54 protein-coding genes are annotated in these 55,201 nt (G+C 72.7%); 18 read left to right on the top strand and 36 right to left on the bottom strand.

From position 1 onward, the window contains the following. Positions 1-49: 49 nt before the first annotated feature. The 11 genes from htpX to ACZ7C5_RS10570 all read right to left on the bottom strand — a co-directional run bounded on the left by htpX (position 50) and on the right by ACZ7C5_RS10570 (position 11,291). Positions 50-913 (bottom strand): zinc metalloprotease HtpX, encoded by an 864-nt coding sequence (htpX, locus tag ACZ7C5_RS10620; protein ID WP_401080022.1) that lies wholly within the window; start codon positions 911-913, stop codon positions 50-52. 164 nt (positions 914-1,077) lie between these two features. Then, complete coding sequence (locus ACZ7C5_RS10615) at positions 1,078-2,649, bottom strand: NADH-quinone oxidoreductase subunit N (protein WP_401080024.1); 1,572 nt, start codon at positions 2,647-2,649, stop codon at positions 1,078-1,080. A gap of 56 nt (positions 2,650-2,705) precedes the next feature. After that, complete coding sequence (locus ACZ7C5_RS10610) at positions 2,706-4,286, bottom strand: complex I subunit 4 family protein (protein WP_401080026.1); 1,581 nt, start codon at positions 4,284-4,286, stop codon at positions 2,706-2,708. A gap of 53 nt (positions 4,287-4,339) precedes the next feature. After that, on the bottom strand, positions 4,340-6,403 hold the full coding sequence (locus ACZ7C5_RS10605) for an NADH-quinone oxidoreductase subunit 5 family protein (RefSeq protein ID WP_401080028.1): 2,064 nt from the start codon (positions 6,401-6,403) through the stop codon (positions 4,340-4,342). Beyond that, positions 6,400-6,810: an NADH-quinone oxidoreductase subunit NuoK gene (nuoK, locus tag ACZ7C5_RS10600; protein WP_401080030.1), complete on the bottom strand. Its 411-nt coding sequence runs from the start codon at positions 6,808-6,810 to the stop codon at positions 6,400-6,402. The genes ACZ7C5_RS10605 and nuoK overlap by 4 nt, the downstream gene beginning before the upstream one ends. After that, complete coding sequence (locus ACZ7C5_RS10595; RefSeq protein WP_401080032.1) at positions 6,810-7,508, bottom strand: NADH-quinone oxidoreductase subunit J family protein; 699 nt, start codon at positions 7,506-7,508, stop codon at positions 6,810-6,812. The genes nuoK and ACZ7C5_RS10595 overlap by 1 nt, the downstream gene beginning before the upstream one ends. Further along, a complete protein-coding gene (locus ACZ7C5_RS10590) occupies positions 7,505-8,059 on the bottom strand; it encodes a NuoI/complex I 23 kDa subunit family protein (protein ID WP_401080034.1) in 555 nt (184 codons plus the stop codon). Before ACZ7C5_RS10590 ends, ACZ7C5_RS10595 begins: the two co-directional genes overlap by 4 nt. A gap of 73 nt (positions 8,060-8,132) precedes the next feature. Next, entirely contained in the window at positions 8,133-9,092 is a 960-nt protein-coding gene (nuoH, locus tag ACZ7C5_RS10585) for an NADH-quinone oxidoreductase subunit NuoH (RefSeq protein WP_401080036.1), read from the bottom strand. Beyond that, positions 9,089-10,183, bottom strand: coding sequence for an NADH-quinone oxidoreductase subunit C (locus tag ACZ7C5_RS10580; RefSeq protein ID WP_401080038.1), 1,095 nt, complete (start codon positions 10,181-10,183; stop codon positions 9,089-9,091). The genes nuoH and ACZ7C5_RS10580 overlap by 4 nt, the downstream gene beginning before the upstream one ends. After that, positions 10,180-10,884: an NADH-quinone oxidoreductase subunit B gene (locus ACZ7C5_RS10575; protein ID WP_470322423.1), complete on the bottom strand. Its 705-nt coding sequence runs from the start codon at positions 10,882-10,884 to the stop codon at positions 10,180-10,182. Before ACZ7C5_RS10575 ends, ACZ7C5_RS10580 begins: the two co-directional genes overlap by 4 nt. After that, positions 10,875-11,291 carry an NADH-quinone oxidoreductase subunit A gene (locus tag ACZ7C5_RS10570; protein ID WP_188297272.1) on the bottom strand — a complete coding sequence of 139 codons (417 nt, stop codon included), beginning with the start codon at positions 11,289-11,291 and terminating at the stop codon, positions 10,875-10,877. The genes ACZ7C5_RS10575 and ACZ7C5_RS10570 overlap by 10 nt, the downstream gene beginning before the upstream one ends. Before the next feature lie 339 nt (positions 11,292-11,630). On the opposite strand from ACZ7C5_RS10570, the gene ACZ7C5_RS10565 reads away from it, so the two are divergent. Beyond that, a complete protein-coding gene (locus ACZ7C5_RS10565) occupies positions 11,631-12,800 on the top strand; it encodes a sensor histidine kinase (RefSeq protein ID WP_401081306.1) in 1,170 nt (389 codons plus the stop codon). Positions 12,801-12,984: 184 nt separating this feature from the next. Here the strand turns inward: ACZ7C5_RS10565 and ACZ7C5_RS10560 are convergent, their stop codons facing one another. Continuing rightward, the gene (locus ACZ7C5_RS10560; protein ID WP_401081309.1) at positions 12,985-14,079 is read right to left on the bottom strand and encodes a S1C family serine protease; all 1,095 of its coding nucleotides are present in this window, start codon (positions 14,077-14,079) and stop codon (positions 12,985-12,987) included. 209 nt (positions 14,080-14,288) lie between these two features. Between ACZ7C5_RS10560 and galE the strand changes: the two genes are divergently transcribed. After that, on the top strand, positions 14,289-15,275 hold the full coding sequence (gene galE / locus ACZ7C5_RS10555) for a UDP-glucose 4-epimerase GalE (RefSeq protein ID WP_470322422.1): 987 nt from the start codon (positions 14,289-14,291) through the stop codon (positions 15,273-15,275). 37 nt (positions 15,276-15,312) lie between these two features. Here the strand turns inward: galE and ACZ7C5_RS10550 are convergent, their stop codons facing one another. Continuing rightward, entirely contained in the window at positions 15,313-17,694 is a 2,382-nt protein-coding gene (locus ACZ7C5_RS10550; protein ID WP_470322421.1) for an outer membrane protein assembly factor BamB family protein, read from the bottom strand. Positions 17,695-18,142: 448 nt separating this feature from the next. Here ACZ7C5_RS10550 and ACZ7C5_RS10545 point away from each other — a divergent pair, with 448 nt between their 5' ends. Then, positions 18,143-18,790, top strand: a complete 648-nt coding sequence (locus ACZ7C5_RS10545; protein ID WP_470322420.1) for a TetR family transcriptional regulator — start codon at positions 18,143-18,145, stop codon at positions 18,788-18,790. 316 nt (positions 18,791-19,106) lie between these two features. Here ACZ7C5_RS10545 and ACZ7C5_RS10540 read toward each other — a convergent pair whose 3' ends face one another. The 6 genes from ACZ7C5_RS10540 to ACZ7C5_RS10515 all read right to left on the bottom strand — a co-directional run bounded on the left by ACZ7C5_RS10540 (position 19,107) and on the right by ACZ7C5_RS10515 (position 24,949). Beyond that, on the bottom strand, positions 19,107-20,051 hold the full coding sequence (locus ACZ7C5_RS10540) for a beta-ketoacyl-ACP synthase III (protein ID WP_401080047.1): 945 nt from the start codon (positions 20,049-20,051) through the stop codon (positions 19,107-19,109). A gap of 123 nt (positions 20,052-20,174) precedes the next feature. Further along, positions 20,175-21,398, bottom strand: coding sequence for a L,D-transpeptidase family protein (locus ACZ7C5_RS10535; protein WP_470322419.1), 1,224 nt, complete (start codon positions 21,396-21,398; stop codon positions 20,175-20,177). 116 nt (positions 21,399-21,514) lie between these two features. Next, on the bottom strand, positions 21,515-22,678 hold the full coding sequence (gene mqnE, locus ACZ7C5_RS10530; protein ID WP_401080051.1) for an aminofutalosine synthase MqnE: 1,164 nt from the start codon (positions 22,676-22,678) through the stop codon (positions 21,515-21,517). A 52-nt stretch (positions 22,679-22,730) separates the two neighbouring features. Continuing rightward, positions 22,731-23,693, bottom strand: coding sequence for a threonine ammonia-lyase (locus ACZ7C5_RS10525; RefSeq protein WP_401080053.1), 963 nt, complete (start codon positions 23,691-23,693; stop codon positions 22,731-22,733). A 3-nt stretch (positions 23,694-23,696) separates the two neighbouring features. Next, positions 23,697-24,155, bottom strand: coding sequence for an Lrp/AsnC family transcriptional regulator (locus ACZ7C5_RS10520; RefSeq protein WP_030055719.1), 459 nt, complete (start codon positions 24,153-24,155; stop codon positions 23,697-23,699). Positions 24,156-24,274: 119 nt separating this feature from the next. Continuing rightward, positions 24,275-24,949: a UbiX family flavin prenyltransferase gene (locus ACZ7C5_RS10515; protein WP_188301351.1), complete on the bottom strand. Its 675-nt coding sequence runs from the start codon at positions 24,947-24,949 to the stop codon at positions 24,275-24,277. A gap of 90 nt (positions 24,950-25,039) precedes the next feature. On the opposite strand from ACZ7C5_RS10515, the gene ACZ7C5_RS10510 reads away from it, so the two are divergent. Together ACZ7C5_RS10510 and ACZ7C5_RS10505 are read left to right on the top strand one after the other, a co-directional pair. Continuing rightward, a complete protein-coding gene (locus tag ACZ7C5_RS10510; RefSeq protein WP_401080056.1) occupies positions 25,040-25,783 on the top strand; it encodes a cyclase family protein in 744 nt (247 codons plus the stop codon). Positions 25,784-25,862: 79 nt separating this feature from the next. Continuing rightward, the gene (locus ACZ7C5_RS10505; RefSeq protein WP_401080058.1) at positions 25,863-26,579 is read left to right on the top strand and encodes an MOSC domain-containing protein; all 717 of its coding nucleotides are present in this window, start codon (positions 25,863-25,865) and stop codon (positions 26,577-26,579) included. A 128-nt stretch (positions 26,580-26,707) separates the two neighbouring features. Here the strand turns inward: ACZ7C5_RS10505 and ACZ7C5_RS10500 are convergent, their stop codons facing one another. After that, a complete protein-coding gene (locus ACZ7C5_RS10500; RefSeq protein ID WP_470322418.1) occupies positions 26,708-27,514 on the bottom strand; it encodes a TetR/AcrR family transcriptional regulator in 807 nt (268 codons plus the stop codon). Between the two features lie 101 nt (positions 27,515-27,615). Between ACZ7C5_RS10500 and ACZ7C5_RS10495 the strand changes: the two genes are divergently transcribed. Further along, the gene (locus tag ACZ7C5_RS10495; protein WP_470322417.1) at positions 27,616-28,839 is read left to right on the top strand and encodes an FAD-dependent oxidoreductase; all 1,224 of its coding nucleotides are present in this window, start codon (positions 27,616-27,618) and stop codon (positions 28,837-28,839) included. Between the two features lie 44 nt (positions 28,840-28,883). Beyond that, a complete protein-coding gene (locus ACZ7C5_RS10490) occupies positions 28,884-29,639 on the top strand; it encodes an alpha/beta fold hydrolase (protein ID WP_401080064.1) in 756 nt (251 codons plus the stop codon). A gap of 26 nt (positions 29,640-29,665) precedes the next feature. On the opposite strand, the gene mqnP is transcribed toward ACZ7C5_RS10490, so the two are convergent. Beyond that, entirely contained in the window at positions 29,666-30,565 is a 900-nt protein-coding gene (mqnP, locus tag ACZ7C5_RS10485) for a menaquinone biosynthesis prenyltransferase MqnP (protein ID WP_401080066.1), read from the bottom strand. Next, positions 30,562-32,019, bottom strand: a complete 1,458-nt coding sequence (locus ACZ7C5_RS10480) for a menaquinone biosynthesis decarboxylase (RefSeq protein WP_470322416.1) — start codon at positions 32,017-32,019, stop codon at positions 30,562-30,564. Before ACZ7C5_RS10480 ends, mqnP begins: the two co-directional genes overlap by 4 nt. 95 nt (positions 32,020-32,114) lie before the next feature. Here ACZ7C5_RS10480 and ACZ7C5_RS10475 point away from each other — a divergent pair, with 95 nt between their 5' ends. From ACZ7C5_RS10475 to ACZ7C5_RS10460, 4 genes are all read left to right on the top strand, one after another. Next, positions 32,115-32,537: a PLD nuclease N-terminal domain-containing protein gene (locus ACZ7C5_RS10475; RefSeq protein ID WP_188301342.1), complete on the top strand. Its 423-nt coding sequence runs from the start codon at positions 32,115-32,117 to the stop codon at positions 32,535-32,537. Between the two features lie 453 nt (positions 32,538-32,990). Then, positions 32,991-34,592 (top strand): acyl-CoA carboxylase subunit beta, encoded by a 1,602-nt coding sequence (locus ACZ7C5_RS10470; protein WP_188301341.1) that lies wholly within the window; start codon positions 32,991-32,993, stop codon positions 34,590-34,592. Between the two features lie 72 nt (positions 34,593-34,664). Next, positions 34,665-34,871 (top strand): acyl-CoA carboxylase epsilon subunit, encoded by a 207-nt coding sequence (locus ACZ7C5_RS10465; protein WP_188301340.1) that lies wholly within the window; start codon positions 34,665-34,667, stop codon positions 34,869-34,871. Between the two features lie 225 nt (positions 34,872-35,096). After that, entirely contained in the window at positions 35,097-35,708 is a 612-nt protein-coding gene (locus tag ACZ7C5_RS10460; protein WP_401080072.1) for a ScbR family autoregulator-binding transcription factor, read from the top strand. 73 nt (positions 35,709-35,781) lie between these two features. Here ACZ7C5_RS10460 and ACZ7C5_RS10455 read toward each other — a convergent pair whose 3' ends face one another. Next, on the bottom strand, positions 35,782-36,420 hold the full coding sequence (locus ACZ7C5_RS10455) for a ScbR family autoregulator-binding transcription factor (RefSeq protein WP_470322415.1): 639 nt from the start codon (positions 36,418-36,420) through the stop codon (positions 35,782-35,784). Between the two features lie 348 nt (positions 36,421-36,768). On the opposite strand from ACZ7C5_RS10455, the gene ACZ7C5_RS10450 reads away from it, so the two are divergent. Further along, entirely contained in the window at positions 36,769-37,866 is a 1,098-nt protein-coding gene (locus ACZ7C5_RS10450) for a ScbA/BarX family gamma-butyrolactone biosynthesis protein (protein WP_470322414.1), read from the top strand. A 9-nt stretch (positions 37,867-37,875) separates the two neighbouring features. On the opposite strand, the gene ACZ7C5_RS10445 is transcribed toward ACZ7C5_RS10450, so the two are convergent. The 7 genes from ACZ7C5_RS10445 to hemL all read right to left on the bottom strand — a co-directional run bounded on the left by ACZ7C5_RS10445 (position 37,876) and on the right by hemL (position 44,968). After that, entirely contained in the window at positions 37,876-38,262 is a 387-nt protein-coding gene (locus ACZ7C5_RS10445; protein WP_188301337.1) for a hypothetical protein, read from the bottom strand. 140 nt (positions 38,263-38,402) lie between these two features. Beyond that, positions 38,403-39,593 (bottom strand): c-type cytochrome biogenesis protein CcsB, encoded by a 1,191-nt coding sequence (gene ccsB, locus ACZ7C5_RS10440; RefSeq protein WP_188301336.1) that lies wholly within the window; start codon positions 39,591-39,593, stop codon positions 38,403-38,405. A 3-nt stretch (positions 39,594-39,596) separates the two neighbouring features. Beyond that, entirely contained in the window at positions 39,597-41,393 is a 1,797-nt protein-coding gene (resB, locus tag ACZ7C5_RS10435; RefSeq protein ID WP_470322413.1) for a cytochrome c biogenesis protein ResB, read from the bottom strand. Positions 41,394-41,395: 2 nt separating this feature from the next. Then, a complete protein-coding gene (locus tag ACZ7C5_RS10430) occupies positions 41,396-42,169 on the bottom strand; it encodes a cytochrome c biogenesis CcdA family protein (protein ID WP_401080082.1) in 774 nt (257 codons plus the stop codon). Further along, positions 42,166-42,783, bottom strand: a complete 618-nt coding sequence (locus ACZ7C5_RS10425) for a TlpA family protein disulfide reductase (protein WP_401080084.1) — start codon at positions 42,781-42,783, stop codon at positions 42,166-42,168. The genes ACZ7C5_RS10430 and ACZ7C5_RS10425 overlap by 4 nt, the downstream gene beginning before the upstream one ends. 143 nt (positions 42,784-42,926) lie before the next feature. Next, the gene (locus ACZ7C5_RS10420) at positions 42,927-43,577 is read right to left on the bottom strand and encodes a histidine phosphatase family protein (protein WP_188301360.1); all 651 of its coding nucleotides are present in this window, start codon (positions 43,575-43,577) and stop codon (positions 42,927-42,929) included. 62 nt (positions 43,578-43,639) lie between these two features. Then, a complete protein-coding gene (hemL, locus tag ACZ7C5_RS10415; RefSeq protein ID WP_470322412.1) occupies positions 43,640-44,968 on the bottom strand; it encodes a glutamate-1-semialdehyde 2,1-aminomutase in 1,329 nt (442 codons plus the stop codon). A gap of 452 nt (positions 44,969-45,420) precedes the next feature. Between hemL and ACZ7C5_RS10410 the strand changes: the two genes are divergently transcribed. Then, entirely contained in the window at positions 45,421-45,903 is a 483-nt protein-coding gene (locus tag ACZ7C5_RS10410; protein WP_078589103.1) for a hypothetical protein, read from the top strand. Between the two features lie 58 nt (positions 45,904-45,961). On the opposite strand, the gene ACZ7C5_RS10405 is transcribed toward ACZ7C5_RS10410, so the two are convergent. The 5 genes from ACZ7C5_RS10405 to ACZ7C5_RS10385 form a co-directional block, all read right to left on the bottom strand. Beyond that, a complete protein-coding gene (locus ACZ7C5_RS10405; protein WP_470322411.1) occupies positions 45,962-47,404 on the bottom strand; it encodes an MFS transporter in 1,443 nt (480 codons plus the stop codon). Between the two features lie 94 nt (positions 47,405-47,498). Further along, positions 47,499-47,990: a MarR family winged helix-turn-helix transcriptional regulator gene (locus ACZ7C5_RS10400; protein WP_401080089.1), complete on the bottom strand. Its 492-nt coding sequence runs from the start codon at positions 47,988-47,990 to the stop codon at positions 47,499-47,501. Positions 47,991-48,053: 63 nt separating this feature from the next. Further along, the gene (locus tag ACZ7C5_RS10395; protein WP_401080091.1) at positions 48,054-49,334 is read right to left on the bottom strand and encodes a hypothetical protein; all 1,281 of its coding nucleotides are present in this window, start codon (positions 49,332-49,334) and stop codon (positions 48,054-48,056) included. A 244-nt stretch (positions 49,335-49,578) separates the two neighbouring features. Next, positions 49,579-51,255 carry an RICIN domain-containing protein gene (locus ACZ7C5_RS10390; protein ID WP_401080093.1) on the bottom strand — a complete coding sequence of 559 codons (1,677 nt, stop codon included), beginning with the start codon at positions 51,253-51,255 and terminating at the stop codon, positions 49,579-49,581. A gap of 243 nt (positions 51,256-51,498) precedes the next feature. Beyond that, complete coding sequence (locus tag ACZ7C5_RS10385; RefSeq protein ID WP_401080095.1) at positions 51,499-51,738, bottom strand: chaplin; 240 nt, start codon at positions 51,736-51,738, stop codon at positions 51,499-51,501. A 493-nt stretch (positions 51,739-52,231) separates the two neighbouring features. On the opposite strand from ACZ7C5_RS10385, the gene ACZ7C5_RS10380 reads away from it, so the two are divergent. From ACZ7C5_RS10380 to ACZ7C5_RS10370, 3 genes are all read left to right on the top strand, one after another. Then, a complete protein-coding gene (locus ACZ7C5_RS10380) occupies positions 52,232-52,474 on the top strand; it encodes a chaplin (RefSeq protein ID WP_401080097.1) in 243 nt (80 codons plus the stop codon). A gap of 110 nt (positions 52,475-52,584) precedes the next feature. Then, positions 52,585-52,848, top strand: a complete 264-nt coding sequence (locus tag ACZ7C5_RS10375; RefSeq protein ID WP_401080099.1) for a chaplin — start codon at positions 52,585-52,587, stop codon at positions 52,846-52,848. Between the two features lie 113 nt (positions 52,849-52,961). Next, positions 52,962-53,339, top strand: a complete 378-nt coding sequence (locus ACZ7C5_RS10370; protein ID WP_401080101.1) for a hypothetical protein — start codon at positions 52,962-52,964, stop codon at positions 53,337-53,339. Between the two features lie 97 nt (positions 53,340-53,436). On the opposite strand, the gene ACZ7C5_RS10365 is transcribed toward ACZ7C5_RS10370, so the two are convergent. Then, a complete protein-coding gene (locus tag ACZ7C5_RS10365; protein ID WP_401080103.1) occupies positions 53,437-54,099 on the bottom strand; it encodes a hypothetical protein in 663 nt (220 codons plus the stop codon). 301 nt (positions 54,100-54,400) lie between these two features. Here ACZ7C5_RS10365 and ACZ7C5_RS10360 point away from each other — a divergent pair, with 301 nt between their 5' ends. Both ACZ7C5_RS10360 and ACZ7C5_RS10355 read left to right on the top strand, forming a co-directional pair. Further along, positions 54,401-54,745, top strand: coding sequence for a rodlet layer protein (locus tag ACZ7C5_RS10360; protein ID WP_401080105.1), 345 nt, complete (start codon positions 54,401-54,403; stop codon positions 54,743-54,745). Positions 54,746-54,832: 87 nt separating this feature from the next. Continuing rightward, a complete protein-coding gene (locus ACZ7C5_RS10355; RefSeq protein ID WP_401080107.1) occupies positions 54,833-55,177 on the top strand; it encodes a rodlet layer protein in 345 nt (114 codons plus the stop codon). Positions 55,178-55,201 lie beyond the last annotated feature (24 nt).

Raw genomic sequence — 55,201 nt, 5'->3', positions numbered from 1 at the left:
GGGTGCCCGCGGCGCCCCGCTCCGGCCCGGCGGCCGCTACACCCGGCCGCTACGCCCAGCCGCCCGCCATCCGCTCCAGCCGGGCGATCCGCTCGGCCATCGGAGGGTGGGTGGAGAAGAGCCGGGCGCCGGTCTCGCCGGGGCGGAACGGGCTGGCGATCATCATGTGGCTGGCGGTCTGGAGCTGCGGCTCGGGCGGCAGCGGCAGCCGGCGGGTGCCGGCGTCGAGCTTGCGCAGGGCGCTCGCGAGGGCGAGCGGGTCGCCGGTGATCCGGGCGCCGTCGGCGTCGGCCTGGTACTCCCGGGAGCGGCTGACCGCCAGCTGGATCAGCCCGGCCGCGAGCGGGCCGAGGATCATGATGGCGAGCATCCCGAACAGCCCCGGGCCGTCGTCGTCGTCGTGGCGCCCGAACGGGATCAGCCAGGCGAAGTTCACCAGGAACATCACCACCGAGGCGAGCGCCCCGGCCACCGAGGAGATCAGGATGTCCCGGTTGTAGACGTGGCTCAGCTCGTGCCCGAGCACGCCCCGCAGCTCGCGTTCGTCCAGGATCCGCAGGATGCCCTCGGTGCAGCAGACCGCCGCGTTGCGCGGGTTGCGGCCGGTGGCGAAGGCGTTCGGGGCGGGGGTCGGCGAGATGTAGAGGCGGGGCATCGGCTGGCGGGCGGAGGTGGAGAGCTCCCGGACGATCCGGTACAGCCCGGGCGCCTCGAACTCGCTGACCGGCCGGGCCCGCATGGCCCGCAGCGCGATCCTGTCGCTGTTCCAGTAGGCGTAGGCGTTGGTCCCGAGGGCGACCAGCAGGGCGATCACGAAGCCGGTCCGACCGAAGAGGCCGCCGATCACCAGGATCAGCGCCGAGAGGCCTCCGAGCAGCACTGCGGTCCTCAGTCCGTTGTGCCGGCTGTGCACGTCAGGCCCTCCAATGGTGCGGTGGGGAAGCCCTTTCTGCCTCGTCCCTCTTGCCCGGTCAACGGGTGGGGCCAACGGCCTTGTTCCCTTGTGACCGACGCGACACCGACGCGACACCGTCGCGGCGGCGCCGGACCGCACCCCCGGCACCGCCCGGCACCCGCTCAGAACAGCGAGCCGCCCGCGACCTGGAGGACCAGCTGCGGTGCCACCGAGAGGACCACCGCGGCGGAGGCGGTGAGCCCCAGCGTGGCGGTGAGGCTCACCGGCAGCCGGTGTCCGGCGGCGCTCTCCGGGAGGGCTTCGTCACCCGTGGCCGGGGCGAACAGCCGGGCCGTCCACAGCAGGTAGTAGAAGAGGGCGACGACCACGTTGACGGCCATCACCACGGCGAGCCAGCCCAGCCCGGCGTCGACCGCGGCGCGGAACACCACGACCTTGCCGAACAGGCCGATCACACCCGGGGGCAGGCCGGCCAGGCAGAGCAGGAAGAAGGCGAGCGCCAGCGCCGTCCAGCGGTTGCGGGCGAACAGGCCGCGGAAGTCGTCCACGCTGGTCCCGGCCCGGCGGCCGACGGCGGCGACCACCCCGAAGGCACCGAGGTTCACCACGCCGTAGATCAGCGCGTAAGCGGCGGTGGCGCCGAGCGGATCCACCCCCCCGGGGGCGTAGCCGGCCGCGGCGAGCGGCACCAGCAGGTACCCGGCCTGGCCGACCGAGGACCAGGCGAGCAGCCGCACCGCGCTGTACCGGGTGTCGAAGCGCTGCCGCAGCGCGCCGACGTTGCCGGCGGTCATGGTGACGGCCGCCAGGACGGCGAGCACCAGGCCCCAGGTGTGGGCGTACGGGCGGAAGGCGATGGTGGTGGCGAGCGCGAGGCCGGACAGGCCGGCCGCCTTGCCGACCACCGAGAGGTAGCCGGCCACCGGCAGCGGGGCGCCGGTGTAGGTGTCGGGCACCCAGAAGTGGAACGGGACGGCGGCGACCTTGAAGGCGAAGCCGACCAGGGTCAGCACCGCTCCCGCCTCGGCCAGTGGCCTGAGCTGCCCGGGGGCGTGCTCCAGGCCCTGGGCGACGGCCGCGAGGTGCAGGCTGCCGCTCGCCGCGTAGACGAAGCCGACGCCGAGCAGCATCACGGCGGTCGCGGTGACCGAGGAGACGAAGAACTTGAACGCGGCCTCCGCGCCCCGGCCGTCCCGGCGCAGCGCGACCAGGGCGAACGCGGGCAGCGAGGCGACCTCCAGGGCGATCACCATGGTGGCGAGGTCACGGGAGGCGGGCAGCAGCGCGGCGCCGGTGGCGCTGGAGAGCAGCAGGAACCAGTACTCGCCGCGCGGCAGCCGCTCGCTCTCCACGGTGTGCATCGACAGCAGCGCCGCGATCAGCGCGCCGCCGAGGGCGAGCAGCTGGAACACCAGGGCGAAGTGGTCGGCGACGTACGAGCAGCCGCCCACGGCGGAGCCGGTGACCCCTGGAGTGTCGGACCCCCCTGCTACGTTCTGCACGCAGAAGGTGGCCCGGGGTGACGATCCGGTGAGGGGAAGGAGCGCGATGAGGGCGAGGGCGAGTCCGGCCGCGGTGAGGCGGCCGAGCCACTTCTTGTGCCGCTCGGGCAGGAACAGGTCCGTGAGCAGCACCGCGAGGGCGGCCACGGCGGCGATCAGCGGGGGCGCGATCGCCACCCAGTCCACGGACTGGATCAGGCTGCCCGGGTTGGCTACGGCGAGGGAGGTCACAGTGTGCTGCCCCGTGGAGTGAGGTCCGAGTGCGGCGGTCTGGGCTGCGAGCACGGTCAGCCACCCCCGAGGAGGTGCTTGACGGCGGGGTCGGAGAGGCCGAGCAGCAGCGCGGGCCAGAGGCCGGCGAGCAGGGTGAGCGCGGCCAGCGGCGTCCAGCTGACGGCCTCGTACGGGCGCAGGTCGGCGAGTTCGGCCACCGGCGCGGGCTGCCCGGGGTCGCCCATGCAGACGCGCTTGACCACGATCAGCAGGTACGCGGCGGTGAGGAGGGTGCCGAGACCGGCCAGGACCATGTAGGTGACGAACGCGGGGCGCGACAGGCCGTCGGCCGGGTCGAACGCGCCGAACATGGCGAGCAGTTCGCCCCAGAAGCCGGCCAGGCCGGGCAGGCCGAGGCTGGCGACGGCGGCGAAGGCGAGCAGCACGCCCAGCCGCGGGGCCCGGCCGTACAGCGCGCCGCCGGTGGCGCCGGACAGGGTGTCGAGGTCGGCCGTGCCGTAGCGGTCCTTGAGCGCGCCGACCACGAAGAACAGCAGACCGGTGATCAGACCGTGGGCGATGTTGGCGAACAGCGCGCCGTTGACGCCCACCGGAGTGAGGGAGGCGATGCCGAGCAGCACGAAGCCCATGTGGCCGACGGAGGAGTACGCGATCAGGCGCTTGAGGTCGCCCTTGGCGCCTGGGCGGGCCAGCGCCAGGCAGGCCAGTGAGCCGTAGACGATGCCGACGGCCGCGAAGGCGCCCAGGTACGGGGCCAGCGTGGTGGCGCCGTCCGGCACGACCGGGAGGAGGACGCGGACCAGGCCGTAGGTGCCCATCTTCAGCAGCACGCCGGCGAGCAGCACCGAGCCCACCGTCGGGGCGGCGGTGTGCGCGTCGGGCAGCCAGCTGTGCAGCGGCCAGGCCGGGGCCTTGACCGCGAGCCCGACCAGGATCGCCAGCGCGGCAATCACCTGGGTGGTGTGGCTCAGTCCGCCGCCGTGCGCGGCGGCCAGGGCCTGCATGTCGAAGGTGCCGGCCTTGCTGCCGATCAGCAGGAAGCCGAGCAGCATCACCGCCGAGCCGAGCAGCGTGTAGAGGATGAACCGGTTGGCGGCCGGGACCTTGGCGCCGCTCCCCCAGCGGGCGATCAGGAAGTACATCGGGATCAGCACGATCTCGAAGGCCAGGAAGAAGAGCAGGAGGTCCAGCACCGCGAAGGTGGCGAGCATGCCGACTTCGAGCAGGAGGAACAGCCCGACGAAGGCCTGTGCCGAGGGGCCCCGCCCGTCGGGGGCTCCGCTCCGGGTCTCCCCGTTCGGCAGCCGCTTCTCGGAGTACAGCGCGCAGAGGAAGGTGAGCAGTCCGGTCAGCACGATCAGCGGCAGCGAGACGCCGTCCACCCCGAGGTGGAGGCGCACGTGCAGGGCCGGGATCCAGGACACGTCGGTGGTGGCCTGCATCCGGGCGGGCTCGTCGTGGTCGAAGCCGGCCGCGAGGGCGACGGTGAGCAGGAACACCACGCCGGTGACGACGGTGTTCAGCCGCAGTGCCCGCCGGTCGGCCAGGGCCCGGTCCGGCCCGAACACCGGTACCAGGGTCAGTGCGGCGCCGAACAGCGGCAGCACCAGGAGGGCGATGAGGACTGCGTTCATCGGGGGCTCCCAGCAGCGGTCGAGGGGACGGAGGTGGAGGACAGCGGCACCGGTTACACCGCCACCAGGACGGCGAGCAGGACGACCGCGGCCAGCAGTGCGCTGAGGTACGTCTGCGCGTTCCCGGTCTGCGCGAGCCGGACGGCCCGGCCGAGCAGGTTGGCGCCCACCCCGCTGCCGCGCACGTAGGCCTCGACGACCTCGCGGTCGAGGAAGCGGACCAGCTTGGCGGCGGCGCCCACCGGACGGACGAACAGCGCGTGGTACAGCCGGTCGACGCCGAAGCCGTGCCGGGCCGGGCCGAACAGCGGCCCGAGCAGGGTGCGCCCGGGGTCGGCGACGATCACCTCGGCGGCCGGGGCTCCGCCCTGCCCCGGCACCCTCCCCCAGCCTCCGGCCGGGGCCGGACTGCCGGTGTCCAGCCGGGCGGTCGCCGAGCGCCAGGCGCCGTACGCGGCGAGCACGCCGACCACGGCGAGCCCGGTCCCGGTGACGGCGGTGACCCCGGAGGGCCGCAGCGGGCCGCCGTCCAGCAGCGCGGGCAGCCAGTCCGAGCGCAGGCCGGCGATGCCGAAGCCCATGGTCGGCACGGCCAGCACCCACAGCGGCCAGCGCATCGCGGGCGGCTCGGCGGCGGCCGGGTCGGCCTCGTCGGGCTCGGGCGAGTACGGCGCCCCGGCCTCGTGGTCGGCCGCGACGGTGCCCCGGTCGGCGGCGGGCAGCACCTGCGGTGCGGCCGCGGCGGCACCGGCCGGGCTGTGGAACGCGAGCAGGAAGAGCCGGGTCGCGTACGCCGCGGTGAGCAGCGCGGTGAGCCCGGCGGAGATCAGCACGATCCATCCGGCGGCCTGCGGCACCGCCGAGGCCGGGCCGAGCCCGTTGGTCAGCGCCTCGCCGTTGGCGGCGTGCTCGGCGGCGGTGAGCACCGCCTCCTTGCTGAAGAAGCCGGAGAACGGCGGCAGCCCGACCAGGGCGACCAGCGCGATGCCCGTCGTCCAGTAGGCGTCGGGGACGCGCTTGCGCAGCCCCGGGATGCGGGACATCGCGGAGAGCGAGTTGGTGTGCGCGGCGTGGATCACCACGCCGGCGGCCAGGAACAGCAGCGCCTTGAACGCGCCGTGGCTGACCAGGTGGAAGACGGAGGCCTCGCGGTCCCCGCTGGCCAGCGCACCGGCCATGTAGCCGAGCTGGCCGACGGTGGAGTAGGCGAGCACCCGCTTGAGGTCGTCCTGGGCGAGCGCGCAGAGCGCCGAGCCGATCATCGTCACGGCGGCCATCACCGCGAGCACCACCAGCGCCGCGCCCGACAGCAGGAACACCGGCAGCAGCCGGGCGACCAGGTAGATGCCGGCCGCGACCATGGTGGCGGCGTGGATCAGCGCGGAGACCGGTGTCGGACCAGCCATCGCGTCCGGGAGCCAGGTGTGCAGCGGGAACTGCGCGCTCTTGCCGGCCACACCGGCGAGCAGCAGCAGCGCGATCAGCGTCGGGTGCCCGAGCCGGCCCTCGGTCGCGGCCGCCAGCACGTCCTGGACGCGGAAGCTGCCGGCGTCGGCGGCGAGCAGGAAGATCCCGAACAGGAACGGCACGTCACCGAGCTTGGTGACCAGGAAAGCCTTCAGCGAGGCCGAGCGGGCGTCCGCGGTCTCCCAGTGGTGGCCGATCAGGAAGTACGAGCAGAGGCCCATGACCTCCCAGCCGACCAGCAGCACGATCAGGTCGCCCGAGTAGACCACCAGGAACATCGCCGCGGTGAACAGCGAGACCAGCGCCGCGTAGGACGGGTAGCGCGGGTCCTCCTTGAGGTACGCCGTCGAGTAGACCTGGACGCAGGTGGCGACCAGGCCGACCAGCACCGAGATCAGCGAGCTGAAGCCGTCCAGGTGGAGGGCGAGGGTGATGTCCGGGCCGCCGGTGGGGGTGAGCCGGGTGCCGGCGTCCAGGGTCTGGCCGGTGCCGAGCTGGAGGGCGACCACCAGGGCGAGCACCGCCGCGGCGGCGACCGGGACGATCGCCAGCGGCCTGGCCAGCCCGGGAGCCTTCCTGCCGACGGCCAGGGTCGCGGCGGCGCCGAGCGCGGGCAGCGCGGGGACGAGTACGGGCAGGGCGAGGTTCATGCGGTGGCCTGGCCCTTCAGTGCCTCGGCTCCGGCCGGCACCCGGGCTCCGGCCGGCGCCTCGGCGTCGACCGGCGTCTCCTCGACGGCGAGCGCCTCGGCCGGGTCGCCGAGCGCGGTGGCCCGGTCGATGTCCGCGGTGCCCCGGGCCCGGAACAGCAGCAGGACGATGGCGAGCCCCAGCCCGATCTCGGCGGCGGCGACGGTGATGGTGAACAGGGTGAGCGCCTGCCCGGCGTGCAGCGAGTCGCGCAGCCAGGCGTCGAAGGCGACCAGGTTGAGGTTGACGGCGTTGAGCATCAGCTCGACGGACATCAGCACCAGGACGGCGTTGCGCCGGGCGAGCACGCCGTACACGCCGACGCTGAACAGCAGCGCGGCGAGGACGGCGGGGTAGGCGAGGTGCATCAGCTCTCCTCCGACGCGGAAGCAGCGGGGGTGGTCGGCGCGGCCTGCTCGGGCGCGGTCGCGGCGACCGTCCCGTTCGACCCGACCGGCCGCCCGGCGCGCAGCCTGCCCGCCCGGGGTGCCGGCACCCGCCGCCCGGACCCGCGCGACAGCACGATCGCGCCGACCAGCGCCGCCAGCAGCAGCACGGACAGCGCCTCGAAGGGCAGCACCCAGTGCCGGAACAGGCCGGCCCCGGTGGCGGCGGCCGAGCCGCCGCCCTGGCCGAGGTCGATCCAGGAGGTCCTGAAGGCGTCGGCCACCAGCGTGACCAGCGTCCCGGCAGCGGCCACCGCCACGGCCAGGGCTGCCCAGCGGTTCCTGGAGTCGGCGTCCGGCGAGCGTCCGATCGGCGCCTTGGTGAGCATCAGCCCGAACAGCACCAGGACGACCACCGAGCCGAGGTAGATCAGCACCTGTACCCAGGCGATGAACTCGGCGGTGAGCAGCAGGAACTCCACCGCCAGCCCGCCGAGCGCGACCACCAGCCAGAGCGCGGCGTGCACCAGCTGCTTCGTGGTCACGGAGACCACGGCCGATCCGAGCACGGCGATGCCGACCAGCAGGAAGACGATCTCCTGGCCGGTCGGGGACAGGAACGAACGGGCGGCCGGTTCCAGGGACCCGGTCGCCGCGAGAAGCGTGGCAGCGGCACTCATGCGTCGTCACCCTTCTCGTCCGTCACGGCGGCGGCCGCGGCCAGCTTGTCCGCGGTCTTGCGCGCGGTCGCGATCTCCTTGGGCTCCTCGGCCGCCGGGTCCAGCGCCGGCGGCGCCGGGACGGTCCACATCCACTCGCGGAGCTTCTCCCGCTCGTGGGTCAGCTCGTGGATGTCGGTCTCCGCGTACTCGAACTCCGGCGACCAGAACAGCGCGTCGAAGGGACAGACCTCGATGCAGATCCCGCAGTACATGCAGAGCGAGAAGTCGATGGCGAACCGGTCCAGCACGTTGCGGGTGCGGGCCCTGGCGTTCGGCTCGGCGGCCGGCAGCGTCTCCTTGTGGGAGTCGATGTAGATGCACCAGTCCGGGCACTCGCGCGCGCAGAGCATGCACACCGTGCAGTTCTCCTCCAGCAGCGCGATGACGCCGCGCGAACGCGGCGGCAGCACCGGCTGCACGTCGGGGTACTGCGCGGTGACGGTCTTCTTCGTCATCGTCCGCAGCGTCACGGCCAGCCCCTTGGCGAGACCGACACCGGGAAAACTCATGCGCCCACCCCGCTGCGCTCGGCGGGGGCGTTCGCCCACCCGTACCCGACGATGATTCCCTCGCTCCGCTCGGTCATGAGATCGCCACCTTGATGATGCCGGTGAGGGCCAGCTGCACCAGCGCGAGCGGGATCAGCACCGTCCACGCGAAGCGCATCAGCTGGTCCTCGCGCAGACGCGGGTAGGTGACCCGCAGCCAGATGACCACGAAGGCCAGCGCGAAGGTCTTGAGGATCGTCCAGAGCCAGCCGAGCTGGTCCGGCAGCGGTCCGTGCCAGCCGCCCAGGAAGAGCACCGCGGTCAGCGCGGACACCACCAGGATGCCCACGTACTCGGACAGCAGGAAGAGCGCGAAGCGCAGACCGGTGTACTCGGTGTACGCGCCGAAGATGATCTCCGAGTCGGCGACCGGCATGTCGAACGGCGGGCGCTGCAGCTCGGCCAGACCGGCCGTGAAGAAGACGAACGCGCCGATGATCTGCCAGGGCAGCCAGTACCACTCCCAGGCGTCCACGATCCCGGGCAGCGACAGGGTGCCGGCGGCCATCGCCACCGAGGCCGCCGCCAGCACCATCGGCAGCTCGTACGACATCAGCTGGGCGGCCGTGCGCAGGGCGCCGAGCAGCGAGAACTTGTTCGCCGAGGCCCAGCCGGCCATCAACTTGCCGATCACGCCGACGCCCATCACGGCCAGCACGAAGAACAGCCCGGCGTCGACCGCCTGGCCGACGAGGCCGTTCGGGCCGACCGGGATCGCCAGCAGCACGAAGAGGTACGGCAGCAGCGAGACGGCGGGCGCCAGCTGGAAGACCCTGCGGTCCGCCCCGGCCGGGACGATGTCCTCCTTCTGCGCGAACTTCACGCCGTCCGCGACGAGCTGTGCCCAGCCGTGGAAGCCGCCCGCGTACATCGGGCCGAGCCGGCCCTGCATGTGCGCCATGACCTTGTGCTCGGTCTGGCCGATGACCAGCGGGAAGACCAGGAAGACGACGAGGGTGGCGACGCAGCGCAGCACCGTGTCGAGCAGGTTCACGCGCCGTCTCCGTCCTGGTCGGCCGGCCCGGCCGAGATCTCGTCCTTCTGCTCACCCGGTTCCTGGGCACCCGGTTCGCCGGCCGACGGCTTCTCCTCGTGGGCGGGCACCGGGTTGTGCCAGGGCGCGTCGGAGGACCGGGGGCGTGCGGGGGGCACGGGCTCGGCCGTCGGCCCGGCGACGGCCGGGCCGTCCGCCGAGCTGTCCGGCCGGCTGACCGACCCCTCGGACACCGACCGGGTCCGCCGCGGCCGGTCCGCCCGCACCGGCGGGGCACCCTCGGCAGCAGCGGCGGCATCGACGTCGGAAGCAGCAGCGGGAGCCTCGGCACCCGCCTGGCTCGCCGACCCCTCGGACACCGACCGGGTCCGCCGCGGCCGGTCCGCCCGCACCGGCGGGGCACCCTCGGCGGCGGCAGCAGCAGCGCCACCGGCGGCAGCACCGGCACCCGCGGCCGCCGCCCGGGGCGCGCGGGCGGCACCGGCCGCCCGCGCACCACGCGCGGGCCGCTCGGCGACCGGCGGCAGAGTGCCCTTGAGCGGCCCCCACTCGTTCGGGTCCGGCACACCGGCCGGCTGCATCTTGCGCCGGGCCGGCCCGCCGCCGTGGTCCGACTCGCCGGGCTCCTTGGCGCCCGGCCAGTCCTTGGCGACCCGGGCCGCGAGCACGAACTCCTTGCGCAGCGGGTGCCCCTCGAAGCCGTCCGGCAGCAGCAGGGTGGCCAGGTAGGGGTGCCCGGGGAAGTCGATGCCGAACATCTCGTGCGTCTCGCGCTCGTGCCAGGCGGCACCCGCGTACACCGCCACGGCGGTCGGCAGCGCCGCCGCGTCGCGCGGCACCCGGGTGCGCACCGCGAGGTGCCGCACGCCCGGCGCCTCGACGGCGGCCAGGTGGGCGACCACGGCGAAGCCGTCGGCGAGCTGGTCGACGGCGCTCAGCCAGTCGAAGAAGCCCAGGCCCAGGACGTCCCTGGCGTTGGTGAGCGCCTCGATCCAGTGCTCGGCCGGGACGTCGACGGTGATCAGCCCGTACGCCTCGGCGCCGGTCGCCCACTCCCCGACCGACGCCGCGTACTGCTCGGCGGACGTCATGAGGCCCCTCCCTCGGTCGAAGAACCGGCGTCGGAGCCGGCGGCGGAACCCGCCTCGAAGCCGGTGGCGGAACCGGCCGGAGGCCCGGCCACCAGCGGCCGCCGCAGCGCCGCGGCGGGCGCGGGCGTGGCGTAGCGGTCCGGCAGCGACTCGGCGGCGATCTTCTCCTGGAGCTTGAGGATGCCCTGGAGCAGCGCCTCGGGCCGCGGCGGGCAGCCGGGCACGTAGACGTCCACCGGGATGATCTGGTCGACGCCCTTGGTGACCGAGTACGAGTCCCAGTACGGGCCGCCGGAGTTGGAGCAGGCGCCGAAGGAGATGACGTACTTCGGCTCGGGCATCTGCTCGTAGAGGCGCTTGACGGCGGGCGCCATCTTGTCGGTGACCGTCCCCGAGACGATCATCAGATCGGCCTGACGGGGGCCGGGCGCGAACGGAATGACACCCATCCGGATGAAGTCGTGCTTGGCCATGGACGCGGCGATGAACTCGATCGCGCAGCAGGCCAGGCCGAAGTTGAAGCACCAGAGGCTGTAGCGGCGCCCCCAGTTGAGCACCACCTTGACCGGGTCCGGCGCGAGCCGGGCCAGCGGGCCCAGGCCACGGCGCTCGACCGCGCCGGGGCGCGCGGGGTCGGGCAGGCCGAGCGGGACGGGACCGTCCTGCGCGCCGCCGTGCGGGTGGGAGTGCGTCACGTCCATTCCAGAACGCCCTTCTTCCAGGCGTAGAGCAACCCGACCGCGAGGAAGCCGATGAACAGGAACATCTCGATCAGCGTCCCCGCGCCGTACCCGGCGGAGGCGAAGACGGTCGCCCACGGGAAGAGGTAGATCGCGTCCACCGCGAAGATCACGTACAGGAAGGCGTACACGTAGTAGCGGACCTGGGTGTGCGCCCAGTCCTCACCGACCGGATCCACTCCGCACTCGTAGGCGAGGAGTTTCTCCGGCGAGTACACCACCGGCCGCAGCAGCCGGTTGGCGGTGAACGCCACGGTCACGAAGAGCACCCCGACGACGGCCAGCAGGCCCATCGCGGCGTACGCGTCGAAGTAGCCGCTGCCGACCGCCGGATCGGCAGCGACGGCAGCCGCGTGCTGCCCCTCCATGCCTTCGCCTCCACCTCGGCCGTGAACCCGCCCTCAGGTCAGTTCTACGACGTTTGCTCCCACGGTCCCAACCGTGGCCAATGCGTGAGTCTAAGGGGCCCGCTCCGGTCCCCCCGAACCCTGCCCGCTCCGCAAGACGACCGGTGGACACCCCGGCGGACGCGGGGCGACCGGGCCGGGGGTGGGGATAACCCCCGGCCGGGAAGATGTATCACCCCCATGGCATCCACCGCGCCCGGTTCGGGAAGCTTGGTCCAGCCACACGACGAAGAGGGATGGTAGATCCGGATGAAGCCGCTGCACCGCGCCGTGGACGCCATCAAGGAGCAGGACGCGAGGATGGAGCCCCCACCGCTGTACGGCGCGAGGATGTGGCACCAGGTGGGCCTGCTGCTGCTCAACCTGCCGCTGGGCATCTTCGGTTTCGTGGTCGCCGTCACCACGCTCTCGGTCGGCCTGGCGCTGTCGATCACCGTGATCGGCCTGCCGCTGCTGGCCGGCGGCCTGGGCGTCGCCCGCGCCCTGGGCGCGCTGGGGCGGCGGCGGGCCCGGTCGGCGTACGACTCCGGGATCGACGAGCCCGAGCCGGTGAAGCCGCGCCGCCCCGGGCTGGTCGGTTACACCATCGCCCAGCTCACCGACCTGCTGAACTGGCGCTCGGCGCTCTACAACGTGCTGATGCTGCCCTGGGGCGTGCTGAGCTTCGCGCTGAGCCTGATCTCGGTGATCGTGCTCTGGCCGGTGCTGCCCTGGGTGATCCGCGGGCTGGCCGCGGTCGACCGCATCCTGATCGAGTCGCTGCTCTTCCCGGGCGCGCTGGCCGAGCGGGTGCGTGAGCTGGAGGACGACCGCGGCACCGTGGTCGACACCGCCGCCGCCGACCTGCGCCGGATCGAGCGCGACCTGCACGACGGGGCCCAGGCCCGGCTGGTCGCGCTGGCGATGGACCTCGGCATGGCCAAGGAGCGGCTGCGCGAGGTGGAGTCCGAGGACGACGTGGCGGTCGCCGCCAGGATGGTCGACAACGCCCACGGCGAGGTGAAGCTGGCCCTCCAGGAACTGCGCGACCTGGCCCGCGGCATCCACCCGGCGGTGCTCACCGACCGCGGCCTGGACGCCGCGCTGTCCTCGGTCGCCGCCCGCTGCACCGTCCCCGGCGGCGTCCGGGTGAACGTCGACCTGACCGGCCCGGACGGACAGCCGGAGCGCCCGGACTCGGCGGTCGAGGGCATCGCCTACTTCACCGTCAGCGAGCTGCTGACCAACGTCTCCAAGCACGCCCGCGCCCGCTCCGCCTCGGTCGAGGTCTGGCGCTCCGACGACCAGCTGATGGTGCTGGTCCAGGACGACGGCAAGGGCGGCGCGGCCCCCTACCCTGGCAGCGGCCTGGCCGGGCTGGCCGAGCGGATCCGCGCGGTGGACGGGGTCTTCCTGGTGGACAGCCCCGAGGGCGGCCCGAGCACCGTCACCGTCGAGCTGCCCTGGCACACCCGCACCGCCCGCCGCTGACCGGGCCCGCCGGACGGCAGCCCTAGGCACCACGGCACGGCAAGGCGCCGGGACCCCGTCGAGGCAGTGACGGGGGCCCGGCGCCGGTCCGGTACGGCACCCGGCCCGCTGAACCCTTGCGCGGCGTGCGGCCCGGCGTCCCCGTACCGGAGCTGGAGGAGGGTCCGGCTGGGAGGCCTGAGGCCTACGGGGACTCCAGTTCGCCGAGGGTGACCTCGGCGGTCTTGGTGGCGCCGTCCCTGGTGTACGTGACGGTGACCTTGCTGCCCGGGGTCAGCGAGGCGAGCGCGGTGGTGAGCGCGTTCAGCGAGTCGACCGCGGTGTCGCCGATCTTGGTGATGACGTCGCCGGCCTGGAGCCCCGCCGAGGCCGCCGCACCGCCCGCGGTGACCGCCACGATGACCGCGCCGGCCGGCTGGAACTGCTGGTCGAAGCTGGTCCTGGCGGTGATGCCGAGCGCGGCCCGGCCCGAGTTGGTGACCTTGCCCTGCTTGATCAGCTGGTCGGCGATGTTGGTGATGGTGGACGCCGGGATGGCGAAGCCGATGCCGGGGGCGGCGGCGCCGTTGCTCTGCGGCTCGGTCGCGGCGAGCGTGTTGATGCCGATCACCTTGCTGTCCAGGTCGACCAGCGCGCCGCCGCTGTTGCCCGGGTTGATCGCCGCCGAGGTCTGCACCATGTTGCCGATGGTGGCGCCCGGCGACCCGGGGGCCTGGGGCTCGGAGACGGTCCGCCCGGTGGCCGAGACGATGCCCTGGGTGACGCTGCTGGAGAGCCCGAGCGGGCTGCCCATGGCGAGGGTGATCTGGCCGAGCTGGACCTTGCCCGAGTCGCCGAAGCTCGCCGGCCTCAGGCCGCTCGGCGGACTGGTCAGCCGGATCACCGCGAGGTCGGCGTCGGGGTAGCTGGCGACCAGGCCGGCGTCCAGCGTCTTGGTGCTGTTGGCGAGGGTCACCGTGAAGGACTTCGCGGAGCCGATCACGTGGGCGTTGGTGACGATGTCGCCCTTGTCGTCGTAGACGATCCCGGAGCCGAGGCTGTCGCCGGTGGTGATCTGCACCACGGAGGGCAGCACGTTGGCGATCACCGTCTGGTACGCCTCCTGCAACTGGGTCGCGCCGTTGGACGGGCCCGGCGTCGTGGGCTGCTTGGTCCCGGAGGCCGAGGGCGAGCCGGTGGCGGCGACCGGGGACGAGGCGGGCGAACCGCTGCTGCATCCGGCCAGCGTCAGCGCGGCCGCCACCGCGACCGCGAGCGCCGCCGGCAGCCGTCCGGTCAGCGCCCCCGGCCGGGTCGGCCGCGGCCCGGCGGGCAGGGGGCGGGTGTGTTCCTTGTGACGGCTCACCTGGCTGCCTCCGATTCGTCACCGCGCCGAGGGCGCGGGTTGGGAGCACGGAAATCTTCGCCAGCTTTTCACCGTTTTGTCCGATTTGCGGGCCCGACTCGCCCGAACGCGGCCGGACGAACCCGAACGCCTAGGATCGGCACATGACTTGGTTGATCACCGGCGGTGCCGGATACATCGGCGGACACGTCGTCCGACAGCTGCTCGACGCCGGGGAGCGGGTCGCCGTCCTCGACGACCTCAGCACCGGCGACGCCTCCCGGCTGCCGGCCGGCGTCCCCCTGATCGAGGGTTCCACCCTGGACCGCGCCGCCCTGGACGCCGCGATCCGCGAGCACCGCGTCGAGGGCGTCCTGCACTTCGCCGCCAAGAAGCAGGTCGGCGAGTCCGTCGAGCAGCCCTTCCTGTACTACCGCGAGAACATGATCGGCCTCCAGACCATGCTGGAGGCCGCCGCCGAGGGCGGGGTGAAGCGCTTCCTCTTCTCCTCCTCCGCCGCGGTCTACGGCATGCCGGACGTCGACCTGGTCACCGAGTCCACGCCCTGCGACCCGATGAGCCCGTACGGCGAGACCAAGCTGGCCGGCGAGTGGCTGGTCGCCGCGGCCGGCAAGGCCCACGGCATGTCCACCGTGGCCCTGCGCTACTTCAACGTGGCCGGCGCCGCCTCCCCCGAGCTCTCCGACGCCGGGGTGTTCAACCTGATCCCGATGGTCTTCGAGCGGCTGACCGCCGGCCAGGCCCCGCGGGTCTTCGGAGACGACTACCCCACCCCGGACGGCACCTGCGTCCGCGACTTCATCCACGTCTCCGACATCGCCTCGGCGCACGTGGCGGCCGCCAGGCGGCTGGCCGCCGACCCGGCCGGCGCGACCTCCCTGGTGCTGAACATCGGCCGCGGCGAGGGCGTCAGCGTCAAGGAGATGCTGGAGGTGATCGGCAAGGTCACCGGCTACGACACCGCCGCCGAGGTGACCCCGCGCCGGGCCGGCGACCCGGCCCGGGTGGTGGCCTCCGCCGACCTGATCCACCGCGAGCTGGACTGGACCGCGCGCCACGACGTGGCGGAGATGGTCTCCTCCGCGTGGGACGGCTGGTGCAGCCGCCACCCCGGGGCCCGCAGGGCCTGATCCGACGGCACCGGCCCGGCGGTGTCCGCCCCGCGGTTCAGCGGGCGGGCACCGCCGTGCCGTAGAAGGCGTCCAGCGCGTACACGCAGCGGTCCTTGGAGCCGACGAAGACCCGCCCGCCGACCGCCACCGGCGAGCCGGTGAGCTCGCCCTTGGTGCCGAGCTCCCAGCGCAGCTGACCGCTCGCCAGGTCCAGGGTGTGCAGCGAGTGGTCCCGGCTGCCCAGATGCACCAGGCCGTCGGCCACCGCCGGGGAGCCGACGATCTCGCCGCGGGCGGTGTAGCGCCAGCGCTCCCGGCCGGTGGCCGCCTCGAAGGCGTACAGCACCTCACCGTTGCCGACCAGCACCATGCCGTCCGAGACCACCACCGGGTCACCGCCCTGGCGGCGTCCGGTGACCCCGCGCCAGCGGTCCAGGCCGGTGGCCGCGTCCAGCGCGTAGACGGTGCCGAGGTAGTCGGCCACGTAGACCGCGTCGGCGTCCAGGGCGGGCGGGGTGAACAGCACCACCGGGGCGTCGAAGCGCCAGCGCTCGGCCCCGCTGACCGCGTCCAGCGCGTACACCCGGGTGCCGGCCGACACGTACAGCACGCCGCCGCGCTCGACCGGGTGCGAGGGCACGTCCTCGCCGACCGGGAACGACCAGCGCAGGCCGGCGCCGCGCGGGTCGATGCAGCGCAGCCTCCCGGCGCCGTAGTAGTAGGCGGCGCCGCCCACCAGGACCGGGCCCGACTGCGGGTTCTCGTAGTCCTGCTGGGCGTCGTCGGCGCGCCACAGCTCGGCGCCGTTGGCGGCCGAGCGGAGCTGGACGCCGCCGCCCCTGATGCCGCAGCAGAGCACGCCGTCGGCGGCGGAGAGCGAGTAGACCCAGCCGTCCAGCGAGGTGCGCCAGCGCTCGGTGCCGTCCGCGGCGTCCACCGTGTACAGGTGCGGGCCGTCCGCGGCGTGCGCCCGGCCGGCGTCCACCGCGAGCGCCCAGGCGACGTCCCTGGTCTTGTAGCGGCGCTCGCCGGAGGCGATGTCCAGCGCGTGCACCTCGAAGCTGGAGACGAAGAGCGTGCCGTCGGAGACCACCGGGGTACCCCAGACGTCGTTGGACATCCGGAACCGCCAGGGGCGCCAGCGGGCGACCGGGGCGGGCGGCGGGGTCGGAGCCCGGCGGACCCAGTCGGTGGTGGCCGGGGCGGTGTTCGGCCCCGGCTGCTCGTGCTCCGCCCGCGGCCCCGGGCCTATCCGCACCGAGGCGCCGGACAGCTGCACCTCGACGGCGCCGCCGGGCGCCCGGTGCCGGTTCGGGGAGGCGATCTTCGCGGTCGCGATCTCGGCCTCCGGGCCGGGACCCGGGTGCGGGGGCGGGGGCGGGTGCGGCAGGCTGTGCACGGGCCCGGCCGGCGGCTGGGCGTGCCGCCCGGCCGCGTCGGTGCGCGGGTCGGCCGGCCCGAGGTGCTGCGACGGGAAGTGCGCGGGCGGCGCCTGCGGGGGCGGCGGCTGGGCCGGACCGGCCGGCGGACGGGCCTGGGCGGCCGGCCGGCGGCCCCGCTTGCGCTCGATCAGCTCCAGCGCGTTGGTCGGCAGCCAGTCCCCGACCTCGCCGCCGGCGTCGTCCCTGGAGAACAGGTGCGGGGCCAGCTCGGCCTGGATCTGCGCCGGGGTCGGCCGGCGCTCGGGCGCCTGCTGCATGCAGGCCCGCACCAGGTCCATCAGCTCGCGCGGCATGCCGGTCAGGTCCGGCTCTTCGCGCAGCAGCTGGAACACCGTCTCGACCGGGTTGGTGCCCCGGTAGGGCGGGTGCCCGGTGGCACAGAAGACCATCAGCGAGCCGAGCGAGAAGACGTCGCTGGCGCCCCGGACGGTACGGCTGTCCCTGGCCTGCTCGGGGGACATGTAGGCCGGCGTGCCGACCGCGACGTTGGTCATGGTGAGCCGGGTGCTGGACACCCCGGCCGCGATGCCGAAGTCGATCACCTTCGGGCCGTCCTCGACCACCAGGACGTTCGAGGGCTTGAGGTCGCGGTGGATCAGATTGGCCGCGTGGATGGACTGGAGGGCCTCCGCGATGCCGGCGACCAGCCAGCGGGTGGCGTCCACCGGCAGCGGGCCGCAGTCCTCGACCAGGTCCTCCAGCGAGGGGGCCGGGATGTACGCGGTGGCCAGCCAGGGCACCCGGGCGTCCGCGTCCGCGTCCACCACGGCCGCCGTGTAGAAGCCGCCGACCGTCTTGGCGGCCGCGATCTCCCGGGCGAAGCGGACCCGGAACAGCTCGTCCTCGGCCAGCTCACCCCGCACGGTCTTGATGGCCACCCGCCGCCCCGACGCGGAACGCGCCAGGTAGACCAGCCCCATCCCACCCGCGCCGAGCCGCCCCAGCACCTCGAAGGGCCCGATCCGCCTCGGATCGTGCGCCGTCAGCTGGTCCACTCCGCTGCCACCTCCCCGTTGTCCGCACCCGCCGCGTGGTGCCGGACCCGATTCTCCAATGCCGCCCCACGCATATCCAACCTCCCCCACCGGCCCGAACCCGCCGCCCGGGGCCGGAGGACGCCCCCGACGGGCCCCTGACCAGCGAGGACTGAACGGCCGGATCCTGACGCCCGCTCCGGAGGCGGCTTGCGCGCGGAGCCCGGGACCGTCCACTTCCGGACGGCTCCCCGACTTCCGAACATCGTCACGCTCTGTCACTCGACCACCCCTCAGCGGACTCGCCGTCACGCTGTGAGGTCAAAAGCACACGGGGGGGCTTCAACAGGGGCATCGAAGCCCCGTGAATATCCGTCCGAAGCGGTTCAGGGCGCTATAGCAACCCCCGTGCGGAGTAATAGTCGCATCACCGAATCGCGCCAAGATCGTGCCACGGTAAGCTGACGGCATGACAGGACAAGTTCGCACCGTCGACGGTCGCGTCGCCGGGCGACGCGGACAGGAGACGCGGCAGAAGCTGCTCGATTGCCTCCGCGAGATGCTCAGCACGTCGCCCTATCGGGACGTCAAGGTCATCGACGTCGCCCGTATGGCGGGTACCTCCCCCGCGACCTTCTACCAGTACTTCCCGGATGTCGAGGGCGCTGTCCTCGAAATCGCCGAGGAAATAGCCAAGGACGCCGACCAGCTCAAAGAGCTGGTGGCCGGAAAGTCCTGGGCAGGGAAGTCCGGACCGACCACTTCGGAAGAACTGGTCGACGGATTCCTCGCCTTCTGGCGCAAGAACGACGCCATTCTCCGAGTGGTCACGCTCGGTGCCGCCGAGGGGGACAAGCGGTTCTTCAAGATCCGCATGACGGTCCTCAACGCGGTCGCCAAGCCACTCGCGGAGGCCGTCAGGGAACTCCAGGCGAAGGGTCAGGCCGACAAGTCGCTCGATCCCAACGCCGTGGCCGGGGCCCTGGTCTCGCTGCTCGCCTCGGCGGCCGAGCACCAGAAGGCCTTCACCTCCTGGGGCGTCAAGGTCAAGGACCTCAAGCCCAACCTCGCTCCCCTGGTGTACCTGGGCGTCACCGGCAAGAAGGCGCCCAAGTAGGACCATCCTCCGACCCACCATCCGCTCCGCGCGCCACCCGGCCTCCTGTCCGGGGAACGACGGACGGCGGCCGTGTCCTCGGGGGAGGTCCGCCGACGTGCCGCACGCGCGCCAGACATGCCGGTGGGCGGGCACCCGTGACAGGGTGCCCGCCCACCGGCATGTCCGTCTCCGGACCGGGTCGCGACGCCCTCAGGCGGCGCCGAGGCGGCGGCTGCCGCCCTCAGACGGCGCCGAGGACGTCCTCGGACAGCGTCGAGCCGCCCTCAGGCGGCGTCACAGCGGCCTGAGGGCGGCGTCGGGGCCGTCCGCCGGGTCAGGGGCAGCGCACGACCTGGCCGGCGTACGCCAGGCCGCCGCCGAAGCCGAAGAGCAGGACCGGGTCGCCGGGCGACAGTTCGCCGCGCTCGACCAGCTTGGAGAAGGCCAGCGGGATGGAGGCCGCCGAGGTGTTGCCGGAGTGGACCACGTCCCTGGCGACCACCGCGTCGACGAGGCCCAGCTTGCCGGCGATCGCGTCGATGATCCGCAGGTTGGCCTGGTGCGGGACGAAGCCCTTCAGCTCGGACGGGTCGATCCCGGCGCGCTCGCAGGCCTGCCTGGCCAGCGGGGCGAGCTGGGTGGTGGCCCAGCGGAAGACCGACTGGCCCTGCTGGCTGATCACCGGGTCCCAGCCGGTGATGACCACCGCGTCGCCCCGCTCCGGCTCCGAGCCCCAGACCACCGGCCCGATGCCGGGCTCGGCGCCCTCCTCCTGGGCCTCGACCAGCGCGGCGCCGGCGCCGTCGCCGAAGATCACGCAGGTGGAGCGGTCGGTCCAGTCGAGCGTGTCGGACATCCGCTCGGCGCCGATCACCAGCGCGCGGCGGGCCGAACCGGCCCGGATCGCGTGGTCGGCGGTGGCCAGGGCGTAGGAGAAGCCGGAGCAGACCGTGTTGATGTCGTACGCGGCGGGCGAGCGCACGCCCAGCCGGGCGGCCACGGCGGCGGCGGTGTTGGGGCTGCGCTCGATCGCGGTGCAGGTGGCGACCACCACGAGGTCGATCTCCGCCGCCGTCCGGCCGCCGTTGGCGAGTGCCTTCTGGGCGGCCTCGGTGGCGAGGTCGACCAGGGTCTCGTCCTCGGCGATGTGCCGGGTGCGAATGCCCACACGGGTGCGGATCCACTCGTCGTCGGTGTCGACGAGTGCCGCCAGGTCGTCGTTGGTGAGGACCTTGGGGGGCTGGAAGTGGCCGAGTGCCACAATGCGCGAACCGCTCATACTGCCATGGAACCCCGTTACCCACTGGTCAGCAGGGTATGACCGGTGACAGGATCCGTCCCCTCGATCTGTAGGAGATCGACAAGACCCGTTGGGGTGCCCGGGCCGTGCACAATGCCGAGGTCAGGCGGCCAGTGCGGCGGAGTCGCCCATCACGATGACCGGGTGGGCGGCCGGGTCCAGGGTGCGGATCAGCTGGGCCATCTTGTCCTCGGGGATCGACACGCAGCCGTGGGTGGGGCCGTCGTGGTCCACGTGGAGCCAGATGCCGCCGCCCTTCTTGGAGCCCATCGGGCGGCGCGTGTCGAGCGGGGTGTTGCCGGCGACGCGGTTGTAGTTGATCGCGACCACGTAGTCGAAGGAGCCGGCCAGCTGGTCGCCGAAGAAGCCCGTGCCGGAGACCACGAAGCTCGGGTCCTTGTCGTACGGGAGCTTGCTGCCCGGGTTCGCCTTGCGGCCGCCCGCGTCGGTGAGGCCGAAGACGCCGATCGGGCTGCGCAGGTCGCCCTCGTTGTGGTCGGTGGTCCAGCCGTTCTTGCCGTTGTGGCCCTGCCAGGTCTCGCCGGCCAGCCAGCGGCCCTCGGGGGTGCGGGTCCAGAGGGTGACGCTGTTCTTGTCGGTGTTCTTGTCCTGGCCGGTGGCGACCACCACCTGGGCGGTCTCGGCGGGGATCTTCGCGGTGAAGGCCGCGCCGAGGCCGGGTATCGCGGCGACCGAGCCGTCCTGGCGGGTCTGGCTGCGGTCGGCGGCCGGGGCCGCGGACTGCCGGTCGGAGGCGGCCTGGGCGGCCGCGGGGGCCGGGACGGGCTGGTCCGGCTTGCTGACGCCCTCCGGGCCGGGGCCGTCGGCGGCGGCGATGCCGGGCTTGGCGCCGTCCTGGCCGACGGCGTACCAGCCGGCGGTGGCGGCGACCAGCAGGGCGGTGCCGGCCATCATGGCCTTGCCGTGACGTTTCTGCTTGGCCTTGCGCCGCCGGCCCCGGGCAGCCGACCTGGCGCCCACGACGGGGGCCACGGGGGCGGCGGCGAGCACCACGGGCTCGGGCTCGTAGATCGGCTCGGGCTCGTACGCGGGAACGGGCTCGTGGACGGGAACGGGCCCCGCCTCGTAGCCGGGCCAGGCCTCGTAGCCGGGCTCGGCCTCGTACGGCTGAACCGGCTGCCCGTACGCCACGTAGTACCCGTCAGGGGCCTGTTCGTACGGCTGGTACCCGCCGTGGCCGTAGCCCTCCCGAACCGGCTGCTGGTACGGCTGGAAGCCCTCGTACGGCTGCTGCGGCATCAGGTCGACCGGATCCCGCATCGGCTGGTGCGGCGGGTACGCGGTGGCGCGATCAGAACCGGACATGCGGTCGATCCTGCCAAACGCCGTACCCGTTGGTAAACCCGGGCCTCGTGCGGAGGCGGTGAAGACACCGCCGCCCCGGCCGGAGAGCGGCCGGGGCGGCGGGGATGCTTCGCAGGTCAGAGGCGCATCGCCTGCGGGGACTCACGGCGCGTCCGGTCCGGGCCCTCGTACTCGCGGATGATCTCGTAGCGGGTGTTGCGCTCCACCGGGCGGAAGCCGGCGTCGCGGATCAGGCCGAGCAGGTCGTCGCGGCCGAGCTTGTTCGGGGTGCCGAAGTTGTCCGCGTCGTGGGTGATCTTGTACTCGACCACCGAGCCGTCCATGTCGTCCGCGCCGTGGCTGAGCGCCAGCTGGGCGGTGGTGACGCCGTGCATCACCCAGAAGACCTTGACGTGCGGGACGTTGTCGAAGAGCAGCCGGGAGACCGCGAAGGTCTTCAGCGCCTCGGCACCGGTGGCCATCTCCGTGCGGGCCATCAGCTTGTTGCGCACGACGCCGTCCTTGGAGTCGTGGAAGTCGTGCTGGTAGCGCAGCGGGATGAAGACCTGGAAGCCACCGGTCTCGTCCTGGAGCTCGCGCAGCCGCAGCACGTGGTCCACCCGGTGGCGGGGCTCCTCGATGTGGCCGTACAGCATGGTGGCCGGCGTCTTGAGGCCCTTGCCGTGCGCGAGGCGGTGGATCCGCGACCAGTCCTCCCAGTGGGTGTCGTGGTCGACGATGTGCTGACGGACCTCCCAGTCGAAGATCTCCGCGCCGCCGCCGGTCAGCGACTCCAGGCCGGCGTCGATCAGCTCGTCCATGATCTCGTCGGCGGACAGGCCGCTGATCTTCTCGAACCAGTGGATCTCGGTGGCGGTGAAGGCCTTCAGCGAGACGTTCGGCAGCGCCGCCTTCAGCTCCCGCAGCGAGCGCGGGTAGTAGCGCCACGGCAGGGTCGGGTGCAGGCCGTTCACGATGTGCAGCTCGGTGAGGGAGTCGCTCTCCATCGCCTTGGCGAGGCGGACGGCCTCCTCGATGCGCATCGTGTAGGCGTCCTTCTCGCCCGGCTTTCGCTGGAACGAGCAGTACGCGCAGGACGCGCTGCACACGTTGGTCATGTTGAGGTGGCGGTTGACGTTGAAGTGGACGACGTCGCCGTTCTTCCGCGTCCGCACGTGGTGGGCCAGCCCGCCCAGCCAGGCCAGGTCGTCGCTCCCGTAGAGCGCGATCCCGTCCTCGCGGGTCAGCCGCTCACCCGCGTAGACCTTCGCCTCCAGCTCGCGCTTGAGTCCTGCGTCCATGCGGTGCCCCGCCTCCTCCGACGTTCGATTCCTTGCCGGAACGAGGTTACGCCTATGCCGACAGCAGCTCGGCGAGCAGTACCGGGTCGATGTTGCCGCCGCTGACCACGGCCGCCACCGCCTGGCCCCCGGTCTCGGCCGCGCGGTGGAGGTAGGCGGCCGGGGCGACCGCCCCCGAGGGCTCGGCGACCAGCCTGCCGCGCCGGGCCAGCACGGCCACGGTGGCGCGGATCTCGTCCTCGGTGACGGTGACGATGTCGTCCACGTAGGCGGTGACGTGCTCGAACGGCAGCACGCCGAGCGACGGGGTGCGCAGCCCGTCCGCGATGGTCCGGTAGGTGTCGGCGACCGGCCACTCGACCCGGCGGCCGGCCCGCAGGCTGGCCTGGGCGTCGGCGGCCAGTTCGGGCTCCACGCCGACCACCCGGATGCCGGGGCGGGTGAGCTTGAGCGCGGCCGCCGTCCCGCTGATCAGGCCGCCGCCGCTGACCGGCACCAGGACGGTGTCCAGCTCGGCCGGGGCGTCCTCGGCGATCTCCAGGCCGACCGTGCCCTGGCCCGCGATGATGAACGGGTCGTCGTACGGCGGCACCCAGACGTAGCCGTGCTTCGCCGCCAGCTCGCCGGGCAGGGTGTCCCGCTCCTCGGGCGCGACGAGGATCACCTCGGCGCCGAACGAGCGGGTGGCCTCCACCTTCACCGCGGGCGAGGTGTCCGGCATCACGATCACGGCCTTGATGCCGAGCGTCCTGGCCGCGTACGCCACCGCCTGCGCGTGGTTACCGCTGGACTGGGCGACCACGCCGCGGGAGCGCTCGTCCGCGGTGAGCGCGGCCAGCCGGTTGTAGGCGCCGCGGGTCTTGAAGGCCCCGGTCGGCTGGAGGTTCTCGGGCTTCAGCCAGAGCCGCCGTTCCCCGTCGGCCGCCCAGGGGGCGGGGACCAGCGGGGTGCGTACGGCGATCCCCGCGATCCGCTGCCGTGCGGCGCGCAGTTCCTCCAGGCCGACCAGTGCCATGCGTCACTCTCCTACAGGGGGGAGTTCACTCACCCGGTTCTCCCACTTCGTGGAGAGTACGACGGTGGTGCGGGTCCTGGCCACGCCCTTCGTGCCCGAGATCCGCTTGACCACCGACTCCAGGCCGGCCACGTCGGCCACCCGGACCTTGAGCATGTACGAGTCGTCGCCGGCGATGAACCAGCAGTCCTCGACCTCGTTGAGGTCCTTCAGCCGGAACGCGACGTCCTCGTGGTCCGCGGCGTCGGTGAGCTGAAGGCCGATCAGGGCCGTGACGCCGAAGCCGAGCGAGGCCGGATTGACCGTCGCCCGGTAGCCGGTGATGACACCGGCCTGCTCCAGGCGGTTGATCCGGTCCGTGACGCTCGGGCCGGAGAGCCCGACCAGGCGGCCCAACTCGGCGTAGGACGCGCGGCCGTTCTCCCGGAGCGCCTGGATGAGCTGTCTGTCCACCGTGTCCATATACCGTCCGCGTCCTTCCGAACCTCGCCAGACCCACAGATCATTATCCGGATTCAAAGGCACTGTGCGCCGACCGACCCGGATATCGCAGAGAACATACTCTCCCGCCCCCGGTCTCCTTACTCCCCCTCGATCCGCCCGCCGCCGTTGTCGTCCACCCGGCGGGCGGCCGCTCCCAACTCCCCTTCCCAGCGCAGGTACAGGGAATGCGGCACGCCGACGGCGTCCAGCACCCGCCCGGCCACGAAGTCCACGAGTTCGCGCACGGTGGAGCCGCCGGCGTAGAAACCGGGCGAAGCGGGCAGCACGACCGCCCCCTGCGCGTCGAGCTCCACCAGGTGCTTCAACGTCACCCCGTTGAGTGGTGCCTCGCGCACGCAGACGACGAGTGGACGGCGCTCCTTGAGGGTGACGCTGGCGACGCGCTGCAACAGGTCCTTGCTCAGACCGAGCGCGATCCCGGCCACCGCGCCGGTGGTCGCGGGCACCACGAGCATGCCCTTGGCGGGGTACGAGCCGCTGGACGGGCCGGCCGCGAAGTCCCCGGCGGACCAGTAGCGGACGTCGTCCAGGCCCTGGTCGCTCCCGAGCCAGGCGGCGAGGTCGGTGCGCCAGTGGGCGTCCCGGAAGGAGATCCCGGTCTCGTCCAGGATGGTGAGCCTGGCGGCGCGGCTGACGATCAGGTCCACCGCCTCGCCGGCGGCCAGCAGCGCGCGGATCACCGAGGCCGCGTACGGCGTCCCCGACGCACCGGAGACCCCGACCACCCACGGCTGACGCTTCGCAGTTCCCATGGGGCAATTCTGTCCCGGCCCGACCTGCGCGTTCGGCCCGGGCGGGCCGGGAGGGGCCCGGGAGCCGCCGTCCCCTGGAAGGATGGGGGCATGGCAGCGACCCTCGTCGACCTCACCCATCAGGTGACCACCGCGATGCCGGTCTACCCCGGCGATCCGGCCGTCCTGCTGGAGCCCGCGCTCACCACGGCCACCGCCGGGGTGAACGTGCTGGCCCTGCACCTCGGCTCGCAGTCCGGGACGCACGTGGACGCGCCGTACCACGTGGACGTCACCTGGCCGACCCTGGACGGGCTGCCGCTGGAGCGGTTCACCGGCCCGGCCGTGGTCGCCGACCTGCGCGGGCTGGAGCCCAGGACGGCCGTCACGCCCGAGCTGCTGGCGCCCGCGCTGGCACGGGCCGCCGAGGGCACCGTCCTGCTGCTGGCCACCGGCTGGGCCCGGCACTGGGGCACCGACGTCTACCTCGCCCACCCCAGCCTGACCCCGGCCGCCGCCGAGGCGATCGTCGCCGCCGGGGTGCGGACGGTCGGGGTGGACGCGCTCAGCGTCGACCCGACCCCCGACCCCGGTCCGGGCGATCCCGCGGTGGCCGCGCTGCTCGCCGACCTCACCGACGAGCACGACCACGGCACCCCCGACGAGCCCTCGCTCGCCGCGCACCGGGTGCTGCTGGGCGCGTCCGGCGGCGGGGTGATCGCCGAGAACCTGACCGATCTGCGGCCGCTGCTGGCGGCCCAGGAGGCCGGACTGCCGGTGGAGGTCTCGCTGTTCCCGCTGCGGCTGGTCGCGGCGGACGGCGCGCCGGTACGGGCGGTGGCCCGGCTGGGCTGAGCCGCTCCGGCGGTCCCCGCCCGACCCTGCCCGACTTGGTCTAGACCATCCCCCGTCAACGCCAGTACGCTTTCCGGCCATGGCTGAGATCATCGGAGTGATCGAGCGAATCTGGCGCTACCCCGTGAAATCCACCGGCGGCGAGCGGCTCGACTCCGTCGAGGTGGACGAGCGCGGCCTGGCCGGCGACCGCCTCTACGCCGTCCGCGACGCGACCGGCAAGCTCGGCTCGGGCAAGGACACCCGCCGCTTCCGCCGGATGGACGGCCTGCTCCGCCTCTCCGCCCGGCTCGGCCACCGGATCGACGGCCCCGAGCTGTTCGACCCGCTCGGCCGCCCGGTCGACCGGCCGGACGCCTTCCTGCGCGCCTACCTCCAGCTCGACGACGTCGAACTCGCCCGCGAGGACGCCGTCTCGCACTTCGACCGGATGCCGGTCAGCGTGCTCAGCACCGCCACCCTGGACTGGGTCCGCGAGGCCGTCCCGTTCGCCGTGGTCGACGAGCGCCGGTTCCGCCCCAACATCGTGCTGCGCACCCCGCCCGGCACCCCGCCGTTCGCCGAGGACGCCTGGCTCGGCCGGCGGGCCCGCGGCGAGGCCCCCGGCGGCGCCGGACTCTCCTTCGTCGCCTCCAGCGAGCGCTGTGCGATGACGGGCGCCCCGCAGCCCGGGCTGCCGCACGCGCCCGAGATCCTCAAGGCCGTCGTGCACGCCCACGACGGCCGGCTGGACGCCCTCGCCGAGGTCGCCGCCCCGGGCCGGCTGCGGGTCGGCGACCGGCTGGTCCTGGACTGATCGCACCGCCCCACGTCGATCCGCGCATCGCCACTTCCCCTTCGCCGCAGGAGAACCGGCCGGCCGCCGGGGCCGGTGACCGCGGACCGGGCGGAGGGCCTGCTCGACGGGGCTCCCGGACGGCCCGCTCAGGGCCCGCCGGCCTCGCCCCCCTGCGCCGGGGCGGGAACGGCGACCGCCCGCAGGTAGGCGTCCACGAAGATCTCGACGGTCTCGTCCATCGAGGGCAGCCCCGCCCCCAGGGCGGGTTCCAGCACCGGCCGCATCAGGACGTGGTTGAGCAGCGGGCCGAGCAGCAGCTGGACCAGCACCGGGGTGGGCAGCGGTCTCAGCCGGCCGGCCCGCACGTGCGGCCCCAGCAGCCCGTCGAGGATGTCGAGCGTCCGCGGCAGACCGACGGCCAGCACCCGGGCGGCCGGGCCGTCCGGCCGCCCGAGCAGGTCGGCGAAGACCGCCGGGACGATCCGCGGCTCGTGCTCGAAGGCCGCGGCGAAGGCGGCGTGGAGCGCCCGCACGGTGTCCTCCAGCCCCTCCGGCGGGTCGGCGGCCAGGGCCTCCAGCCGGGGCAGCGCGGAGTGCCGCTCGAAGACGGCGGCGAGCAGGCCGTCCCGCCCCTCGAAGACGGCGTGCAGGCTGGGCAGCGAGCAACCGGCCCGGTCCGCGACGGCGTCCAGGGTGACCCCGGCCAGGCCGCGCTCGGCCACCAGCAGGGCCGCCGCCTCGATCGCGCGCTCGCGCACCGGCGGCCGTCCGCCCGGGTCGACCCCCGCCTCCCTGACGGCCGCGTCCAGCGCCGTCCGGGAGCCGCCGATCCGGCGCAGCAGCGTGCTGCGGGAGATGCCCGCCGTCGCCGCGATCGCCGTCAGCGGGACGTCGGCGACGTCCCGGCCCCGCTCCTTCGCCGCCGTGAGGGCGGCCGCCACCAGCTCCTTCATGTGAAGCATCGTACTACTTGACATCTGAGACGGTTCCAGAGACTCTGTACATGCAGGTTCCACACGGACGGTGATCGAATGAGCACTGAAAGGGGAGAGCCATGAGCGTCGTGATCTCCGGCGGCGGCCCTGCCGGAATGATGCTGGGCCTGATGCTGGCGCGCGCCGGCATCGAGGTCACCGTGCTGGAGAAGCACACGGACTTCCTGCGCGACTTCCGCGGCGACACCGTCCACGCCTCCACCGTGCGGCTGATGGACGAACTCGGCCTCGGCCGGAAGTTCGCCGCCCTGCCGCAGAGCCGGCTCGGCAACCTGGTGGTGCGGCCGCCCGGCGCCGCCCCCGTCGCGCTGAGCGCCTACGAGCGGCTGCCCGCGCCGTACAACTACATCGCGATGATCCCGCAGTGGGACCTCCTGGACTTCCTGGTCACCGAGGCCCGGCGGGAGCCCACCTTCACGCTGCGGATGAACACCGAGGCGACCGGCCTGCTCCGCGAGGGCGGCCGGGTGACCGGCGTCCGGTACCGCACCGGGGACGGCGAGGAGGGCGAGCTGCGCGCCGGCCTCACCGTCGCCGCCGACGGCCGGCACTCCACCCTGCGCCGGGCGGCCGGGCTGACGCCCAGGGAGTTCCCGGTGCCCTTCGACGTCTGGTGGTTCCGGCTGCCCCGGCACCCCCACGAGCAGGCCCTGCCGCCCAGCCTCGTCCCCGGCTTCGGGCACGGCGACATGGCGCTGAGCTTCGCCCGGAAGGACTACTTCCAGGTCGCCTACTTCCGCGCCAAGGGCACCGACCCGCACCTGCGCGCCGAGGGCGTCGAGCGGTTCCGCGAGCGGATCGCCGCGCTGCTGCCCCAGTACGCCGACCGGGTCGACCAGCTGAAGACCCTCAACGACCTGCACCTGCTCGACGTACGGCTCAACCGGCTGGACCGCTGGTACCGGGACGGGCTGCTGCTGATCGGCGACGCCGCCCACGCGATGTCCCCGGCCGGCGGGGTGGGCATCAACCTGGCCATCCAGGACGCCGTCGCGACCGCCGCCCTGCTCGCCGAGCCGCTGCGGCGCGGCCGCCCGACCACCGCGGCCCTGGCCCGGGTCCAGCACCGCCGGTGGCGGCCGACCGTGATCATGCAGGGGATGCAGCGGGTCCTGCACCGCCTGCTGTTCGAGCCGGTCCTCACCGGCCGGCAGACCGGGCCGCCGGCCCGGCTGGTGCTGCTCGCCCGGTACCTCCCCGGCTTCCCGCTGCTGATGTCCCGGCTGATCGCCTTCGGGCCGCTGCCCGAGCACGCCCCGGCCTTCGCCCGCCGCGAGGCCTGAGCCCACCCGTTCGGACGGGCGGATCGCGGGGAACGACCGAGGACATGACGATCCCTCACCGCTCGACCGGCACCGGCGACCACCACGTCCTGGTCCTGCACGACTGGTTCGGCACCAGCGCGGGCTGGGGCCCGTTCCTCGACTGCCTCGACGGCGACGCCTTCGGCTACGCCTTCTTCGACTACCGCGGCTACGGGCAGCGCAAGGACGTCCCCGGCGCGTACACGCTCGCCGAGATCGCCTCCGACGCGCTCGCCCTGGCCGACCGGCTCGGCTGGGACCGCTTCTCCCTGGTCGGCCACTCGATGGGCGCCAAGGCGGCGCAGCAGGTGCTCGCCGAGGCGCCGCTGCGGGTCCGCAAGCTGGTCGGCCTGGCCCCGGTGCCGGCCGGGCCGTACCCGCTGGACGAGGCGGGCGAGGCGCTGTTCCACGGCGCCGCCGAGGACCGGGAGAAGCGCTTCGCGATCCTCGACCTGGTCACCGGCAGGCGGGCCGGCCGGGTCTGGCTGGACCGGATGGTCGACCAGTCCCTGCGACTGTCCACCCCCGAGGCCTTCGGCGGCTACGTCCGCGACTGGACGACGGCCGACCTGACCCGCCGGGTCGACGGCAACCCGGTGCCGGTCAAGGTGATCGTCGGCGAGTACGACCTCGCCCTCACCACCGAGGTGATGCGCGGCACCTTCCTCACCCACTACCCCAACGCCGAACTGGAGGAGCTCGCCGGCTGCGGGCACTACCCGATGTACGAGGCCCCGGTGGCCCTGGCCGTCGCGATGGAGGGCTTCCTGCACGACTGAGGCCGCGGGCGCGCCGGCGCCCGGGGTCAGATCCCGAGGCCGCGGACGACCAGGTCCAGCAGGGCGAAGCAGAACAGCGAGATGCCCACGAAGCCGTTGGTCTGGAAGAACGCCCGGTTGAGCTTCGACAGGTCGTTCGGCTTCACGATGGTGTGCTCGTAGACGAACGCGCCCGCGACGACCGCGAGGCCGGTCCAGAAGGCCACGCCGGCGTCGGTGAGGACCGCGAACCAGCCCAGCAGCAGCGTGGTCAGGAGGTGGCACACCCGCGCACCGCGGATCGCGGCCGGGATGCCGAACCGGGCCGGGACGGAGCGCACCTTGCCGTGGCGGTCGGACTCGACGTCCTGGCAGGCGTAGATCAGGTCGAAGCCACCGATCCAGATGCCGACCGCCGCGCCGAGGACTGCGGCCTCCCAGGACCAGCTGCCCGTCACCGCGAGCCAGGCGCCGACCGGCCCCATCGCCTGGGCCAGCCCCAGGATCGCCTGCGGGAAGTCCGTGAACCGCTTGCCGTACGGGTAGACCACCATCGGCACCACGGCCACCGGCGCGAGCGCCAGGCAGAGCGGGTTCAGCATCGCGGCGGCGCCGAGGAAGACCACCAGCGCGACGGCCGAGCCGACGTACGCGGTCTTCAACGAGACCGCGCCGGTGACCAGTTCGCGGGTGGCGGTGCGCGGGTTCCGGGCGTCGATCTCGCGGTCGATGATCCGGTTGGCCGCCATCGCGAAGGTCCGCAGACCGACCATGCACACGGTGACGACGAACAGTTCGCCCCAGTGCACCCGCTTGTCCGCGAGGAACATCGCGGTCAGCGCGGCGATGTAGGCGAAGGGCAGGGCGAAGACCGAGTGCTCGATCATCACCAGGCGCAGGAACGCCTTCGTCCGCCCGGGGACCTCTACCGCGGCCGTGCTGCTCACAGTCCGTACTCCTTCCAGCGGCGGTTCACCAGCGCGGCCGTCGCCGGGTCCGAGGAGACCATCTCCGGCCAGCCGCCGTCCCGGGTGTACCCCTCCTCGGGCAGCTTCCTGGTCGCGTCGATGCCGGCCTTGCCGCCCCAGAACTGCTGGTACGAGGCGTGGTCCAGGTGGTCCACCGGGCCCTCGACCACGGTGAGGTCGCGGCTGTAGTCGACGTTGCCGAAGGCCCGCCAGGCCACTTCCCGGTAGTCGTGCACGTCGCAGTCGGAGTCCACCACGATGATCAGCTTGGTCAGCGACATCATGTGCGCGCCCCAGATCGCGTGCATCGTCTTCTGGGCGTGCTTGGGGTACTTCTTGTCGATCGAGACGATCACGCAGTTGTGGAAGCCGCCGGCCTCGGGCAGGTCGTAGTCGACGATGTCCGGGATGATGATCTTCAGCAGCGGCAGGAAGAACCGCTCGGTGAACTTGCCCAGCGGGCCGTCCTCGGTCGGCGGGCGGCCGACCACGATGGACTGGAGGATCGGACGGCGGCGCATCGTCACGCAGTCGATCGTCAGCGCGGGGAACGGCTCCTGCGGGGTGTAGAAGCCGGTGTGGTCGCCGAACGGGCCCTCGGGCAGCGTCTCGCCGGGCTCCAGCCAGCCCTCCAGGACCACCTCGGCGTCGGCCGGGACCTGGAGCGGCACCGTCTTGCAGTCGACCATCCGCACCCGCTCGCCCGCGATGAAGCCGGCGAAGAGGTACTCGTCGATGTCCCCCGGCAGCGGCGCGGTGGCCGCGTAGGTGACGGCCGGGGGGCAGCCGAAGGCGATCGCGACCGGGAGGCGCTCGCCCCGCTTGGCCGCCACCGCGTAGTGGTTGCGGCTGTCCTTGTGGATCTGCCAGTGCATGCCGATGGTGCGGCGGTCGTGCCGCTGGAGCCGGTAGAGGCCCAGGTTGCGGATGCCGGTGTCCGGGTCCTTGGTGTGGGTCAGGCCCAGGTTGAAGAAGGAGCCGCCGTCCAGCGGCCAGGTGAAGAGGGCGGGCAGCTCGTCCAGGTCGACGTCGTCGCCGGTGAGCACCACCTCTTGCACCGGGGCGTCACCGGACTTCACGTTCCGGGGCGGGACGTGCGCCATCGAGGCGAGCTTGCCGAAGGCGTCCCGGAAGCCGGTGAAGCCCTGCGGCAGCTCCGGCCTGAGCAGCCCGGCGATCTTCTCCGAGATGTCGTCCGGGCCCTTGAGGCCGAGCGACTTGGCCAGCCGCCGCTCGGTGCCGAAGACGTTCATCGCCAGCGGCATCGACGATCCCCTGACGTTCTCGAAGAGCAGCGCCGGGCCCTTGGCCTTCTGCACCCGGTCGACGATCTCGCCGATCTCCAGGTGCGGGTCCACCTCCGCCTTGATGCGCTTGAGGTCGCCCTCGCGGTCGAGGGCCCGGAGAAACGAGCGGAGATCGTCGTATGCCATGCCTGTCAGTATCCGCCACCCGATAGCCTGGCCGGGTCAAGGGCCCCTGGAAGGCGCCCGCCGCCACCGTCGCCGCCAGGGAGGAGAACCCGGCCGTGCTGAGGATTCTTCTGACCATCATCCTTCCGCTCGCGCTCTGGGTCTGGGCGTTCGTGGACTGCCTGACCACGCCCGAGGACGAGGTGAAGCACCTGCCGAAGGTGGTCTGGGTGCTGATCGTGCTGCTCTTCCCGCCGCTGGGCCCGATCGCCTGGCTGATCGCCGGCAAGCGGCGCGGCTTCCTGCCGGCCGCCCCCGCCGGGGCCCACGCGGGGTACCCGGCCGACGACCGCCAGGGCCGCCCGGCCCCGCGCGGCGGACGGCCGACGGCGCCGGACGACGACCCGGAGTTCCTCGCCTCGTTGAAGAGGAACGACAAAGACCACGAGGACATGCTGAAGCAGTGGGAGTCCGATCTGCGGCGTCGCGAGCGCGAGCTGCGCGACCGCGACGAGCCCGAGGACGGCAAGAAGAGCTGATCGGAGCCGGTCCGACCGCTCGCCCGGACAGCCCACCCCTCACACCCGGGGTGGGCTGCGGTGTTTTTGGCGCTTCCCTACGACTTTCCGCCGCCCCGCCCGGCCGGCAACCGTTCCGCCGCCGGACTTGAGCAGACCTTGAGCGCGGCCCCGGAGGACCGGCCCACATTGCTAAAAGACGGCCCTGACCTGCGCTTTCCTTCATGCTCAGATCATCGGGCCATCACCTGCCCGACAACCCCCGGTACCCGAGTGAACACCGAGCGCTCAGCGGCTGAACCAACTACTTCTGTCCAGGCCTGACAGCTAAACGAACCCGACCTTGTACGGAATCGACGCCGAAACCAGCGCACGGCCCCTCGTACAGTCATAAGTGAAGAAAGTGATTCGCAGCCGGGGGCACAGCATGACGTTGGCTGTCGGACAGTTCCCTCACCCTTGGAGTGGTTCGAGATGACGGTTGTGCATGAGGCGCAGGTCGACGGTGGGGCCCCCGAGGTCCCGGCCGACGCCCGCGGACGGGTCGCCGAGCTGCACGAGCTGCGCGAGAAGGTGCGCCGCGGCCCCAGCGACAAGGCCACCGAGGCCCAGCACGCCAAGGGCAAGCTGACCGCCCGCGAGCGCATCGAGCTGCTGCTGGACGAGGGCTCCTTCCGCGAGGTCGAGCCGCTGCGCCGGCACCGCGCCCAGGGCTTCGGCCTGGAGGCCAAGAAGCCGCACACCGACGGCGTGATCGTCGGCTGGGGCACGGTCCACGGCCGCACCGTCTTCACCTACGCGCACGACTTCCGGATCTTCGGCGGCGCGCTGGGCGAGGCCCACGCGCAGAAGATCCACAAGATCATGGACATGGCCATCGCGGCCGGTGCCCCGCTGGTGTCGCTGAACGACGGCGCCGGCGCCCGCATCCAGGAGGGCGTCACCGCCCTGGCCGGCTACGGCGGCATCTTCCAGCGCAACACCAAGGCCTCCGGCGTCATCCCGCAGATCTCGGTGATGCTCGGCCCGTGCGCCGGCGGCGCCGCCTACTCCCCCGCGCTGACCGACTTCGTCTTCATGGTCCGCGAGACCTCGCAGATGTTCATCACCGGCCCCGACGTCGTCCAGGCGGTCACCGGCGAGAAGATCACCCAGAACGGCCTCGGCGGCGCGGACGTGCACGCCGGCGTCTCCGGTGTCTCCCACTTCGTCTACGACGACGAGCAGTCCTGCATCGAGGAGGTCCGCTACCTCCTGTCGCTGCTGCCGCAGAACAACCGCGAGATGCCGCCGTCCGTGATGACGGACGACCCGGTCGAGCGCCGCAACGACAGCCTGCTGGACCTGGTGCCCGCCGACGGCAACCGCCCGTACGACATGCGCAAGGTGATCGAGGAGGTCGTCGACCACGGCGAGTTCCTGGAGGTCCACGAGCGCTGGGCCACCAACGTGCTGTGCGTGCTCGCCCGGGTCGACGGCCACGTCACCGGCATCATCGCCAACCAGCCGCAGTCGCTGGCCGGCGTGCTGGACATCAACGCGAGCGAGAAGGCCGCCCGCTTCGTCCAGATGTGCGACGCCTTCAACATCCCGCTGGTCACCCTGCTCGACGTCCCCGGCTTCCTGCCCGGCGTCGACCAGGAGCACGGCGGCATCATCCGGCACGGCGCCAAGCTGCTGTACGCGTACTGCAACGCCACCGTGCCGCGCATCTCGCTGATCCTGCGCAAGGCCTACGGCGGCGCCTACATCGTGATGGACTCCCGCTCGATCGGCGCGGACCTGTCCTACGCCTGGCCGACCAACGAGATCGCCGTGATGGGCGCCGAGGGCGCGGCCAACGTCATCTTCCGGCGCGAGATCAACGCCGCCGAGGACCCGGACGCCATGCGCGCCCAGAAGATCAAGGAATACAAGAACGAGCTGATGCACCCGTACTACGCGGCCGAGCGCGGCCTCGTGGACGACGTCATCGACCCGGCCGAGACCCGCCAGGTGATCGCCTCCGCCCTGGCCATGCTCCGCACCAAGCACGCCGACCTGCCCAGCCGCAAGCACGGCAACCCGCCGATGTAACGCCCGCTCCACCGCAGCAGTCCACCGGGGCACCCGCCCCAGACCACAGCAACCCGGGGGAGAAACCAGGACATGACCGCTTCCGCCGAACCCCTCGTCCGCATCGTCCGCGGCAGTCTCACCGACGAGGAACTCGCCGCCCTGACCGCCGTCCTCGCCGCGCGCGCCGCCGCGCAGCAGGCCGCCGCCGCCGCTCCCGTCGAGCCGATCGCCAGCTGGCAGCGCCTGGAGCGCCGCCCGGCGTACTACTCGCCGGTCAGCTGGCAGCAGGCCGCCTGACGGCCCACGGCCCTGGCCTCCGGCCGGTCACCCCGTTCGGGTGACCGGCCGTCGTGCGTTCCCCCCGGGGCCGCGCGGGCCCGGCGCTCCCACCTGCCCGAGCGAGGCCGGAAGGGCCCGCGAAAGGCTCGGTAGGATACCTGCTGGACGGTATGCGTCCGCCGCCCCGTCCGCCCCCACAGGACCGGCCGCTGCCGAGTACCAGAACTTTCCAGGGAGGCTGCGATGGCCAGGCAGGCACGCGCGCTGGCGACCCGCCAGGCGGTACTCATCGCGGCGGCCGAGGTGTTCGACGAGCGGGGCTACGCCGCCGCCACGATGTCCGAGATCCTGGACCGCGCCGGTGTCACCAAGGGCGCGCTGTACTTCCACTTCGGCTCCAAGGAGGAGCTGGCGCTCGCCGTCATCGAGGGGCAGGGCGCCTTCATCTCCGGCTGGGAGCCGACCGCGGACAGTCCGGTGCAGAACCTGATCGACCTCGGGTACGCCTTCGCCCGCGCGCTCCTGACCGACCCGCTGGTGCGCGGCAGCATCCGGCTGACGATCGAGCACGGCAGCTTCACCCAGCCGCAGCTCGCGGCCTACCAGGGGTGGATGGACACGGTCCGGGTCCTGCTGGAGCGGGCCAGGGAGGCGGGGGACCTCCACCCGGGGATCGACCTGACCGCGGCCTCCGGGGTGATCACCGGCGCCGTCACCGGCATCCAGCTGAGCTCCCAGGTGCTGGCCGACCGGCAGGACCTGATCCAGCGGCTGTCGGACCTGTGGACGCTGCTGCTGCCCGGCCTGGTCCAGCCGCACGCCCTCGCCCGGCTGAGCGTCGGCGGGCGGGCCTGAGGCACCGGGCGGGCCCGAGGCACCTCGCCGGGCGGGCCCGAGGCGCCGGGCGGCCCCCGTCGGCCGGCTCCGGTCAGACCCGGTAGCCGCCCCGGTGCTCGGCCGCCACCAGGGCCGGCAGCGCGGCCGTCCAGAGCCGGCTCACGGCCTCGGGCCCCGGCCGGTCCGTCTCCTCGCCCGCCAGCAGCACCTGGCCGGCCGCCGCCGCGGTGAGCAGTTCGGCGGCGGCCCGCCGGTCCACCCCGGCGCACAGCTCACCGGCCTCGGCGGCACGGTCCAGCAGGCGGTGGACGACGGCGGTGAGGCTGCGCCAGGCGACGTCCGGGCCCACCGGGCCGGGCGCACCGTCCCGGGCGCCGCCCCGGCGCGGAGGGCCCGGACGGCCGAGCCGGACGCCGGCCCGCACCACCACGTCCTCGCGCAGCATCCCGGCCAGTTCGTGCGAGAAGTCGATCAGGCCCTGGAGCGCCGGGCCCTCGGCCCGCAGGGCGCGCAGCGCGGCCGAGCCGACCTGCCGCCCGGCGGCGCAGCGCACCCCGTCGGCGAGGGCCTGCTTGGACACGAAGTGGAAGTAGAGGGCCCCCTTGCTCACCCCGGCCCGGCGGCTGATGTCGACCAGGCTGGCGGCCTCGAAGCCCACCCGCGCGAAGGTCTCCGCGGCGGCGAGCAGTACGGCCCGCCGGGTCCGCCCAGCCCGTTCCTGCTTGACCACTGGCCCCCTCCGGACTCGGCCGGGCGCGATCCCCACCCCGCCCGGCTGCTGTCGGCGCGTCCCCTTCGGGGAGCGGCGCTCGCATGCGGAGCGTACCGTCCGAAACCGCATGGTTGGTATCTAATCTAGCGCTTGCTCCGCCCCCGCCGTCCAGCGGGGACGGCCCTCCCCCCATGGCCTGAGCCACCCAGAACAGGCATTCCCCCAGTCCACGGCAGGTAGCGTGATCGGGCCGGTACGGTCGGCCGGGGCACCCCCAGTCGCCAAAGACAAACCGGGTGGTATGTATGTTTTGCTCGGACGGCCGTGGCGGCCGCTCCGACCGACACCCTGAAGCGGGGGCCAGTCATGCCATCGATCGTAGAGCCGGACCCGCACGGCCCGTACCCCCACCCCGGCCCGGGCGACGCCGACGGTCCCGGCTTCCACGACGGCCCCGCGACCGGCTACGACTTCCACGACCGGACCGTCTCCCGGCACCTGGTGCACCGCGCCTCGGTGTCCGAGGTCTTCCTCACCGGCTGGCAGGCCACCGGCCCGTACGACTTCCTGCTCGGCGCCCAGTGGCCCCGGCTGCACGGCTTCTACCGGCTGCCCGGCGACCGCTACCACGACCCGGTGCTGCTGGCGGAGACGATCCGGCAGGCCGGTCTGCTGATCGGCCACGCCGGGTTCGGGGTGCCGCGCGGCCACCAGTTCGTCATGGAGGACCTCTCCTACGCGCTCGGCGAGCCCGGACTGCCCGGCCTGGCCGTCACGCCCGGCCCCGTCTCGCTGATGCTCGGCGTCGGCTGCGAGGACGTCCGGATGCGGCACGGCGGGCTGGTCTCGCTGCGGGTGCGCATCGAGGTCACCAGGGAGGGCCGGCCGATCGGCCACGGCACCGGCCAGCTGCGGGTCCTCTCCCCCGCCTCGTACGCCCGGCTGCGCGGCCCCGCGCGGCGCGTCGTCCCGCCGCGGCCGCCGGCGCCCGCCGCGCCCGAACTGGTCGGCCGCGCCCAGCCCGCGGACGTGGTGCTCAGCCCGACCCTGGCACCGGACACCTGGCTGCTGCGGGCCGACGTCACGCACCCGGTGCTGTTCGACCACGAGCTGGACCACGTGCCGGGAATGCTGGTGCTGGAGGCCGCCCGGCAGGCCGCCCAGCGGCTGTGCCACCCCGAGCCGGTGGTACCGGTCGAGCTGGTGACCTCCTTCGGCCGCTACATCGAACTGGACCGGCCCTGCTTCGTCCGGGCGGCCACCGAGCCGGCCGCGACCGGCGGCCGTCCGGCCGTCCTGGTCCAGCTGCTCCAGGACGGCCGGACGGCGGCCGAGTGCCGGGTGCTCACCGAGCCGGTGCACGGACCGGCCGGGGAGCCGGGGGTGCCGGCCAGGCGGGACGCCTACGACGGCCGCCCCGCCACGCCCGGCCTCGGCGGCACCCGGCTGCCGCTGGCGAGCTGACGGCCGCGCTCAGGCGGCCATCAGCGCGGACGGCCGGCCCGCGTGCATCACGCTCAGGTTGGTCGCCAGCCTGACCGGGTCCTGGGCCAGCCAGAGCCGCAGCGCCGCGCCCAGGGCGGCGCTCGCCGACTCGACCCGGACGTCGGTGATCTGCGCGATCCTGGCCGCGCCGGGCACCAGCAGGTCGGCCAGCGGGGTCGGCAGCCAGACCGTCAGGGCGCAGGGCGCGGGCACCGCCAGCGCCCCCAGCAGCCGGTAGGCGTCTCCCGGCGCGCTGAGCGTGGGGATGATGTCCAGCAGCGCGTCGGACACCACCTCGGACACGTCGCTCCGGTGTCCCTGGGCGAGCCTGCGGAGCAGCATGCGCTCGGCGGCGGTGATTCGGACGGTCAGCATGACCTCGTCGCACTCCATCGCGCGATTTCCTCCTCGAATCCCTCTCGCACCGGCCGGCGGCCGGCGCGCACTACCCCTGTCTGCACCTCGGCCCGGCTACCTGTGGGAGAGCCGGGCCGGTGGGTGATCGTGTGCCCCGGTCAGATCCCCGCGTAGGAGTGCTTTCCGGTGACGAAGATGTTCACGCCGTAGTAGTTGAAGAGCCAGCAGGCGAACGCCGCCAGCGCCAGGTACGCGGCCTTGCGGCCCTTCCAGCCGGCCGTCGCCCGGGCGTGCAGGTAGCAGGCGTAGGCGACCCAGGTGATGAACGACCAGGTCTCCTTCGGGTCCCACTCCCAGTACTTGCCCCAGGCCGCCTCGGCCCAGATCGCGCCCGCGATGATGGTGAAGGTCCACAGCGGGAAGACCAGGGCGTTGATCCGGTAGGACAGCTTGTCGAAGGTGGACGCGGCGGGCAGCCGGTTGCACACCGAGACCCGGACGCGGGCCAGCAGGATCCGCGTCCGCGAGTACGTCCGCCCGTCGTGCGAGCGCGCCGCGCCCGGCTGGAGGAAGTCGTACTTCCCGGCCTCGACCCGGGTGTGGTACGAGTCCTGCCACAGGTACAGCAGAGTGGCGATGAACGCCGCGTAGAAGGCGCCGCCGCAGAAGATCGCGGTGGACACGTGGATCGCCAGCCACGGCGAGTGCAGCGCCGGGACGAGCTGCTCGGAGTCGGTGTACAGCACCGTGGTGGCGATGCCGAGGGTCAGCAGCACCGCGAGGACGACCGGCAGGCCGAGCCAGCGGACCTTCTTCTTCGCGGCCAGCAGCACCAGGTACGCGGCCGTCATCGCGAAGGCGAAGGCGCAGGAGAACTCGTACATGTTGCCCCACGGCCAGCGGGACACCGACAGGCCGCGGGTGACGATCCCGCCCACGTGCAGCAGTGCCGCGAGCACGGTGAGCGAGATGGCGATCCGGCCGGCCAGGTCGGCCTTCTCGTTGGTGCCGGCCGCGCCCGGACCGTCCTCCTCGTCCGCCGCGCGCCCGCTGGTGACCACCGTCGCGCCCTCGCCCGCGATCGCGGTGCGGGTGAGCGTGGTGGTGCCGCCACCGGCGCCGGCCACGGTGACGGTGACCTTCTTCGCGCCCTTCGGCGCCGCTGCCGCGACGGTCTCGCCGAGGCTGCCCGCCTGCTCCTTCGAGCGGACGGCGACGGCGCCCTTGCTGCCGAAGGTCCACTCGATCATGTGGGCGAACATGGCGAGCGTGTAGACCACCATCGCCGAATAGATCAGGTTGTTGGAGAGGTCGGCCAGCTGTGGGTCGACCGCCGAGGCGAGTTGCACCGTCTACTCCTTGGAGTTCTGGTCGGCAGGGACTGCGGGGGCTGAGGCCTCGGCCTCGGGGTCGTCGGGCACTGCGTCGGGCTCGGGCGCGGCGGCCGGTCGCCCGGCGCCGTCCTCATCGTCCTCGTCGTCCCCGTCGGGGGCCGGGGCGTCGTCCCCCTCGGAGGCCGGGGCGTCGTCCTGGAGGTCCACCGCGAGTTCCGCCAGCTCCTCGGCGATCTTCGCCGACTCGCTGCGGGCCAGGCCGGCCAGCTCCACCTGGGTGCCGCCGCCCGGCAGGGCGACCGCCCGCACCCAGATCCGGCGGCGCTGGATGAACAGCGAGCCGATCAGGCCGAGGATCGCCAGCACGCCGCCGGCCAGGGCGATCTCGTTGCCCGGGCGGTGCGTGACGTTGAAGCTGGCCCACTGCTTGTAGCCCTCGAAGGTGACGGAGCCGTAGCCGTCGGGGAGGGTCCAGCCCTGGCCCGGCTTGAGCCTGGCCTTGGCCGGCTGGCCGTCCTGGGTCAGCTGGGTGAGCTTGCGGGTGTTGAGCTGGTAGACGTTCTGCGGCAGGCCGGAGTCGGTGCCCAGGTCGCCCGCGAAGGCGTTCAGCACCAGCTCGGGGGCGGCGGCACCGGGGAACAGCGAGACCGGTCCGGTGCCCTCGAAGCTCAGCGGGGCGGTCGGCAGGAAGAAGCCGGAGAAGCCCATCTGGGTCTTGTTGCCGTCGGGACCGACGCCGTAGTCGGAGGCCTTCACGACGCCGGTGGAGGTCAGGTTGCCGTCCTGCGGCAGGAACGGGACGGCGCCCTGGTAGACGACGTCGCCCTTGCCGTTCTTGAGGGTGATCACCGGGGCGTAGCCGTGGCCGATCAGGTAGACCTTGCTGCCGCCGATCTCCAGCGGGTGGTTGACCTCGATCGTCGACTGCTTGAGCTTCGACTGGTCGCTGCCCCCGTAGTACTCGACGTTCGCGGTGAACTGCCGGGCGGCGCCGATCTGGTCGCCCTTGGTCTGGAACTCCGAGGTGAAGCCGTTCAGCTTCAGGTAGAAGGGGTCCAGGTCCTGGCTGCCGTAGAACCGGGTGCCGGTGAAGTCGTCGAGCTGGGTGATGGTGTTGGAGTAGCCCTCGCCCTCGACCATCAGCTTGCCGCCGGTGCCGGCGGCCAGGCTGGACCAGGCGAAACCGCCGAGCAGCGCGAACAGCGACAGGTGGAACAGCAGGTTGCCGACCTCGCGCAGGTAGCCCTTCTCGGCGGCCACCGCGCCGCCGGACAGGTGGGCGCGGAAGCCGCGCCTGCGCAGCAGCCGGTGCGCGGCGGCGTTCACCGTCCCGGCGTCCGCCGTGGTGCGCCAGGCCGCGTGCACCGGCATCCGGGTCAGGTTGCGCGGCGCGGCCGGCGGCTGGGAGCGCAGCACTCCGACGAACTGCCAGGTGCGCGGGACGATGCAGCCGGCCAGCGAGACGAACAGCAGGATGTAGATCGCGGAGAACCAGACCGAGCTGTAGACGTCGAACAGCTGGAGCTTCTCGTAGATCGGCGCGACCGTGGTGTGCTGCGCCTTCCAGGTCTGCACCTTGAACTGGTTCTGGCCGTTCTGCGGGATCAGCGAGCCCGGGATGGCGGCCAGTGACAGCAGGAACAGCAGGACCAGGGCGACCCGCATCGAGGTCAGCTGGCGCCACATCCAGCGCGCCCAGCCGAACGCCCCTATGCCGACCGGTCCCTCGGACTCGACCGGCGCGGTGCTGAGCCGTTCGGCGGCGGCGTCGTCCGGCGCCGGGGGCTGCTCGGTCTCGGTCGTGGTCTTGCTCACGGTCAGATTCCGATCTGGAAGTCGGCGGTCCAGGACTGCAACTCGCTCATCATCGAGTCCCAGATCCCGGTGACGAGCAGCAGACCGACCGCGACGAGCATGCCGCCGCCGATCCTCATGACGAGCGGGTAGTGCCGCTTGACCCAGCCGAAGGCGCCCAGCGCCCTGCGGAAGGCCACCGCGGCCAGGATGAACGGTACGCCGAGGCCCAGGCAGTAGAAGGTGGTCAGCAGCGCGCCGCGCTGGGCGTCGGCCTGGTTCAGGGCCAGGTTCTGCACGGCCGTCAGGGTCGGCCCCATGCAGGGCGTCCAGCCGACGCCGAACACCACCCCGAGCATCGGGGCGCCCAGCAGGCCGACGGCCGGGCGGCGGTGCGACCGGACCTCGCGCATGCTCAGCCCTGGCACCAGGCCCATGAACGCCAGGCCCATGACGATGGTGAGCGAGCCCAGCACGACGCTGATGATCCGCTTGTAGTCCTGGAGCTCCTGGCCGAAGTAGCCGAACAGGGCTCCGGTGGAGACGAACACCGCGGTGAAACCGAGGATGAACAGCACCACGCCGAGCAGCATCCGGCCGCGCCGGGAGCCGCGGGCGTCCGCGAGGTCCGCGGCGGAGAAGCCGGTCACGTACGACAGGTAGCCGGGGACGAGCGGAAGCACGCACGGCGAGAAGAAGGACGCCAGCCCCGCCAGCAGCGCGACCGGAGCGGCGGCCAGCAGCGCGCCGCTCTGGACGGTCGAGGTGGTGTCGGCGAGCTGCTGCGTCGGACTCACTGCTTCTGCTCCGCGACCACCGGCTGGAGGATCGACTCCAGCGCGTCCTCGGTGGTGCCGCCGACGGCGCGGGCGGCGAGCTTGCCGTCGCGGTCGACGATCAGGGTGGTCGGGATGGACTGCGGGTTGAGGCTGCCCTTGGGGAACTTCAGCAGCTGGGTGCCGGCCGGGTCGAACAGGCTCGGGTACGTGACGCCCTGCTCCTGCTCGAAGCGGACGGCGTTCTGCTTCTCGGTGTCCCGGGTGTTGATGCCGAGGAACCGGACGCCCTGGTCCTTGTACTTCTCCGAGACGTTCTGGAGGCTCTTGGCCTCGGCCCGGCAGGGACCGCACCAGGAGCCCCAGACGTTCAGCACGACGACCTTGCCCCGGTAGTCGGAGAGCTTGGCCGGGGTGCCCTCCAGGGTCTCCCCGGTGATGTCCGGCGCGTCCCCGCGCTTGCCGGCGTCCGCCTTCGACAGGTTGGTGCCCTTGACCGTGACGAAGCCGACCTGGCCCTCGCCGCTGCCCGACGAGCCCGCGGAGGAGCAACCGGTGAGGGCGAGCGCAGCGGCGGCGACGGTGGCGGCGGCTGCTGCGGCGACACGGGGACGGGGACGCGTCATGGCAGACATGTGAAAAGTTTCGCATGGAGTTCCGGGCCGGTTCGCCGGGGTCCTCCCTTGCGCGTGGCACCCCTTCTGACCTGCGACGAAATCGGGTCACCCGGCAGATACCAGGTGACCCGAAGTCATACTTACCTACCGCTTACGCGGGGTTAGGCGCCGAAGCTCTTGCCCACCGGCTTGTCTCCCTTGCGGCCCTTGCCCACCAGGTGCGCGGGCAGCAGGTCGCGGGCCGGCTCGCGGTAGCCGACCGAGACGATCCTGTCGTCCTCGAAGGTGAAGCTGGTCAGCGAGGCCAGCGAGCACTGCCGGTTGCGCGGGTCGTGCCAGAGCCGGCGGCGCTCCACGAAGGAGCGGAGGATCCAGATCGGCAGCTGGTGGCTGACGCAGACCGCCTCGTGCCCGCGCGCGGCGTCCCTGGCGGCGCCGAGCGCACCCATCATCCGCACCACCTGGTCGAGGTACGGCTCGCCCCAGGAGGGCTTGAACGGGTTGGTGAGGTACTTCCAGTAACCCGGGTTCCGCAGCGAACCGTCGCCGACGCCGAAGGTCTTGCCCTCGAAGACGTTCTCCGCCTCGATCAGCCGCCCGTCCACCGCGACCTCCAGGCCGTGTGCCCCGGCGATCGGCGCGGCGGTCTCCTGGGCCCGCTCCAGCGGGGAGGCCACCACATGGGTGACGTCCCGGTCGGCCAGGTCCTCACCGACCCGCTCGGCCATCTTCCGGCCCAGCTCGGACAGGTGGTAGTCCGGCAGCCGCCCGTACAGGACGCCCTCCGGGTTGTGCACCTCGCCGTGCCGCATCACGTGGACGACGGTGATCTCTTTGGCGCTCACTTCTCGACTACTCCTGGGACTCAGAGGGTTCAGGCCGTGGCGGCGGCAGCGGCGCGCGCGGCGGCCGGCAGCGCGGCGGCGATCCGCTCGATCGCCCGCTCGTCGTGGGCCGCCGAGACGAACCAGGACTCGAAGGCGGACGGCGGCAGGTAGACGCCCTCGGCCAGCATCGCGTGGAAGAAGGCGGTGAAACGGTACGCCTCCTGGGTCTTCGCCTCGTCGTAGTCGGTGACGGCGGCCTCGGTGAAGAACACCGAGAACATGTTCCCCGCGGTCTGGAGACGGTGCGCCACGCCCTCCTTGGCGAGCGCCTCGGTGACCAGGCCGGAGATCTCGACGGCGACCCGGTCCACCGTCGCGTACACCTCGTCGGTGCAGCCGCGCAGCTGGGCCAGGCCGGCCGCGGTGGCGATCGGGTTCCCGGACAGGGTGCCCGCCTGGTAGACCGGGCCGGCCGGGGCCAGGTGCGCCATCACGTCGGCGCGGCCGCCGAAGGCCGCGGCCGGGAAGCCGCCGCCCATGACCTTGCCGAAGGTCAGCAGGTCCGGCGCCCAGCCCTCGTTCGCGGCCTCCAGGCCGTACCAGCCGGCCTTGGAGACGCGGAAGCCGGTCATCACCTCGTCGGAGATGAACAGCGCGCCGTTCTCCCGGCAGAGCCGGGCCAGGCCGCCGTTGAAGCCGGGCAGCGGCGGGACGACGCCCATGTTGCCGGGCGAGGCCTCGGTGATCACGCAGGCGATCTCGCCCGGGTGGGCGGCGAACGCCCGCTCGACGGCGGCCAGGTCGTTGTACGGCAGCACGATGGTGTCGCCGGCCTGGGCGCCGGTGACGCCCGGGGTGTCCGGCAGGCCGAAGGTGGCGACGCCGGAACCGGCGGCGGCCAGCAGCGCGTCCACGTGACCGTGGTAGCAGCCGGCGAACTTGACCACCTTCGCGCGGCCGGTGAAGCCGCGGGCCAGCCGGATCGCGGACATCGTGGCCTCGGTGCCCGAGGAGACCAGGCGGACCTGCTCGACCGGGGCGACCCGGGCGACGATCTCCTCGGCCAGCTCGACCTCGCCCTGGCCGGGAGTGCCGAAGGAGGTGCCGTGGGAGACGGCCCGCCGGACGGCGTCGATCACCTCGGGGTGCGCGTGGCCGAGGATCATCGGACCCCACGAGCACACCAGGTCGACGTACTCGCGGCCGTCGGCGTCGGTGAGGTAGGGGCCGGTGCCGGACACCATGAAGCGCGGCGTGCCGCCGACCGCGCGGAAGGCGCGCACCGGGGAGTTGACGCCGCCGGGGGTCACCACGGAGGCGCGGTCGAACAGCGACTGGGACTGGGGGGCTTCGTAGGGATAGCTCACAAAAGACATGGTCTCAAATCGTGTCCTTGCGCTCTGCATGTCCGACCCGATCATCTGGAACGATGATCCGGGCACCGTTGTCTGTACGGTTGTCCGTACAGCAGGGGCCGCTGACTGCACCGGACCGGGGACCAGTCAGACTGTGTACACAGAGTGCGCAGGCGCTCCGGTCTGTGTGCAGGGGTGTGGAGAGGACTGCCGCGTACCGCGAGTGGGTACGGCGGCGCATGACGGGTAAGGAGCACGACCGGTGGGACGCCGGACGTGCGGGGGTCTGTCGATTCCGGCGAATTCCGGTGAGGATGGTCCGAGTGTCCGAGGCGCAGGACGGCTACGACGAGGCCGCGGGGGGCTCCCGCCGGCCCACCGAGGCCGCACGCGGGGGTACGGGAGCGGGTGCGGGAGCGGGTACGGGTCGAGGTCGTCGCGGCGGTGAGAGGCGGGGTGAGGGACGCGTGGGGGTGACGTACAAGTACTTCGGCGCCCCCGACCGCGCGACCGCCGCCAGAGTCCCCACCGCCCTGGGGCCCGGCGGACTCGGCCTGGACGCCGGCGAGCTCGGCTCGCTGGGGCGGCTCGGCGACCTGATGGAGACCAGCGGCTCCCCCACCGGCCACCTCTCCACCAAGATCAAACCGGAGACCATGAGCGCCATGGTGCTCACCGGCATCCAGGGCGTCCCCCTGCACCAGGTGCCGCCGCTGGAGCTGGTCGTGCTGCACCCCGACTACGCCGTCGTCCAGCTCCCCCACAACGTCGTCGAACCACTGCGCAAGGCCGACGAGACCGAACTCGGCGCCGCCGCGTTCATCTGGTCCACCGTGCCGGACCGGCGCGGACCGCGGGACGCGTTCGTGATCTACAGCATGCTGCACGAGTGGCAGGACTTCGCCAACCGCCTGCACGAGGCCGGACACCAGCTGTACTGCCTGGTCTGGCCCTGACGCCGGGCGCCCCGGCCCGCGCCGAACGCGGACCGGGGCGGGCCCGGTTGACGGCGGATCAGTTCTGCCCTCCGGCCGGCCGCAGGACGGCGGCGGCGAGCAGCAGAGCCATCGTCAGCAGGCCCGCGGCCACCCCGAAGGCGAGCCGGAATCCAGCCGTGAGGGCCTCGGACGCCGGGTGTCCGGCGGCCACGAGGGCCCCGGTGCGGCCGTCGGCGAGGGTGGTGAGGACGGCGACCCCGAGCGCGCCGCCGACCTGCTGGGTGGTGTTGAAGAGGCCGGAGGCGGTGCCCGCGTCCGCCGGCCCCGCGCCCGACATGCCGAGCACCGTGAGCGCCGAGATCGCCAGGCCGAAGCCGGCCGCGAGCAGCATCGTGGGCAGCAGGTCGAGGACGTAGTCCCCGTCCGCGGGCAGCCGGACCAGCAGCGCCAGGGCGGCGACCAGCAGGACCAGCCCGGCCAGCAGCACCGGGCGCTCGCCGAAGCGGGCGTTCAGCCGGGCGGACAGCGTGAGCGAGACGGTGCCGATGGCGAGTGCCGCCGGGAGCATCGCCAGGCCGGTGGCGGCGGGGCCGTAGCCGCGGACGTTCTGGAGGTAGAGCGCGACCAGGATCTGGAAACCGAACAGCGCGGAGACCATCAGCACCTGTACGGCGTTGGCGCCGGAGACGTTGCGCGAGCGGAACATCCGCAGCGGGAGCAGGGGTTGGGCGGCCCGCGCCTGGCGGAGCAGGAACCCGGCCAGCAGGGCGAGCGAGAGCGCGCCGAGGCCGAGGGTTCGGGCGGAGGCCCAGCCGTGCTCGCCGGTGCCGACGACGGTGTAGATGCCGAGCATCAGCGCGGCGGTGATCAGCACGGCGCCGAGGACGTCGGCGCCGGCCCGCAGGCCGGGACCCCGGTCGGACGCCAGCACCCGGACGGACAGCAGCACGGCGGCCAGGCCCAGCGGCAGGTTGATCAGGAAGATCCAGTGCCAGTCGAGCGCCTGGGTGAGCACCCCGCCGAGGACCTGGCCGATCGAGGCGCCGGCCGCGCCGACGAAGCCGAACGCGCCGATCGCCCGGCCGCGTTCGGCCGGCTCGGGGAAGAGCGTGACGATCATCCCGAGGCTGACCGCGGAGGCCATCGCACCGCCGACGCCCTGGAGGAAGCGGGCGGCGATCAGCATCTCCTGCCCGGTGGCGACGGCGCAGAGCAGCGAAGCGGCGGTGAAGACGGTGAGCCCGGCGACGAACATCCGCTTGCGGCCGATCAGGTCGCCGAGCCGCCCGGCCAGCAGGAGCAGGCCGCCGAAGGCGATCAGGTAGGCGTTGACCGTCCAGGTGAGGCCGGCGGGCGAGAAGTGCAGGTCGTCCTGGATCGCGGGCAGCGCCACGGTGACGATCGAGCCGTCCAGGATGATCATCAGCATTCCCGCGCAGAGCACCGCGAGGGCGAGCGGGCGGGAGCGGGCGGGGGTCGCGGAAGCCGGCCTGGGGGCGGCCGGGGCGTGCGTGGTCATGGCGGTTCTCCCGGTTCGTCGAGTACCGGGTAGGACGCTATCAGATCGTTTTGTTCGGGACTATCTATCTCGGGAGCAGATTGGGCTTCCGGGATCAGCCCCGGGAACGGCGGGCCCGGCGGACGGTGCGCTCGACCTCGACCGGCTCCGCGAGGTGCCCCTCCACCAGGTGCGTCAGCGCCGAGACGAACACCTCGCGCTCGGGCTGCGGCAGCGCCTCCAGCAGCTCCCGGTGCACCCGGTCGGCGATCGCGGTGCCCTCCGTCACGGTCCGCTCGCCCGCCGCGGTGACCGAGACGATCCTGGCCCTGCGGTCGGTCGCGGACGGACGACGCTCGGCCAGGCCGGCCTTCTCCAGCTCGTCGACGGTGACCACCATGGTGGTCTTGTCCAGGTCCGCCAGCTCGGCCAGCTGGATCTGGGTGCGCTCGGCCTCCTGCGCGTGGAACAGCACGCAGTAGGCGCGCGGGGTGATCCCCAGCTCGGTGAAGGCGGCCGCCATCCGGGTGGCCAGCACGTGGCTCGCGTGGTCCATCAGCCCGGAGATGTCGCGGATCTGGCGCACGGGCGGCGGGGTCGTCGTCATGGCTCCGAGGTTAGCAACGGCCCGTCTGCTGCCGGATGATCCCGTTGCCAACCAACGCCGGGTCTACGGGATGCCCAACTCGAACAGCGCATAGCCCGCGTACCAGCCCGCCGCGAGGACCGGCATCGCCAGCAGCCCGGCGAGCGAGGAGGTCCGCATCCGGCGCAGCGCCACCGCCAGGCCGATGCAGAGCGGGAAGGCGGGCAGCAGGTAGCGCGAGATGTTGCCGAAGATCTGGTTGCTGCTCAGCGCGGTGAGGATGGTGAGCGCGGTGTAGACCCACAGCACCAGCGGCGGCCGGGTGCGCCAGAACAGCACCAGCAGCCCGGGCAGGGCGATCAGCAGGGCGATCGCGATCAGGTCGGGGACGGGGTTGGACTGCCAGAAGTCCCAGTGCCCGGTGATCACGTCCATGATCGTGCGCAGGGTGGAGGCACCGCCGTCGAAGTAGCGGTTCCAGGCGCCCTGCTGGAGCTTGAAGTAGCCGCCCCAGTCGCCCATCTTCCAGCCGACCCAGGCGACGTAGCCGATCAGGCCCCAGGGGGTGATCAGCATCGCGGTCAGCGGGCGGGCCACCCCGTCGGTGCGGCGGACCAGCGCGACCAGCGCGGCGATGGAGACGGCCGCGATCAGCGCGGCGGCGGTCGGCCGGTTGAGGCCCGCCACCAGCGCCAGCAGGCCGGCGGCGAGCCAGCGGTGGGTCATCACGCAGTAGCAGGCCCAGGCGGACAGCGCGACGAACAGCGAGTCCGAGTAGACCGCCCACTCCACGCCCGAGCCGGGGAACAGGCCCCAGAGCACCGCGGCGATCACGCCCGCGCGGTAGCCGCCGAGCCGCTCGGCGACGGCGAAGATGCCGGCCGCGGCGACGAACGAGGCGAGCACCGAGACGACGATCCCCGAGCCGTACGGGCCGAGCCCGGTGACCGTGCCGACCAGCCGCATCAGCCAGGGGTAGAGCGGGAAGAAGGCGGCCGAGTTCTCGTAGTAGGTGGCCAGCGGGAAGCCGTGCAGCGGGATCAGCTGCGGGTCGTACCCGTTCTCGGCGATCCGCTGGTACCAGACGCCGTCCCAGGTGCCCAGCACGTCCCAGGCGTTGGTGCCGCCGCCGCGGCCCGGCTGCTTCTTCAGGTAGTCGCCGGTGTGCGAGAGCAGCAGCATGAAGACGGTCAGGCCGATGGCCTTGACCACCGCGTACGCGCCCAGCGCGGGCGCGAAGCGGTCCACCAGCGCCCCGAACCGCCCGGGCTCCCGGCCCGTCCGCTCCTCGGGGGCCTCCGCCGGCGCCCCTTCGGGCGCTCCGGGCTGGGTGCTGGACGACTCGGTGCTCGATGCCGTGCTCATCTGGTCTGGGTACTCCCCGCCCCGCTCGTGTCCGCGCGGCTCCGGCGCAACGATTTTCCCGTGAGCCTACGGCACGTCCCCGCGCCGAAAACCGCTGGCGTCCCCCGACCGTCGCCCAGCACCATGCCGCCCATGCCGAATACCCCGCCGCCCCGCCGCGTCCACGGCCGACTCCGGCCGACCGTGAACGCGGCCTTCGCCGCCCGGGTGGGGGCGGCGACGGGGTGAGGGCGGGCGGGGTGGATCAGCCGTGGACGTAGACGATGCCGAGCTTGGTGAGCTGCCAGAGCTGGTTGGGGGCTCCGGTGTCGGTGGCGAGTTCGACGTACGGGTTGCCCTTGGCGTCGAGGGTGCCGCCGGTGGCCAGGACCTTGGTCTGGTCCTGCGAGTCGGCGATCCGGTAGCGGCCGTTGCCGGCCGGCTTGAAGACCCAGTGCTGGTTGCCGCCGCCGGTGCAGCGCCACTGCTGGATCCGGGTGCCGGGGGCGGTGGAGGCCGCGTTGGCGTCCAGGCACATGTCGCGGTTGCCGCTGAAGTCGAGCTCGTAGCTGCCGCCGGCCTTGGCCTCCAGGACGAAGGACTGGTTCAGCCCGCCGGTGGCCGGATAGGTGATCGCGGGCCGGCCGTCGGTGGAGTCGCCGTAGCTGCCGCCGCCGCTGAGGTCGAGCGCGTTGCCGCCGGCCGCGTTGGTCAGCTGGTACCAGGAGCCGTCCTCGGGGACGTCGCCGAACGGCTGTCCGGGGCTGAGCGGCTGGATCGAGGTGGTGTTCTGCTGGTTGAGCGTGCAGTACGCCTGCGCCAGCTCGGGCCGGGAGTAGAACTGGCCGAGGCAGACGCCCTCGCCGCGGTAGCCGGCCACCCGCAGGTGGTACGACTGGCGGACCATGTTCATGCACAGCCCGGGGATGCCGATCTGCGAGTCGCAGCCGTTGCGCACCCACTCGGAGAGGTTGATGACGTCCCCGTTGCTGTACTCGTACGGGGAGGTCGTCCACTCCGCGCAGACCTCGTGCCCGAAGGCGACCCGCCGCTGGTCCAGGTACCGGACGCCGGGCACCTGCTCGGCCGCGCCGCGCAGCGCGTCGCTGAGCGTCGGCACCACCCAGTTGTGGCCCCAGGCGAGGTCCTCGGGGAAGGCCGGGCAGCCGTCGGCGACCTTGCCGACGTAGTCGTTGCGCCGGATGTCCGGGGTGATCGGGTTGAAGTACGACTGGTAGACCAGCTGGTACGAGGAGTCGGCGTAGCCGGCCCTCCGCATGGTCTGACGGATGTTCTGGAGCGCCGCGACCACCTTGGGCTGGACGCCCTTGGCCCGGCGGCGGATCTCGTCGCTGCCGATGGTGTCCCGGCAGCCCTGGTCCTTGGGGATCGGGAAGTACTGCGCCAGGCAGTGCATCATGATGCCGCTGAAGTCGAAGTCGTCATTGGCGCCGATGGTGACGACGACCATCTTGACGTCGTACCTGGCCGCCGTGTCGGCCAGCTTGACGTCCTGCTTGGGCTCGCCGAAGTCGCCGCTGCCGGGGCCGGTGATCTTCGCCAGCTCCGGGTCGCTGACCAGGTCGCCGGTCTGGGCGCCGGAACAGGCGAGGTCGATCGGGGTGACCCCGGGGATGTCGGTGACGAAGATCTCCGACTTGGGATGGCGGTGGCAGTAGTTGGTGGGACTGTCCGTCTCCGGGAAGTAGCCGTCGTTGGTGTCGGTGCCGGCGCCCTCCCCCGAGATGGCACTGTCGCCGAGGGCGACGATCGCGGACGGGCGGGCGGCGGCCACGGGCGCGGCCGGGGCGGGATCGGCCAGGGCGACGGGGGCGCCGGCCAGGCCGAGGGTGGCGAGGAGGGCACCGGTGGCGAGCAGCGCGGCGCACCGGGAGGCACCCGGGCGCGTCCGCCGCGCAGCCGACAGTGGGGACCTGATCACACGCGACTCCTTGCGAGGGTGGGGACCCGCTTCGGCGGGGCGCCGAGCGGCTCTGGGCAAGAGAGGAGCAGGGAAAGGTGAGCAGGTCTCGCATTCTAGGAACTGACAAGTAACACAACAAGACGTGTGACATCACCGGGAACTGACGGGACCACAGATTCCGGGGAAACGAGGAGCCGCCGCCCCGCGCCCCAGGAGGGAAGCGCGGAGCGGCGGCTCTCACCGGCCGAACCGGGTGCTGGATCAGCCCACGTTGGCGCACTTGTTGCCGAACGCGGGGTTCAGCAAGCCGATGATGTCGATGGTGTTGCCGCAGACGTTCACCGGAACGTGCACCGGGACCTGGATCTGGTTGCCGGAGACGACACCGGGGGAACCGGCGGCGACGCCCTGGGCGCCGGAGCTGGCCATCGCGGCACCGGCGCCGCTGGCCACGATGCCCACCACGGCCGCGCCGACGGCGGCGGTCTTCTTGATGCTCATAGCGAGCCTCCTGACTGTTCGACAGAGATGCACGGGGAGTGCGACATCTAGAACGAGACCCCACCGGACCGGTTGCGACAGGCCGCCCACTGTCACCCGTCCGGCCCAACGGCGCCGCGGGCCCGGCATTCGGGTGATCGAAGGACCGGACCGTTTCCCGATCCGCGGTTCCTCGTTCTCCCTCACGGAACCCGGTCTCCACGGCCCCCACGCGGCGGGCCTCCCATACCCGGCGCCCGGCAACCCGTGCCGGATCGCCTGACCGGAATTCCACCGTCGCGCCTTTGTCCGAGCCTTTCCCGGCCGTGCGGGAACCGTTTCGAGAGGCACCGCGACACGGCGGCCGCGGCCACGCCCGAGCCATGGGCGGAACACGCCGGTGTGCGCCGCCCGAGTGACAATCGCGGCAATCCCTGAAGCCCTCGGGTGAGTATTTCGTGCTCGCCCGGCTCCCGACATTTCCCTTCCGTCGGGCAGAAATCGGAGGAATGACATGCGCAACTTCAAGAAGGCCGCCGTCCTGTCGCTGGCCGCCGGCGGCCTGGTGCTCGGTGCCGCCGGTGGCGCGGCCGCCAGCGCGGGCGCCGAGGGCGTCGCCGCCGGCTCTCCCGGCGTGCTCTCCGGCAACCAGATCCAGATCCCGGTCCACGTGCCGATCAACCTGTGCGGCAACACCATCAACATCATCGCCCTGCTGAACCCGGCGTTCGGCAACGAGTGCGTCAACGCCGGCTGAACCCGCCGTCGCCGCACCGGCGACAGCTGATTCACCCGAGCCCGTGCCGCGCCCCGCAGCGCCGGGGCGCGGCACGCTCCACCCGTGTGTGATCGAGGAGATCAACCCCCATGCAGAACATGAAGAAGGCCGCCGTCCTCTCCGCCGCCGCTGCCGGCCTGGTGCTGGGCGCGGCGGGCTCCGCCGCCGCCAGCGCGGGCGCCGAGGGCGTCGCCGCCGGCTCCCCCGGTGTCATCTCCGGCAACCAGATCCAGGTGCCGATCCACATCCCGGTCAACCTGTGCGGCAACTCCGTCAACATCGTCGGCCTGCTGAACCCGGCGTTCGGCAACACCTGCGCCAACGTGGAGGCGCCGCCCGCGGACGACTGCTGATCCCCGATCGGCACGCGTACCGGCCGTCCTGCCCCCCGACCAGTCGGCCGGGGGGCAGTTCGGCGTCCCCGGACAGCCGTCCGGGACTCCCGATCCACCGAAGGGTGATCACGATGGTTTCGAAGAAGAGCGCGGCCGTCCTGGCCGCCGCCGCGGGTGCCGCGGTGCTGCTCGGCGCCGGTTCGGCGCAGGCCGCCACCGCGGCGGGCGAGGCCCCGGCCGGTCCGGCCACGCTGACCAAGACCGACCTCGGCCAGGCGCTGGGCGGGACGACCACCGGCCTCGGCTACGGCATCGCGCCGATCAAGAGCCTGCGGCTGGACCCGTGGGCGAACTCCTCGGCCGACTTCCTCAACAACGGCGCGGCCCTCCAGCCCGACCAGGGCCTGCCCGCGGTCGGCACCGGGACGCTGACCGGCCCGCTGAGCGCCGGCGGCGGCGCCAAGGACCTCCCGCTGGTCGGCGGGCTGACCGGCCTCCTGCCGGGCTGAGCCCCCGGGGGCCCGGGGCCCACGAGAGCCCGGGCGCACGAGGGCCCGGTACCCCGCCACGCGGCCGGGGTGCCGGGCCCTCGTGCCGGGACAGGCCTCAGAGGCGGGTGAGGTCGGTCAGGCCGGACTGCCCCACCACGGTGGTGGTGGTCGTGGTGGCGGTGTCGGCCAGGGCGCCGGCGGTGTCGGTGAGGGAGAGCCGGCTGTCCTCGTCGCCGAGGCTGGCCTTGGCCCCGGGGATCACCTGCACCGCCCCGGAGACCAGGCGCGGGTCGATCTCGTCCACCTTCAGCCGGCCGTCGGCGAGCTGGCCGGCGCCGTCCTGGGCGAGCGCGAGCGGCTTGCCGAGGGTGAGCCCGGGGGTCTTGGCGTGCAGCGGCGCGGCCGGGGCGTCCAGCAGCACCTTGCCGAGGTCGGCGCTCTGGTCGACCAGCGGGAGCGGGAGGTCGGCCTTGGCGCTCGGGCCGACCTTGCCGGTGGTCAGCTGGGGAAGGATCTGCTCGGGGAGCAGCGCTCCGTCGGTGCTGGTGGTCCGGGCGGGCACCGGGGGCATGACCAGCGAGGTCGGGATGCCGGCCGTGAGCCGGCTGCCCAGCGGGGCGAGCGGGACGTCCGCCGGGACCTGCTGGGTGGCCAGCGCGTCCTCCAGGACGCCGACCTGGTCGAGTCCGACCGGGGCGGCGGAGGCCGCTCCCGGGGAGGCGAGCACGCCGGCGCCTACCGCCAGCAGCATCGCGCCGGCCCGCTTGGAGAACTTCATGCTATTCACCGTTCTGCTGTCCGAACTGGGGATCACTGGGGAAGGGCTGCGGGGGCCGCAGCCGGAAAGCGATCTGCTCAACGAGTGACCGGGAGTGTGGATTGCGGCGATTAACCGGTTCGGGTTAATAATCCGACCGGAAACGATCCGCCGCCGTGTCTCCGGGACTCTTTTCAAGAATCCCCGTAACCTTCCGTGCCGTCGTTCTTTGATCTGGACGTCAGTGACTGCAGACCGGGTCTGAGCGTTCTCAGCGTTGTACGCACGGAATCCAAAGAGCATTTCAGAGAGGGATCTCGCCATGATCCAGAAGTCCTTCGCCGCCGCCGGCCTGGCCGTCGCCGCGCTGGCCGGTGCCGCCGGGCCCGCGTCCGCCATCGGTGACGCGGACGGCGCCGCCGCCTCGATCGAGGGCAACGGCGGCACCAACTTCACCGGCACGGTCGGGAACAACAGCCCGAACTTCCACTTCCTGGACAACCCGAACATCTGCCTGCCGGAGATCCACAACATCGCCGTCGGCGTGCTCGGCGTGGCCGTCCCGGTCGAGGTCCCGGTCGCCAACACCGGTGGCAGGCAGTACTGCACCATCGGCCAGGGCACCCAGAGCCAGGGCGACGGCGGCGTGTCCCACCTGATCGGCTGACGGCTCCCCGCTCTGCTCTCCCTGCACCACCCCTCTGATCCACCCCCGAATCGCTCCCCAGATTCACCCCCGAGAGGAAAACCGGAAATGATCAAGAAGTCCTTCGCCGCGGCCGGCCTGGCCGTCGCCGCCCTCGCGATGTCCGCGGGCTCGGCGTCCGCCATCGTCGACGCGGACGGCGCCGCCACCTCCGTCCAGGGCAACGGTGGCACCAACCACACCGGCACCACCGGCAACGGCAGCCCGAACAGCCACGTTCTGGACAACCCGAACATCTGCCTGCCGGAGATCCACAACATCGCCGTCGCCGTCATCGGTGTCGCGGTGCCGGTCGAGGTGCCGATCCTGAACAGCACCCCGAAGCAGATCTGCGACGTGGGCCAGAACACCCAGTCCTCGGGCGACGCGGGTGTCTCGCACCTGATCGGCTGATCACGGGGCACGGCACGGACGGAG

It is taken from the genome of Kitasatospora sp. NPDC036993 (genome assembly GCF_055607525.1).
Note: the sequence above shows the minus strand (reverse complement) of the source record. Positions and strands in the feature narration are given on the sequence as shown.

Excerpts from the sequence above, each read along its gene's own strand:
- ACZ7C5_RS10360 (WP_401080105.1), top strand. The coding sequence starts at position 54,401 with ATGATCCAGAAGTCCTTCGCCGCCGCCGGCCTGGCCGTCGCCGCGCTG.
- ACZ7C5_RS10515 (WP_188301351.1), bottom strand. The coding sequence starts at position 24,949 with ATGGGAACTGCGAAGCGTCAGCCGTGGGTGGTCGGGGTCTCCGGTGCG.
- ACZ7C5_RS10605 (WP_401080028.1), bottom strand. The coding sequence starts at position 6,403 with ATGAACCTCGCCCTGCCCGTACTCGTCCCCGCGCTGCCCGCGCTCGGC.
- ACZ7C5_RS10445 (WP_188301337.1), bottom strand. The coding sequence starts at position 38,262 with ATGCTGACCGTCCGAATCACCGCCGCCGAGCGCATGCTGCTCCGCAGG.
- nuoK (WP_401080030.1), bottom strand. The coding sequence starts at position 6,810 with ATGCACCTCGCCTACCCCGCCGTCCTCGCCGCGCTGCTGTTCAGCGTC.
- galE (WP_470322422.1), top strand. The coding sequence starts at position 14,289 with ATGACTTGGTTGATCACCGGCGGTGCCGGATACATCGGCGGACACGTC.
- ACZ7C5_RS10470 (WP_188301341.1), top strand. The coding sequence starts at position 32,991 with ATGACGGTTGTGCATGAGGCGCAGGTCGACGGTGGGGCCCCCGAGGTC.
- ACZ7C5_RS10375 (WP_401080099.1), top strand. The coding sequence starts at position 52,585 with ATGCAGAACATGAAGAAGGCCGCCGTCCTCTCCGCCGCCGCTGCCGGC.
- hemL (WP_470322412.1), bottom strand. The coding sequence starts at position 44,968 with ATGTCTTTTGTGAGCTATCCCTACGAAGCCCCCCAGTCCCAGTCGCTG.
- ACZ7C5_RS10495 (WP_470322417.1), top strand. The coding sequence starts at position 27,616 with ATGAGCGTCGTGATCTCCGGCGGCGGCCCTGCCGGAATGATGCTGGGC.
- ACZ7C5_RS10450 (WP_470322414.1), top strand. The coding sequence starts at position 36,769 with ATGCCATCGATCGTAGAGCCGGACCCGCACGGCCCGTACCCCCACCCC.
- ACZ7C5_RS10520 (WP_030055719.1), bottom strand. The coding sequence starts at position 24,155 with ATGGACACGGTGGACAGACAGCTCATCCAGGCGCTCCGGGAGAACGGC.
- ACZ7C5_RS10425 (WP_401080084.1), bottom strand. The coding sequence starts at position 42,783 with ATGTCTGCCATGACGCGTCCCCGTCCCCGTGTCGCCGCAGCAGCCGCC.
- ACZ7C5_RS10535 (WP_470322419.1), bottom strand. The coding sequence starts at position 21,398 with ATGTCCGGTTCTGATCGCGCCACCGCGTACCCGCCGCACCAGCCGATG.
- ACZ7C5_RS10510 (WP_401080056.1), top strand. The coding sequence starts at position 25,040 with ATGGCAGCGACCCTCGTCGACCTCACCCATCAGGTGACCACCGCGATG.
- ACZ7C5_RS10590 (WP_401080034.1), bottom strand. The coding sequence starts at position 8,059 with ATGAGTTTTCCCGGTGTCGGTCTCGCCAAGGGGCTGGCCGTGACGCTG.
- ACZ7C5_RS10380 (WP_401080097.1), top strand. The coding sequence starts at position 52,232 with ATGCGCAACTTCAAGAAGGCCGCCGTCCTGTCGCTGGCCGCCGGCGGC.
- ACZ7C5_RS10565 (WP_401081306.1), top strand. The coding sequence starts at position 11,631 with ATGGAGCCCCCACCGCTGTACGGCGCGAGGATGTGGCACCAGGTGGGC.
- ACZ7C5_RS10405 (WP_470322411.1), bottom strand. The coding sequence starts at position 47,404 with ATGACCACGCACGCCCCGGCCGCCCCCAGGCCGGCTTCCGCGACCCCC.
- mqnE (WP_401080051.1), bottom strand. The coding sequence starts at position 22,678 with ATGGACGCAGGACTCAAGCGCGAGCTGGAGGCGAAGGTCTACGCGGGT.
- ACZ7C5_RS10355 (WP_401080107.1), top strand. The coding sequence starts at position 54,833 with ATGATCAAGAAGTCCTTCGCCGCGGCCGGCCTGGCCGTCGCCGCCCTC.
- ACZ7C5_RS10400 (WP_401080089.1), bottom strand. The coding sequence starts at position 47,990 with ATGACGACGACCCCGCCGCCCGTGCGCCAGATCCGCGACATCTCCGGG.
- ACZ7C5_RS10570 (WP_188297272.1), bottom strand. The coding sequence starts at position 11,291 with ATGGAGGGGCAGCACGCGGCTGCCGTCGCTGCCGATCCGGCGGTCGGC.
- ACZ7C5_RS10365 (WP_401080103.1), bottom strand. The coding sequence starts at position 54,099 with ATGAAGTTCTCCAAGCGGGCCGGCGCGATGCTGCTGGCGGTAGGCGCC.
- ACZ7C5_RS10370 (WP_401080101.1), top strand. The coding sequence starts at position 52,962 with ATGGTTTCGAAGAAGAGCGCGGCCGTCCTGGCCGCCGCCGCGGGTGCC.
- ACZ7C5_RS10420 (WP_188301360.1), bottom strand. The coding sequence starts at position 43,577 with ATGCGGCACGGCGAGGTGCACAACCCGGAGGGCGTCCTGTACGGGCGG.
- ACZ7C5_RS10395 (WP_401080091.1), bottom strand. The coding sequence starts at position 49,334 with ATGAGCACGGCATCGAGCACCGAGTCGTCCAGCACCCAGCCCGGAGCG.
- ACZ7C5_RS10465 (WP_188301340.1), top strand. The coding sequence starts at position 34,665 with ATGACCGCTTCCGCCGAACCCCTCGTCCGCATCGTCCGCGGCAGTCTC.
- ACZ7C5_RS10540 (WP_401080047.1), bottom strand. The coding sequence starts at position 20,051 with ATGAGCGGTTCGCGCATTGTGGCACTCGGCCACTTCCAGCCCCCCAAG.
- ACZ7C5_RS10480 (WP_470322416.1), bottom strand. The coding sequence starts at position 32,019 with ATGGCATACGACGATCTCCGCTCGTTTCTCCGGGCCCTCGACCGCGAG.
- ACZ7C5_RS10500 (WP_470322418.1), bottom strand. The coding sequence starts at position 27,514 with ATGAAGGAGCTGGTGGCGGCCGCCCTCACGGCGGCGAAGGAGCGGGGC.
- ACZ7C5_RS10610 (WP_401080026.1), bottom strand. The coding sequence starts at position 4,286 with ATGAACGCAGTCCTCATCGCCCTCCTGGTGCTGCCGCTGTTCGGCGCC.
- ACZ7C5_RS10580 (WP_401080038.1), bottom strand. The coding sequence starts at position 10,183 with ATGACGTCCGCCGAGCAGTACGCGGCGTCGGTCGGGGAGTGGGCGACC.
- ACZ7C5_RS10490 (WP_401080064.1), top strand. The coding sequence starts at position 28,884 with ATGACGATCCCTCACCGCTCGACCGGCACCGGCGACCACCACGTCCTG.
- ACZ7C5_RS10545 (WP_470322420.1), top strand. The coding sequence starts at position 18,143 with ATGACAGGACAAGTTCGCACCGTCGACGGTCGCGTCGCCGGGCGACGC.
- ACZ7C5_RS10505 (WP_401080058.1), top strand. The coding sequence starts at position 25,863 with ATGGCTGAGATCATCGGAGTGATCGAGCGAATCTGGCGCTACCCCGTG.
- ACZ7C5_RS10595 (WP_401080032.1), bottom strand. The coding sequence starts at position 7,508 with ATGAGTGCCGCTGCCACGCTTCTCGCGGCGACCGGGTCCCTGGAACCG.
- ACZ7C5_RS10525 (WP_401080053.1), bottom strand. The coding sequence starts at position 23,693 with ATGGCACTGGTCGGCCTGGAGGAACTGCGCGCCGCACGGCAGCGGATC.
- ACZ7C5_RS10385 (WP_401080095.1), bottom strand. The coding sequence starts at position 51,738 with ATGAGCATCAAGAAGACCGCCGCCGTCGGCGCGGCCGTGGTGGGCATC.
- ACZ7C5_RS10575 (WP_470322423.1), bottom strand. The coding sequence starts at position 10,884 with ATGGACGTGACGCACTCCCACCCGCACGGCGGCGCGCAGGACGGTCCC.
- ACZ7C5_RS10460 (WP_401080072.1), top strand. The coding sequence starts at position 35,097 with ATGGCCAGGCAGGCACGCGCGCTGGCGACCCGCCAGGCGGTACTCATC.